We start from the raw sequence: 56,153 nt of genomic DNA, 5'->3' as shown, positions 1-56,153 counted from the left end.
ATGGGCAGTTGGTTCTGGGTCAGCAATAACTTTATCGCAAATGTAAAAAAACCGGCACTGAGCCGGTTTTTTTATGCGCTGAGACTTAGCGTTTCAGCGATGCAGGCAAGTGCGGTGCGATGGAGGTCAGCACGGCCTTGAAGCATTTGGTGTTGCCAGCCACGATGTGGCCTTTTTCCAGGAAGTCGTGACCGCCTGTGAAGTCGCTGACCAGACCGCCTGCTTCTTGAATCAGCAGGGCGCCTGCAGCCATGTCCCATTCGGACAGGCCCGATTCCCAGAACGCATCGAAACGACCAGCGGCCACGTAGGCCAGGTCCAGGCTTGCAGCGCCAGCGCGACGGATGCCGGCGGTCTGGCCTACCAGGCTGCGGAACATGCCCAGGTAGTTTTCCAGGTTATCCATCTGGTTGTCACGGAACGGGAAGCCAGTGCCGAGCAGGGCGCCTTCAAGGCTGGTGCGCGGGCTGACGCGCATGCGACGACCGTTGAGTTGCGCGCCGCCGCCGGCACTTGCGGTGAACTCTTCCTGGCGAACCGGATCGAGAACCACTGCGTGAGCCAGACGGCCCTTGTGTTTGCAGGCGATGCTGACGGCAAAGTGTGGAACGCCGCGAATGAAGTTGGTGGTGCCGTCCAGCGGATCGATGATCCACAGGTAATCGGCGCCTTCGCCGCTGCCTTCATGCAGGCCGCTTTCTTCGCCAAGGATGCCGTGAGTCGGGTAAGCCTTGCGCAAGGCGGTCACGATCAGTTGCTCGGCAGCACGATCGATTTCGGTGACGTAATCTTTCGCACCTTTTTCATCGACCTTGATGGTATCCAGGCGCTCGATGGAGCGGAAAATCAATTCGCTGGCGCTGCGGGCGGCGCGCAGCGCGATATTCAGCATGGGCTGCATGGACGTTTCACCTGGGTCGTTAAAGAAAGCCGAACATTCTATGGCGTAAGACGAAATATTTCCAGCGTCGTGTTGTCGCGTGAGGCTAAAACCGGCCCGTTGCGAGGCTTGCCCGCGAATCACGCGCCTCAGTGGATCAGGCTCACCGCGTTATCGTTCATCGCGAGCAAGGTGGATCGCCACCCCGGTCGCTCCCACAGACGTTCATAGCGTTAAGCGGGGGCCTTCTGTAAGATTTGCTCCCCATTCTTCTGTCTGTGAGCACTTGCCTTGTTGCAAAACATTCGTGTTGTCCTGGTCGGTACCAGTCATCCCGGCAATATCGGTGGGGCTGCTCGCGCCATGAAAAACATGGGGCTTTCGCGTCTGGTGCTTGTCGATCCGCTGGTCTTTCCCAATCACGAGGCCGACGCCCGGGCCTCCGGTGCGAGCGACATCCTCGAAAACGCCCAGGTGGTTGCGACTCTTGAAGACGCTTTGGTGGGCTGCAATCTGGTATTGGGCACCAGTGCCCGCGACCGACGCATCCCGTGGCCGCTGCTCGATCCGCGCGAGTCCGGCGTGATGGCCGCCGAGCAGGCCGGGCAGGGCGCCGAAGTGGCGCTGGTGTTTGGTCGTGAATACGCCGGCCTGACCAATGAGGAGCTGCAGCGATGTCACTATCACGTGCATATCCCGTCCGACCCTGAATTCAGCTCGCTGAACCTGGCGGCGGCAGTTCAGGTGCTGAGTTACGAGGTGCGCATGTCCTGGCTGGCTGTCCAAGGGCAGCCGACCAAGACCGAAAAAGTCGAAGTGACCTCGGTGCGTAGCGCCGATCTGGCGACCATGGACGAAATGGAAGGCTTTTACGGGCACCTCGAAGCGACGCTGGTAGCGATTGGCTTCCTGGATCCGGAAAAACCACGGCATTTGATGGCTCGACTGCGCCGTTTGTACGGGCGCAGCGATGTGAATCGTTCGGAGCTGAGCATTCTGCGCGGGATCCTCACGGAAACCCAGAAATCAGCCCGCGGTGAACCCTACAAGCGGAAGGATCAATGATGTTCGAGCGTCTGCGAGAAGATATTCAAAGTGTGTTCCATCGTGATCCGGCAGCGCGCAATGCCTTTGAAGTGCTGACCTGCTATCCCGGTATGCACGCGATCTGGCTGCATCGACTGGCACATATTTTGTGGTTGCAGGGCTTGAAGTGGCCGGCGCGGGTAGTGTCGAACTTCGGCCGCTGGATGACGGGTATCGAAATCCATCCTGGCGCCAAGGTTGGCCGACGGTTTTTCATCGACCACGGTATGGGTATCGTGATTGGCGAGACCGCCGAGATCGGCAACGACGTCACGCTGTATCAGGGCGTGACGCTCGGTGGCACCAGCTGGAATGCTGGCAAGCGCCATCCGACTCTTGAAGACGGGGTCGTGGTCGGTGCAGGTGCCAAGGTGCTCGGACCTTTCACCGTTGGGGCGGGGGCGAAGATTGGCTCCAATGCAGTGGTGACCAAGGCAGTGCCGGCTGGCGCTACGGCGGTGGGTATTCCGGGGCGCATCATCATCAAGTCCGACGATGACGTGCAGGCCAAGCGCAAGGCAATTGCCGAGAAACTGGGTTTTGATGCCTATGGCGTCAGCGAAGACATGCCCGATCCGGTGGCGCGAGCCATTGGCCAGTTGCTTGATCACTTGCAGGCCGTGGATGTTCGCCTGGAAGGCATGTGCGATGCGCTCAAGGGTCTGGGTAGCGATTACTGCGCCAAGGAACTTCCCGAGCTGCATGACGAGGTCTTCGACTGCGTCAAGGACAAGAGCGAAAGCAAGGTCGGTTGATGCCGGGCGTGCCATACGCCCTAGCGTTTGCTATGATGCGGCCGCAGTTTTGCAGGTATTCCCGACTAAATTGCTTGGTCTTATAGTTGACTTAAACAGTCGGGAATAGCATACTCGATTTTATCCAGAACCTCTGCGGTACACGCCATGCGACTGACTACGAAAGGCCGATACGCTGTAACTGCCATGCTCGATCTGGCACTACATGCGCAGCACGGGCCAGTGTCACTGGCCGATATCTCTGAGCGACAAGGCATTTCCCTGTCCTACCTTGAGCAACTTTTCGCCAAACTGCGTCGCAGCAGTCTGGTGTCGAGCGTGCGGGGGCCGGGCGGTGGTTATCAGCTTTCCCGCAGCATGGAAAGCATCCAGGTTTCCCAAGTGATCGATGCGGTCAACGAGTCCGTTGATGCAACGCGTTGCCAGGGGCTGGGCGATTGCCATGCTGGTGATACTTGCCTGACCCACCATCTGTGGTGTGACCTCAGCCAGCAGATTCACGAATTTCTAAGCGGTATCAGCCTGGCCGACCTTGTTACTCGCCGTGAGGTGCAAGAAGTCGCCCAGCGCCAGGATCTGCGTCGTTCCCATACCAAGACGCATTACCTGGATAAGATTGAAACGTCCGCCGTCGAATGAACGCAGATGAATGAGCGGTGCGCCTGCCTGATAGGAGAGCTTCAATGAAATTGCCGATTTACCTTGATTACTCCGCGACGACCCCGGTCGATCCGCGAGTCGCGCAGAAAATGATCGAATGCCTGACCGTCGAAGGAAACTTCGGCAACCCGGCTTCGCGTTCCCACGTGTTTGGCTGGAAAGCCGAAGAAGCGGTGGAGAATGCGCGTCGTCAGGTCGCTGATCTGGTTAACGCCGATCCACGCGAAATCGTCTGGACCTCCGGTGCGACCGAGTCCGACAACCTGGCAATCAAGGGCGTGGCGCATTTCTACGCCAGCAAGGGCAAGCACATCATCACCAACAAGATCGAGCACAAGGCTGTGCTCGATACGACGCGTCAACTTGAGCGTGAAGGTTTTGAAGTCACCTATATCGAGCCCGGCGAAGATGGCCTGGTAACTCCGGCAATGGTTGAGGCGGCTCTGCGCGACGACACCATCCTGGTTTCGATCATGCACGTGAACAACGAAATCGGCACCATCAACGACATCGCGGCGATTGGCGAGCTGACCCGTTCGCGCGGCGTGCTGTTCCACGTTGATGCGGCGCAGTCCACCGGCAAAATCGAAATCGACCTGGCCAGCCTCAAGGTTGATCTGATGTCGTTCTCGGCGCACAAGACTTACGGCCCCAAAGGCATCGGTGCCCTCTACGTGAGCCGCAAACCGCGCGTTCGCCTGGAAGCGGCCATGCACGGCGGTGGTCACGAGCGCGGCATGCGTTCCGGCACGCTGGCGACCCACCAGATCGTTGGCATGGGCGAAGCGTTCCATGTTGCCAAGCAGGACATGGCTGCCGAATACGCCCACGTCAAAGCCTTGAGCGAGCGTTTCTACAAGCAGGTCGAAAACCTGGAAGAGCTGTACATCAACGGCAGCATGATCTCCCGTGTACCGCACAACCTGAACCTGAGCTTCAACTATGTCGAAGGCGAGTCGCTGATCATGGCGCTCAAGGATCTGGCGGTTTCGTCCGGTTCGGCCTGTACCTCGGCGTCGCTTGAGCCGTCGTACGTATTGCGCGCCCTTGGTCGTAATGACGAACTGGCCCATAGCTCGATACGCTTCACCTTCGGCCGCTTCACCACCGAAGAAGAAATCGATTATGCGGCGCAGAAAGTCTGCGAAGCGGTCACCAAGCTGCGCGCACTTTCGCCGCTCTGGGACATGTACAAAGACGGTGTCGACATCTCCAAGATCGAGTGGGCGGCGCATTAATTTAAAGTCGCCTCCCAAGCGAGCCATGCGCAACTAACCGTGCGCATGGCATGCAGAGCGACTCCCTGATGAGAGGAATAGCACCATGGCTTACAGCGAAAAGGTCATCGACCACTACGAGAACCCGCGCAACGTCGGCAAGATGAACGCGGAAGATCCTGATGTTGGCACCGGCATGGTCGGCGCTCCGGCTTGCGGCGACGTAATGCGCCTGCAAATCAAGGTCAACGATCAAGGCATCATCGAAGACGCCAAGTTCAAGACCTACGGCTGCGGTTCGGCAATTGCTTCCAGCTCCCTGGCGACCGAGTGGATGAAAGGCAAGACTCTGGACGAAGCAGAGACCATCAAGAACACTCAGCTGGCTGAAGAACTGGCATTGCCGCCGGTAAAAATCCACTGCTCCGTACTCGCCGAAGACGCCATCAAGGCCGCCGTTCGCGATTACCGGCAGAAGAAAGGCCTGCTGTAAGCAGCGGTCCTTTTCTAAAGAAGCTTGCGACAAGCAACTGCGTTGCAATAAGGAGTCCCGATGACTATCAGCATGACAGAAGCCGCCGCGAAACACGTACGACGCTCCCTCGACGGGCGCGGCAAGGGTGATGGCGTTCGTCTGGGTGTTCGCACCACGGGCTGTTCTGGTCTGGCCTATGTGCTTGAGTTCGTCGACGAGGCGAACACCGAAGATACCGTGTACGAGCTGCACGGCGTCAAGGTGATCATTGACCCGAAAAGCCTGGTCTACCTTGATGGCACCGAGCTCGATTTCGTCAAGGAAGGGTTGAACGAAGGCTTCAAGTTCAACAACCCCAACTCGCGCGGTGAATGTGGCTGCGGCGAAAGCTTCAACATCTGAGGCTTATCGTGGGTACTCCTTGTCATTACGCCTTATTCGAGCTCAAGCCGAGCTTTCGCCTGGATCTCGATCAGCTGGCAACGCGCTATCGCGAGCTGGCCAGAGGCGTGCATCCAGACCGCTTTGCTGACGCTTCCGAGCGTGAGCAGCGTCTTGCGCTGGAACATTCCGCCAGCCTCAACGAAGCCTATCAGACGCTCAAGAACGCCCCGAAACGGGCGCGTTACCTTTTGGCGATGCGTGGCGATGAGGTTCCGCTGGAAGTGACCGTGCATGATCCCGAGTTTCTTCTGCAGCAGATGCAATGGCGCGAAGAGCTTGAGGATCTGCAGGACGAGGCGGATCTGGCGGGAGTCGCCGTCTTCAAACGCCGCCTCAAGGTTGCGCAGGAAGAACTGAACGAAAGCTTCGCTGCCTGTTGGGATGACGCTGCGCAACGCGATGAAGCCGAACGGCTCATGCGGCGCATGCAGTTCCTCGACAAGCTCTCTTACGAAGTGCGCCAGCTGGAAGAGCGCCTCGACGATTAACCCCGTGCTGCTTCTGGCCGCACGCCTGTGATTATTCAGATAAAGCATGGCCTTACTGCAGATCGCCGAACCCGGCCAAAGTCCTCAACCGCACCAGCGTCGTCTGGCTGTGGGTATCGACCTGGGCACCACCAATTCGCTGGTCGCTGCGTTGCGCAGCGGTCTCTCCGAACCGCTGGCTGACGCGCAAGGGCAGGTCATTCTGCCGTCCGCCGTGCGCTATCACGCCGATCGCGTCGAAGTCGGTCAGGCTGCCAAAGCCGCTGCCGCCGCTGACCCGTTTAACACCGTGCTCTCGGTCAAGCGCCTCATGGGCCGCGGTCTGGCGGACGTCAAGCAGCTGGGCGAGCAATTGCCTTACCGCTTCGTCGGCGGCGAGTCGCACATGCCCTTCATCGAAACCATTCAAGGCCCGAAAAGCCCGGTCGAAGTCTCCGCTGACATCCTCAAGGTGTTGCGTGAGCGGGCCGAACTGGCGTTGGGCGGCGAACTGGTGGGCGCGGTGATCACCGTTCCGGCTTATTTCGATGACGCTCAGCGCCAGGCCACCAAAGACGCCGCCAAACTGGCCGGTCTCAATGTGTTGCGCCTGCTCAACGAGCCCACTGCGGCAGCGGTGGCTTATGGTCTGGATCAGAACGCCGAAGGCGTGGTGGCCATCTACGACCTGGGCGGTGGCACCTTTGATATTTCGATTCTGCGTCTGACGGGCGGTGTCTTCGAAGTGCTGGCTACCGGCGGCGACACCGCGCTGGGTGGCGATGACTTCGACCACGCAATCGCCAGCTGGATCGTGGCGCAAGCCGGTCTGTCGGCGGATCTCGATCCGTCTACCCAGCGCAGCTTGTTGCAGGCGGCTTGCGCTGCCAAAGAAGCGCTTACCGATGTCGCCAATGCTGATATTGCCTACGGCGACTGGAGCGGTGTGCTGACTCGCGAAGCCTTCGATGCGCTGATCGAACCGATGCTGGCGCGCAGCCTTAAAGCCTGCCGCCGCGCGGTGCGTGACGCCAATATAGAGCTGGACGAAGTCGAAGCGGTGGTCATGGTTGGCGGTTCGACTCGTGTCCCGCGTGTTCGTCAAGCGGTAGCCGAATTGTTCGGACGCCAGCCACTGACCGAAATCGATCCGGATCAAGTGGTCGCCATCGGCGCGGCGATCCAGGCCGATACCCTTGCCGGCAACAAGCGCGATGGCGAAGAGTTGCTGTTGCTCGACGTGATTCCACTGTCCCTGGGGCTGGAAACCATGGGCGGGCTGATGGAGAAAGTGATTCCGCGCAACACGACTATTCCGGTTGCACGGGCGCAGGACTTCACGACCTACAAAGATGGCCAGTCGGCGATGATGATTCACGTGCTGCAAGGCGAGCGTGAGCTGATCAGCGACTGTCGTTCCCTGGCACGCTTCGAGCTGCGCGGCATTCCGGCGATGGTTGCCGGGGCTGCGAAAATCCGTGTCACCTTTCAGGTCGATGCCGATGGTCTGCTCAGTGTGGCAGCGCGTGAACTGGGCTCGGGTGTCGAATCGAGTATCCAGGTCAAGCCTTCCTACGGGCTTACCGATGGCGAAATTGCCCGGATGCTCAAGGAATCGTTCCAGCACGCCAGTGACGACAAGGTTGCCCGGGTGCTGCGCGAACAGCAGGTTGACGCCCAGCGTCTGGTCGAGGCCGTCGAGGCAGCGCTGGACGTGGACGGCGAACGTTTGCTGGACGCTGAAGAGCGCATGGTCATTGACCTGCAACTGCAGGAATTACGTGAATTGATGCAAGGCACCGATGGCCCCGCCATCGAGCAGCAGACCAAGCGTCTGTCGCAAGTGACCGACGCATTTGCAGCCCGACGCATGGACTTGACGGTCAAGGCCGCGCTGTCGGGGCGCAATCTGAATGAAATCGAGGATAACTGATGCCGCAGATCATTTTTCTGCCTCACGCAGTACTGTGCCCGGAAGGTCTGGTTGTCGAGGCGGCACCCGGCACCTCCATTCTCGAACTGGCTCATGAGCATCACATCGAGATCGAAAGCGCCTGCGGCGGCGTCTGCGCCTGCACCACTTGTCACTGTGTCATCCGCGAGGGTTTCAACTCGCTGGAAGAGGCTGATGAGCTGGAGGAAGATATGCTCGATAAGGCCTGGGGCCTGGAGTCACAATCGCGTCTTTCCTGCCAGGCGATCGTCGGCACTGAAGACCTGACGGTCGAGATCCCGAAATATTCGCTTAACCATGCAGCCGAAGCGCCGCACTGACAAGGAGCTGTCATGAGTCTTAAATGGGTTGATGTGCTGGAAATCGCCATCCAGCTCGCGGAAAGCAAGCCGGATGTCGATCCGCGCTATGTCAATTTTGTTGAGCTGCAGCGCTGGGTTATAGCCCTGCCTGAGTTCAGCGATGATCCGACGCGTGGCGGTGAAAAGGTCCTTGAAGCCATTCAGGCTGCCTGGATCGAAGAAGCTGACTAAGCTCTGTCACTCACGCAGTTAGGCAATCCCCCGGAACCCGCGTATAATTCGCGGGTTTAATTTTTCGCTTTAATCATTGTTTCTGGAGTTACACCATGGCTGTTCAACGTACTTTCTCGATCATCAAGCCTGACGCCGTTGCTAAAAACGTAATCGGCGAAATCACCACTCGCTTTGAAAAAGCCGGCCTGCGCGTTGTTGCTTCGAAACTGAAGCAACTGTCCAAAGCCGAAGCTGAAGGTTTCTACGCTGAGCACAGCGCTCGTGGTTTCTTCGGCGACCTGGTTGCGTTCATGATCTCCGGTCCTGTTGTTGTTCAGGTTCTGGAAGGCGAAGAAGCCATTGCCAAAAACCGCGAGCTGATGGGCGCTACCAACCCTAAAGAAGCTGCTGCCGGTACTATCCGCGCTGATTTCGCTGATTCCATCGACGCCAACGCTGTTCACGGTTCCGATTCCGAAGCAGCCGCTGCTCGCGAAATCTCGTACTTCTTCGCAGCTACCGAAGTAACCACTCGCTAAGTCCTGCTGACTAACGAGTGAAGGGTGAATTCATGATTGCATCGACTGGCAAAACAAACCTGTTGGGTCTGACCCAACTGGAAATGGAAAAATTCTTCGACTCGATCGGGGAGAAGCGCTTCCGTGCCGGTCAGGTCATGAAGTGGATTCACCACTTTGGCGTCGATGATTTCGACGCCATGACCAACGTCAGCAAAGCCCTGCGCGAAAAGCTCAAGGCCTGTGCCGAAGTTCGCGGCCCTGAAGTCGTCAGCGAGGACATCTCCACCGATGGCACCCGTAAATGGGTGGTACGTGTCGAGTCCGGCAGCTGCGTCGAAACGGTCTACATCCCCCAGGGCAAACGCGGCACCTTGTGTGTATCGTCCCAGGCGGGCTGTGCGCTGGATTGCAGTTTCTGCTCTACCGGCAAACAAGGCTTCAACAGCAACCTCACTGCCGCCGAAGTCATCGGTCAGGTGTGGATTGCCAACAAATCCTTTGGCAGCGTCCCGGCAACCGTCGACCGTGCCATCACCAACGTGGTGATGATGGGCATGGGTGAGCCGCTGCTGAACTTTGATAATGTCATTGCTGCCATGCATCTGATGATGGATGACCTGGGCTATGGCATTTCCAAGCGCCGGGTGACCTTGTCTACCTCCGGCGTGGTACCGATGATCGACGAGCTGGCCAAGCACATCGACGTCTCGCTGGCCTTGTCGCTGCATGCGCCCAATGATGCGCTGCGCAACCAGCTGGTACCGATCAACAAGAAATACCCGCTGAAAATGCTGCTCGAATCCTGCCAGCGCTACATGAAGACCCTGGGCGAGAAGCGCGTACTGACCATCGAGTACACGATGCTCAAGGACATCAACGACAAGGTCGAGCATGCGGTCGAGATGATCGAGTTGCTCAAGGACACGCCTTGCAAGATCAATCTGATCCCGTTCAATCCGTTTCCGCATTCGGGTTACGAGCGTCCGAGCAACAACGCGATCCGTCGTTTCCAGGATCAGTTGCATCAGGCGGGCTACAACGTCACTGTGCGCACCACGCGTGGCGAAGATATCGATGCGGCCTGTGGTCAGTTGGTCGGCCAGGTCATGGATCGGACTCGTCGCAGCGAGCGTTACATCGCTGTGCGTGAGTTGAGTGCCGAGGCCGATGTGGCCCAAAGCGCCGCGACTCGAACCTGATCGCAATCTTGACCGAGAGAACCTCAATGTCCGTGCGTGCCGCGCTGCTGCTCTGTTTCGTGACAATGCTGGCGGGCTGCGTCTCGACGGGCAAACTTGACCCGATGAGCACCGGCAAGGGCCGCGACGAGGCTCGTCAGGCGTATGTGCAGCTAGGTTTGGGTTATTTGCAGCAAGGCCAGACCGAGCGGGCCAAGGTGCCGTTGAAAAAAGCGCTGGACCTGGACAGTTCCGACGCCGACGCCAATGCCGCGCTGGCCCTGGTTTTTCAGGTTGAAATGGAGACCGAGCTGGCGGATCAGCACTTTCGCAAAGCCTTGTCGGCGCGCAAGGGCGATGCCCGGATCCTCAACAACTACGGCAGTTTTCTCTACGAGCAGGGCCGTTACAAAGAAGCCTATGCACGCTTTGAAGAAGCGGCTTCAGATTCGCTTTACCCGGAACGCTCCCGGGTATTCGAAAGCCTGGGCATGACAGCGGTAAAACTGGGCGACCGTGAAGCGGCGCTGAATTACTTCACCAAGGCCTTGCGCCTGGACCGCCAACTGCCTCAAGCATTGCTGGAAATGGCTGAGTTGTCCTACGAAGACAGGCATTATGTGCCCTCGCGCGACTATTACGACCGTTTTAGCCAACTGAGCGAGCAAAATGCACGTAGTCTATTGCTCGGTACGCGGTTGGCAAAAGTCTATGACGACCGCAACAAGGCAGCCAGTTTCGGGCTGCAACTCAAAAGACTCTATCCCGGTACGCCGGAATATCAGCAATACCTGTCGGAGCAATGATGAAAGCGGTGCATCCCGAAGTTGTAGCAGCCACTCGCGTTAATCCCGGTGAAACACTGCGTCAGGCCCGTGAGAATAAAAACTGGTCGCTGCCAGATGTCGCCTTGAGGTTGAACCTCACTGTAACGTCTCTCGGCAACCTTGAGGCTGGCGCCTTCGACAAGCTGCCGGGCCACACTTTTGCCCGTGGTTATGTGCGTGCCTACGCCAAATTGCTGGAGCTGGATCAGACCGCGCTGGTCAATCAGTTCGATCAATACACCGGCACCGACGGCCAGGGTTCAGCGGTTCATGCGCTGGGTCGCATCGAAGAGCCGGTTCGGCTTTCACACAATATTTTGCGCATCGTCAGCCTGCTGTTGCTGGTGGTGCTGGTGGGCGGCGGTTTCCTCTGGTGGCAGGATCAGGCTTCCCAGCGTGGCAAGGATCCGGTCAGCATGACTCCCGAACACGTTGAAGTCGAAAGTGCCGACGGCACGACGCAGATTCATCCGCTTGACGAGCCGGAAGATCAGGCCGTGACTGAGTCGTTGAGCAGTAATCAGTCGTCATTGCCGTTGAACACCGGTACGCCTGCGACGGAAGCGCCTTCGTCGGCTTCAGCCCCTGTTGTACCTTCCACCTCAGCAAGCGTTCCGGCACATACGCCGAATACGCCGTCTGTTCCGGCTCGTGGTACGCCCGCTGTTCCCGGCGCGCCAGCAACCACGCCAACCATGACGGAAACAGCGCCCGAGGTTCCGGCAGGTGCTGGTCAGGTTGCCATTCAGTTTGCAGCTGATTGCTGGACGCAAGTCACCGAAGCGGGCGGCAAGGTTCTGTTCAGCGGTTTGAAGCGCAAAGGCGACAGCCTCAACGTCAACGGCAAGCCTCCCTTGAGTCTGCTTCTGGGTAATCCACCCGGTGTTTCGGTCAACTACAATGGTCAGCCGGTCGATCTGTCGTCGTTCACCAACGGCAAAACCGCACGTCTGAAGCTAGGGCAATAAGTCATGCACGGCGAATCTCCGATCAAGCGTCGCGAATCTCGAAAAATCTGGGTCGGCTCGGTTCCGGTCGGTGGCGATGCGCCAATTGCCGTGCAGAGCATGACCAACAGCGACACCAATGATGTCGCGGCCACGGTCGCGCAAATCAATCGCCTTGAAGCTGCGGGCGTGGATATCGTGCGGATTTCGGTGCCCGATATGGACGCCGCCGAAGCGTTCGGCCGTATCAAACAGCTGGTCAAGGTGCCGCTGGTTGCCGATATCCACTTCGATTATCGAATTGCCTTGCGTGTTGCCGAGCTGGGTGTCGATTGCCTGCGGATCAATCCGGGCAATATCGGTCGTGAAGACCGGGTTCGGGCGGTAGTGGATGCGGCCCGTGATCGCGGCATCCCGATCCGGATCGGCGTGAACGCCGGTTCCCTGGAAAAAGACCTGCAAAAGAAATACGGCGAACCAACGCCGGCTGCGCTGGTGGAGTCCGCTTTGCGGCACGTCGAGCACCTTGAACGCTTGAATTTCCCGGACTTCAAGGTCAGCGTGAAAGCCTCCGATGTGTTCATGGCCGTCGAAGCCTATCGCCTGCTGGCCAAGGAAATCGTCCAGCCGCTGCACCTGGGGATTACCGAAGCCGGTGGCCTGCGTTCAGGTACAGTGAAATCCGCTGTTGGCCTCGGTATGCTGCTGGCCGACGGGATTGGCGATACTATCCGCATCTCGCTGGCCGCTGACCCGGTCGAAGAGGTAAAAGTCGGCTACGACATCCTCAAATCGTTGCACCTTCGTTCCCGTGGCATCAACTTCATCGCCTGCCCGAGCTGCTCGCGGCAGAACTTCGATGTAGTCAAGACCATGAATGAACTGGAAGGGCGCCTTGAAGATTTGCTGGTGCCGCTGGACGTTGCCGTTATTGGTTGTGTGGTCAACGGTCCGGGTGAAGCCAAGGAAGCGCATATCGGGCTGACGGGTGGCACGCCGAACCTGATCTACATCGATGGCAAGCCGGCGCAGAAGTTGACCAATGAGAATCTGGTGGATGAGCTGGAACGCTTGATCCGCCGCAAAGCGGCCGAAAAGGTCGAAGCCGACGCAGCGCTTATCGCGCGTGGCTAACCCAAGAATTGCTAAGGATTTTTTGTGAGTAAGTCTCTGCAAGCCATTCGTGGCATGAACGATATCCTGCCCGAGCAGACCCCGTTGTGGCGTCATTTCGAAGGTACCGTCTCGCGTTTGCTGGATAACTACGGTTACCGGCAGATTCGCATGCCCATCGTGGAGTTCACCGACCTGTTCAAACGCTCTATCGGCGAAGTGACCGATATCGTTGAAAAAGAGATGTATACCTTTGAAGACCGCAATGGTGACTCGCTGACCTTGCGTCCTGAAGGTACCGCCGCGTGCGTGCGTGCGGTGCTTGAGCACGGCATCACTGGCGGTGGCCAGGTGCAGAAACTCTGGTACATCGGTCCGATGTTCCGCCACGAGCGCCCGCAGAAAGGTCGTTATCGGCAGTTTCACCAGATTGGCCTGGAAGTCTTCAACCTCGACGGCCCGGACATCGACGCCGAACTGATCGTCATGACCTGGCGCCTCTGGAAGGAGCTGGGCATTCGCGACGCGGTGAAACTGGAACTGAACAGCCTGGGTACCAGCGAAGCGCGTGCGCGTTATCGTGATGCACTGGTGGAGTTCCTGTCTTCGCGTCTGAGCGAGCTGGATGAAGACAGCCAGCGCCGTCTGAAAACCAATCCGTTGCGTGTGCTCGATACCAAGAATCCGGAAACCCAGGCCGTGCTGGTCGATGCGCCGAAACTGGCGGATTACCTCGACGACGAGTCGCGGATCCATTTCGAAGGCCTCAAGACGCGTCTGGATGCAGTCGGTATTCCTTACGTGATCAACCCGAAGCTGGTGCGCGGGCTGGACTATTACAGCAAGACCGTTTTCGAGTGGGTCACCGACAAACTCGGTTCCCAGGGCACGGTGTGTGCGGGTGGTCGTTACGACGGGCTGGTTGAGCAAATGGGCGGCAAGCCTACTCCGGGCGTCGGTTTCGCCATGGGTATCGAGCGTCTGGTGCTGTTGCTGGAAACCCTGGAGCAGATCCCGGAAGAAATCTCCCGTCAGGTGGATGTTTACCTGTGCGCGTTTGGTGAAGCTGCCGAACTGGCTGCGCTGGCCCTGGCCGAACGGGTCCGTGACCAGCTGCCGACCCTGCGTTTGCAGGTCAATGCCGGCGCCGGTAGCTTCAAGAGCCAGTTCAAGAAAGCCGACAAGAGCGGCGCGCTGTTCGCCCTGATCCTTGGTGAAGAGGAATTGGCGCAGCAAGTGATCGGTGTCAAACCCCTGCGTGGTCAGGGCGAACAACAAAATATTGCCTGGGATGCTCTGTCCGAGCACCTGGCCTCCTGCGTTGTGCAGGGTTGAAGCTGATTAACAGCCGATTTAGCGAATAGGAGTATTGGGGTGTCGCGTACCGAAGATGAAGAGCTGGCGGTGATGAAGGACTGGTGGCAGCGTAACGGCAAACCCCTGTTGACTGGCGGTTTGCTGGCGTTGGTCATTGTCCTTGGCTGGCAGGCGTGGAGCAGATACGAGAGCAATCAGTCTCAGGGTGCCTCCGCGCTGTACCAGCAATTGCTGGAAACCGCGCTGACGCCCAGCGGCCAGGCCGACACCGCACGTGTCGCTGATATCGCCAACAAGCTGAAAAGCGAGTTCGGCGGCACGGCTTACGCACAGTACGGCAGTCTTTTCGTCGCCAAGGTGGCGGTGGACAATGGCAAGCTGGATGACGCAGTGGCCGAGCTGAAACTGGTCACCGACAAGCCGGCCAGTGACACGCTGGGCGAAATTGCCCGTCAGCGTCTGGCTCGCGTGCTAGCGGCACAGAACAAGACCGAAGATGCACTGAAACTGCTGGAAGGCGATGCCGACAAGGCGTTCCTGGCCAGCCGTGAAGAACTCAAGGGTGACCTGCTGGTACAGTTGGGTCGCACCGACGATGCGCATGCTGCATACCAAAAAGCCAAATCCGCGCTGTCTGAAGAAGCAGCCGTAGGTGGCCTACAAATGAAGCTCGACGACTTGGCCAAAGGGGATGCGTGACGTGATGCGTTGGAAACATGCAGCATTGCTGGCTCTGGCCATTTTGGCCGCGGGTTGCAGCAGCAACAGCAAGAAAGAATTGCCACCGGCCGAGCTGACCGACTTCAAGGAAGAAGTGGTCCTGCACAAACAGTGGAGCCGTTCGATCGGTGACGGTCAGGGCGAAACCTACAACATGCTGGTTCCGGCCATCGACGGCGACCGCATCTTCGCCTCGGACGTGACCGGAGTGATCATGGCGCTGGATCGTCTGAACGGCGACGTGGTCTGGAAGAAAGACCTCGAACTGCCGGTTTCCGGTGCAGTCGGTGTCGGCTACGGCATGCTGATGGTGGGTACGCTCAAGGGCGAGATCGTCGTCCTTGATGAAGCCACCGGCGAAGAAAAATGGCGCGCGCGCGTGACCAGTGAAGTGCTGGCTCCGCCTGCTACCAACGGTGACGTGGTAGTTGTCCAGACTCAGGATGACCGTGTGATCGGCTTCGATGCCGCCACCGGCACCCAACGCTGGATCTACGAAAGTACGCCGGCAGTGTTGACGCTGCGCGGTACTGGCGCACCGATCGTGACCAACCACCTTGCTGTGGCTGGCCTGTCGACCGGTAAAATTGTTGCCCTGGACACCGCCAGCGGCGTGCCAGCCTGGGAACAGCGCGTTGCTATCCCGCAAGGTCGCTCGGAGCTGGAGCGCGTTGTCGACATCGACGGCGGGCTGCTGTTGTCTGGTGGCACCTTGTATGTTGCCAGCTATCAAGGTCGGGTTGCCGGTCTGGAGCTCGAAAGCGGTCGTGTACTCTGGCAGCGTGATGCTTCCAGCTACGCCGGTGTCGCCCAGGGTTTTGGCAGCGTCTACGTAAGCCTGGCCAACGGCACCGTCGAAGGTATCGATGAGCGTTCGTCCACAGCGCTGTGGAGCAACGATGCTCTGGCTCGCCGCCAACTCGGCGCGCCGGAAGTTTATTCCAGCTACGTTGCGGTCGGCGACATGGAAGGCTATCTGCACCTGTTGAGCCAGGTCGATGGTCGTTTCGTGGGGCGTGAGCGCATTGACAGCGATGGCCTGCGTGCCCGTCCGCTGGTAGTTGGCGACATGATTTATGTGTTTGGCAACAGTGGCAAGCTGGAAGCCCTGACCATCAAGTAAAGACTGTCTATGCTTGAGGTCCTGGACCTCTCGCAACCCTGCTCAGGCAGGGTCTGCAGCGCCGAGAGGCGCTGCTCCGAACTCCGGCCGCTGCCCTGCAGCGGCTTTTGTATTTTCTGAAATAACGAAGTGGAGAGCCGCATGGTTCCCGTAATCGCCCTGGTGGGTCGACCGAACGTCGGCAAGTCCACCTTGTTCAACCGCCTGACCAGGACTCGCGACGCCATCGTCGGCGATCTGTCCGGTCTGACCCGTGATCGCCAATACGGTGAGGCCAAGTGGCAAGGGCGCTCCTACATCCTGATCGACACCGGTGGTATTTCCGGCGACGAGCATGGCATGGATGAAAAAATGGCCGAGCAATCGCTGCTGGCCATCGAAGAAGCTGATGTCGTGCTGTTCCTGGTGGATTCCCGTGCCGGTTTCACCGCTGCGGACCAGATGATCGGCGAGCACTTGCGCAAGCGTGGCAAGCGTTCCTACGTGGTCGCCAACAAGGTCGATAACATCGATCCGGAAATGGCCCGCGCCGAATTTGCCCCGCTGGGCATGGGCGACGCCATCCCGGTAGCGGGTGCGCACGGTCGTGGCATCAGCCAGATGCTGGAAATCGCCCTTAGCCAATTCCCGAAAGACGAAGGGGAAGAGGAAGAGGAAGGCGAGGCTGAAGTCGTCGCCGAAGGTCAGGAAGCCAAGCGCATTCCGGGTCCGAGCGAAAAAGACGGCATCAAGATCGCCATCATCGGTCGTCCCAACGTCGGCAAGTCGACGCTGGTCAACCGCATGCTCGGTGAAGATCGGGTTATCGTGTATGACGAGCCCGGCACCACTCGCGACAGCATCTACATCCCGTTCACCCGCAACGACGAAAAGTACACGCTGATCGACACCGCCGGTGTGCGCAAGCGCGGCAAGATCCACGAGGAAGTCGAAAAGTTCTCGGTGGTGAAAACCCTGCAGGCCATCAAAGACGCCAACGTGGTGATCTTCGTGATGGATGCCCGTGAAGGTGTGGTCGACCACGACCTCAACCTGCTGGGCTTCGCGCTGGAATCCGGTCGTGCGCTGGTCATCGCCCTGAACAAGTGGGATGGCATGGTGCCAAGCGAACGCGACTTCGTGAAAACCGAGCTTGAACGCCGGTTGTTCTTCGTCGACTTCGCCGATATCCACTTCATCTCGGCCTTGCATGGCACGGGCGTGGGTAACCTGTATCAGTCGGTGCAGAACTCGTTCAAGTCCGCCGTTACGCGCTGGCCGACCAGTCGTCTGACCCAGATCCTCGAAGATGCGGTCAGCGAGCATGCGCCGCCGATGGTGGGCAGTCGTCGTATCAAGCTGCGTTATGCGCACTTGGGTGGCGCCAACCCGCCGTTGATCGTGATCCACGGCAATCAGGTCGAGAAAGTACCGAAATCCTACGTTCGTTACCTGGAAAACACTTACCGCCGCGTGCTGAAACTGGTCGGTACGCCGATCCGTATCGAGTTCAAAGGCGGCGAAAACCCGTACGAAGGCAACAAGAACACGCTGACTGACCGTCAGGTCAACAAGAAGCGTCGAATGATGTCGCACCACAAGAAAGCTGATAAGAAACGTCGCGATAAGCGCTGATTCTGTAACAGGCTTTCTCCGAAAAGGCGCTAATCGCGCCTTTTTTTATGCGCGCTCCATGGGCTATTCTGGATGACCCGTGCCACCGTGGAGCCGGGCGTACAGTTGAGAAGGCCCCATGATTACGAGCAAGCTGCCCAACGTCGGCACCACCATTTTCACCGTCATGTCCCAGCTCGCCGCCGAAACCGGCGCGATCAATCTTTCCCAGGGTTTCCCGGATTTCGATGGCCCGCAAGCGTTACGCGATGCCTTGAGCCGTCACGTTGCCGAAGGTCATAACCAATACGCGCCAATGACCGGCTTGCCCGCGTTGCGCCAGCAGGTTGCAGCCAAGATTGCGCGCAGCTACGGCCGTCAGGTCGATCCGGAAACGGAAGTCACGATTACGCCGGGCGCTACCCAGGCGATTTTCTGCGCGATCCAGACCGTGGTTCAACCCGGTGATGAAGTCATCATTTTTGACCCGTGCTACGACAGCTATGAACCGTCTGTTGAGTTGGCGGGCGGGCGTTGTGTGCATGTGCAGTTGACCCTGGGTGATTTTTCCATCGACTGGCAGAAACTCAGCGATGCGATCAGCCCGCGTACCCGCATGATCGTGATCAACAGCCCGCATAACCCCAGCGGCGCATTGATCACCCGCGCCGATCTGGATCGGATTGCCGCGCTAATTGCGGATCGCGACATCTATCTGCTCAGCGACGAAGTCTATGAACATCTGGTGTTCGACGGCGTTCAGCACGCCAGCGTGCTGGCTCACGAAGAGCTGTATCAGCGCGCATTTGTGGTCAGCTCGTTCGGCAAGACGTACCACGTCACCGGCTGGAAAACCGGCTATGTGGTTGCGCCACCGGCCTTGACCGCGGAGTTGCGCAAGATCCACCAGTACGTGAGTTTCTGCGGCGTCACGCCGTTGCAGTACGCGTTGGCCGATTTCATGGCCGAGCACCCCGAGCACGTCGAAGAACTTCCGGCGTTTTATCAGGCCAAGCGGGACTTCTTCTGCGACCGACTGAAGACGTCGCGCTTCAGCTTCACGCCAGTGGGCGGCACCTACTTCCAGCTGGTGGACTACTCGCAGATCCGCCCGGATCTCAACGACGTCGACATGTCCTTGTGGATGACCCGCGAGCACGGCGTTGCGAGCATTCCGATTTCCGTATTTTATCAAAGCCCGCCTGAAGGCCAGCGGATCATTCGCCTGTGCTTTGCCAAGCGTGAGGAGACGCTGCGTCTGGCGGCGGAGAAGTTATGCGCGATTTAAGCCAGTTGCCGAATCTGAATCTGGCGTTGGTCCAGACCTCTCTGGCCTGGCATGACCGCCAGGCCAATCACGAGCATTTCGCCATGCTGCTGGACCAGGTCAGCGGCGCTGATCTGGTGATCCTCCCGGAGATGTTCACCACGGGTTTTTCCATGGCGTCGGAAACCCTGGCGGAGCCCGAATTCGGTCCCACCGCCAAGTGGATGCTTGCCCAGGCGAAGCGCCTGCAAGCTGTTGTCACCGGTAGCATTATCGTCAAGGCGGCCGACGGCAGCCATCGCAACAGGTTGCTGTGGGCGCGCCCGGATGGGGAATTGCTGCATTATGACAAGCGCCACCTGTTCCGCATGGCCGGCGAGCATGAGCACTACAGTCCGGGTAACCAGCAGGTGCAGTTCGAACTCAAGGGCTGGCGGATTCGCCCGCTGATTTGCTACGACTTGCGATTCCCGGTCTGGAGCCGCGATGCGCAAAATACCGATCTGCTGCTGTACACCGCCAATTGGCCGGGCGCACGCCGCCTGCACTGGAATCGTCTGCTGCCAGCGCGGGCCATCGAGAATCTTTGCTACGTCGCCGCGGTGAACCGCACCGGAACGGACGGCAAAGGCTTCGCTTATACCGGCGACAGCCAGGTCCTGGATTTCCAGGGTGAAAGCCTGTTCAGTGCCGGTGAAGCCGAGGGCGTGTTTGAGGTGTCGTTGAATGCAGCGGAACTGGCGGCTTATCGCACAAGATTTCCCGCTGACCTGGATGCCGATACATTCGAGATACATTGATTGGGTTCAGTTGTGCCTGAATCTGCCGATATGCCGTCTATCCATTACTGAATGTTTCTTTTCGGGAGTACGGCATGACTACGATCAGCACTTCATCACTCAGCTCATATGCAGCCGCGTTCAGCGTCACCGTCAAGAAAGACGATGCCGCCGCCACTGCCGCCTCGACCGATGCGGCCAAGGCGGCCAGCGACGACAGCGAACGTACGACCGTTGCCGTTAATGCAACGGGCGCTGGCGGTGCAGCCGGTAGTTCGACTTCCGATGCCACGCAACAAAGCATCGACCAGCTTAAAGAGCTGATCAAAGAGACTGAAAAGCAGTTGCAGAAAGAACAGCAACAGTTGGCTGCTGCACAGAACGGCAACGGTTCGGATGCAGAGAAGGCCCAACGAGTCATGGCGATTCAGACTCAGATTTCCAGTACCACTGCGCTGCTGCAATCCCAGCAGGCCGCGTTGATCCAGTTGATGGGTGGCGTTAATACCACTGCGTAGCAAGAATTCCGATGCATTTGCGTCTACTGGAATGCCGTCTTCCCGGATAAATCCGGTCCCACAAAATCAGCGCGATCCAGTGGGACCGGCTTTAGCCGGGAAGGCGTCGGTTCAGACAATACGTCTGCGCCGCCTGGCGGTTGCCCCCAGACATAGAATCTCCAACAGATATTTCCTGGTCCGCAAAACAGCCAAAAACGAAAAGCCCGAAGCAAATGCTTCGGGCTTTTTCGTTGCGATCAGGCGTTTCAGGCAGCCTTTGCAGCTTCCGCCTGGCTCAACGAACGGTTCAGTGCGCTGAACAGGGCGCGGAAGCTGGCGGTGGTGATGTTTTCATCGATACCCACGCCGTGGATGGCCCGCTCGCCGTTAACACGCAGTTCGATGTAGGCAGCGGCCTTGGCCGTGGTGCCTGCGCCGATGGCGTGCTCGTTGTAGTCCATGATTTCCACGCCCACCGGCAGGCTTGAAACCAGAGCCTCCAGCGCGCCGTTGCCTTTGCCTTTCCAGCGTTGGGTTTCGTCGTTGACGCTGACTTCGGCATCCACGGCGCTGGTGTTGTTCTCTTCCTGCAGGCGATGGCTGATCAGCGCGTAAGGCTTGTTGGCTTGCAGGTATTCGCGTTTGAACAGCGCGTAAATCTGCTGCGCCGACATTTCCAGGCCCAGGCGATCAGTTTCGCCCTGCACGACCTGGCTGAACTCGATCTGCATGCGGCGCGGCAACGAGATGCCGTATTCCTGTTCCAGCAAGTAAGTGATGCCGCCTTTGCCGGACTGGCTGTTGACGCGGATCACCGCCTCGTAACTGCGGCCGATATCTGCAGGGTCGATTGGCAGGTAAGGCACTTCCCACAATTCGTCCGGTTTCTGCTGAGTGAAGCCTTTGCGAATTGCGTCCTGGTGCGAGCCGGAGAACGCGGTGTGGACCAGATCGCCCACATACGGGTGACGCGGGTGAACCGGGATCTGGTTGCACTCTTCGACGACTTTGCGCACGCCGTCGATGTCCGAGAAATCCAGCTGCGGATTGAGGCCCTGGGTGTACATGTTCAACGCGACGGTCACCAGATCCACGTTGCCGGTACGTTCGCCGTTACCGAACAGGCAGCCTTCAACACGGTCCGCGCCAGCCATCAGGCCCAGCTCGGTGGCCGCAACGCCGGTACCACGGTCGTTGTGGGTGTGCAGGCTGATGATCACGCTGTCACGGCGGGTGATATTGCGGCAGAACCATTCAATCTGGTCGGCATAGATATTCGGCGTCGCCACTTCAACTGTGGCCGGCAGGTTGAGGATGACTTTGTTCTCTGGAGTCGCGTTCCAGACTTCGATGACCGCGTCGCAGACTTCCTTGGCAAACTCCAGTTCGGTAGCGCTGAAGGTCTCTGGCGAGTATTCGAACGTCCACTGCGTGTCCGGTTGTTCGGCAGCATATTTGACGAACAGCTTGGCGGCGCTGACCGCAATCTCTTTGACGCCGGCCTTGTCCTGGTTGAAGACGATGCGGCGGAAGGATGGGCTGGTGGCGTTGTACAGGTGAACGATGGCTTTCTTCGCGCCGCGCAGGGATTCAAAGGTGCGGGCGATCAGGTCTTCACGGCCTTGGGTCAACACCTGAATAGTGGTGTCCTCCGGAATGTGGCCGTCTTCGATCAGGGTGCGAACGAAGTCAAAGTCAGTCTGCGAGGCAGCCGGGAACGAAGCTTCGATTTCCTTGACGCCGACGCTGACCAGTGTTTTCCAGAAACGCAGCTTCTTGACCGCGTCCATTGGCTCGATCAGCGACTGGTTACCATCACGAAGGTCGGAACTGCACCAGATCGGCACTTCGGTAATGGTTTTCGAAGGCCAGGTGCGATCCGGCAAATCAATAGTCGGGAACGCGCGGTACTTCTTGGACGGATCTTTGAGCATGGTCATGGCGAAATCCTTGGGTTCTTGCGGGGCCGGGTAGAGGCGGCCAACCGATAATTCGAAAAGACAGGGGCGAGGCACCGCAATCTAGCTTGGCAGTCGCGCACTGACCAGGCTGAGACAGCAATGTTGCCGCAACAGAATGAGGGTTTGGGAGGTATTCATGACGTCAACCGTAACCATTGGGGTGAAAGTTGGCAAGCAGTTGGAAAAAATTGAGAGAAACTCGCGTTATCGCTGAGAGTCTGTGCTTATGTAGCGCATAATTTCGGTTTTATAGGTTTTTATTGCGGAGTCATAAAGCTAGGCGCAATTGCGGAGCCCGTGGGACCGGATTTATCCGGGAAGAGGACATCAGGTTCACTACACATGCGCCTGACGTTCCGCTTTCGCGAATGAATTCGCTTCTACAGGATCGGAGTTACGGCTGAAACGCCCCGATAAATATCGCCGGATCAACCCGTGCATCGTTGAGGCTGACGTTCCAGTGCATGTGCGGCCCCGTCGCGCGGCCGGTGGCGCCGACTTTGCCGACCACACCGCCGCGCGGAACAGCGTCGCCGACTTTCACGTCGATCTTCGACATGTGGCAGAACATGCTGATGAAGCCTTGGCCGTGGTCGACGAACACGGTGTTGCCGTTGAAGAAGTAGTTGCCGGTCAGAATCACTTTACCCGCTGCCGGGGATTTGATCGGCGTGCCGGCGGGCACGGCAAAGTCCAGGCCTGCGTGCGGGTTGCGTTCTTCGCCGTTGAAGAAACGCCGCACGCCGAACTTGCTCGACAGCGGGCCGTTGACTGGCTTGTCCAGCAGCAGATTACTCGGGGTGGTGGGCGTGAAAGAGCGGTAGGCGGCGATCTGTTCCGCCAATTCGCCTTCGATGCGTTTCAAGTCAGCGGGTTCGGGATTCACCTGGCGCTTGTTCTTCAGGGTGATGTGTTGTTCCGGGTACTTCTTGCTGCCGACGCTGAACGCCAGATTGCGCACGCCGCTGGTTTCCTTGATCGCCAACTGCTGTGAACCCGGCTTGACCGTCAATGGCACGCCGACAATCGCCAGCCAGCGACTGTCCTGCTCCCGGACCACCAGCACCGGCTTGCCTTGATAAGTGGCCTTTGGCGCTTGTGCGCCCGTGCCCAGATCAACCACGGCCACGCCGCCGGGAACCGGCTTGTTCAGCAAGCGCGTGATGTAACTGTCGGCGTGGGCGGGCAGGCACAGGAAGAGGGCAAGCACGCAACTGAGAGAGGGAGCTAAAAAGCGCAGCATCAATAATCAATCCAGAAGAGAAAGGGTGACGGGCGTCAGGTGATTGTCTTCGACCCTGACTTGCAATTCGCCTTCACCCAGGCGGGCCGTCAAGCGCTGGCCGGTCTGAGTCTGCGCGGCATTGCGAATCGCATGGCCGCGCTCGTCGAGCAGGATGCTGTAGCCACGGCCCAGCGTCGCCAGCGGGCTGACCACATGCAGGGTTTGCACCTGACTTTGCAATTGAAGATGGCGGGTCTTGAGCGTGTCGCGCATGGCTTTAGGCAAACGTGCGGCCAGCCCGTCCAGACGCTGACGCAGAAAGGCGAGGGCGCGTCCCGGATGCTGGGCGCCAAGGCGGCTTTCCAGATGGGCGATGCGCACCTGGCGTTTGTGCATCTGCTGCTCGAAAGCGCGGCGCATGCGCATGTCCAGATCGTCCAGGCGCTGTGACTGCTGGCGCAGGCGTTCGCCGGGATGCCGCAGGCGGCGGGAAATGCCTTCCAGACGCAAACGCTCGCGCATGAGTTTGTCGCGAATGCGACTGACCAGGCGGCGATGCAAGTTGTCCACGCGGCGATGCAGGTCGCTGGAGTCCGGGGCCAGCAGTTCGGCAGCCGCAGACGGCGTCGGTGCGCGCACATCAGCTACGAAATCGCTGATGGACACATCGGTTTCATGCCCGACCGCGCTGACAATCGGCGTCCCGCAGGCATCGATGGCGCGGGCCACTGCTTCTTCGTTGAAGCACCACAGGTCTTCCAGTGAGCCGCCGCCACGGGCCAGAATCAGTGCGTCGAAACCTCGGGCGTCGGCCAGCTTCAGCGCACGGACGATCTGCGCGATGGCGTCGCGGCCTTGCACGGCGGTGGGGATCAGGGTCAATTGCACTTGCGGTGCTCGGCGGCGAAACACGCTGATGATGTCGCGAATCACCGCGCCGGTGGGCGAGCTGATAATGCCGATGCGTTGCGGATGCAGTGGCAGCGCGACCTTGCGTTCGGCACTGAACAGGCCTTCAGCGCTGAGCTTTTCTTTCAGGGCATCGAAGGCCAGGCGCAGCGCGCCATCGCCGGCAGGTTCCACGGTATCGAGGATCAGCTGATAGTCGCCACGACCCTCGAACAGCGAGACCTTGCCGCGCACCTTGACCTGCAAACCGTCCTTGAGCGCCTGGCGAACCCGCGCCGCACTCTGCCGGAACAGCGCACAACGTACCTGGGCGCCGGAATCCTTCAGGGTGAAATAGACGTGGCCGGACGCCGGGCGCGACAGATTGGAGATCTCGCCCTCGACCCAGATATTGCTGAACACATCCTCCAGCAACACCCGCGCGCGGCCGTTGAGCTGGCTGACAGTAAGGACTTCCCGGTCGAGGCCGAGTCTTGCGAAGGGGTCTTTGATCATGGTGGGCATCATAATGGCAATGCCGGTCTAGCGCACGGTTGGCGTGGACCAACGAATTAAGCCGCGATAATCCGTGCCGTTTGCTAAAGTTCGCGTCGCGCGGATCTTTAAGGAAGAAGAGTGCAATGGGCAATATCGACATCATCGCCACATTCACGCAACTGGGCTTCACGCCCTTTGACTGGCTGCTGATCGAGCTGGGCGTGGTTGCTGCTTATATAGTGTTCGGCATTGCCGGTTTCGGCACCGCGCTGGTGGCCGGGCCGATTCTGATCAACTTCATGCCGTTGTCGCGCATCATCCCGTTGCTGGTGATGCTGGATTTCATCGCCGCGTTCGGCAATCTGCTGCCTTCCCGGCAATCGGTGGTCAAGTCCGAACTAGTGCGCCTGCTGCCCTGCATGGCGGTGGGCTGCACCTTGGGCGTGCTGTTCCTGCTCAACCTCAAATCTGACGTGCTGCTGCTATTAATGGGCCTGTTCATCACCGCTTACGCGCTGTACAGCCTGGCGGTAAAGGTGCGGCCGACACAATTGGCCGCGGGCTGGGCGATTCCCATGGGCACCGTCGGTGGGCTGTTCGGTGCGCTGTTTGGCAGCGGCGGCTTTCTTTACGCGATCTACCTCAACAGTCGGCTGACCGACAAGGCGCAGGCGCGGGCGACGCAAAGCGCGTTGATCAGTTGCAGCACCATCGTGCGCTTGAGCCTGTTCCTGATTGCGGGTGTCTACGCGCAGATCCCTTTGCTGGTTCTGGCGGTGTGCCTGTTGCCGGCAATGGCCGTGGGTTCATGGGTCGGCCGGGCGCTGACCATGAAGCTGTCCCGCGAGATGTTCGTGCGGCTGGTGACCTGGCTGGTATTGGTCAGCGGCATCGCGTTGATCGGTCGCTATATCGCCGGCTGACTGCTGTACTTGACCTGACGCGACGGGGGATTAAGCTGCCGCACTCGATAAGCCGCTTGTGAAAGATCGCCATGAACAGCCAAAGCATTCTTGTCCCGCAAATTTCCGGTTTTCCCGGACGTGAAGCCAGGGCGCGGTTGATTCTGCGCTGGCTGGTCAAGCTCAATGTGGTCGAGCCCGAATTGACCACTTGCGGTCGAACCTCCAACAAAATGGCCTATGCCATTGCACCCGGGGCCCGTGCGGTGGTGGAAAACCCCGAAGCGCTGCCGTTCGGTCAACCGGTCAATGGCCTGGAAGTCGTCACCAAACGCTGCATCTTCACGCCGTTCAATGATTTCGCCGAAGAAGCCGGTTGCCCGGAATGTCGCAAGGAAATCGGCGAAGCATTGTTCGACAGCCTGGAAGAATGGATGCCCGGCCATACCGACAACTTCATTTGCCCGTTGTGCGGGCACGAAGACGACATCAATGGCTTCCTGTTCCTGCAAGCCTGCGGTTTTTCCAACCTGGGCTTCATCTTCAACAACTGGCTCGATGCGTCGTTCAAACAGAGTTTTCTGGACGACTTCGCCGAACGTCTGGATCGTCCGGTTTCGTGGGTCAAGGTTCTGCTCTAGATTCTTCAAAGAGTTCCGGCTGCACTCGGCTGTCGGTAAACAGACCAGATGTTGCCCCCTCGGCCTTGACGAGCCTGTACAAAAGCCGGCTCCGTTTAAAGCAAGCCGGCCAAGCGTCTAGCGACGCATAGGACGATTTATTAATGTGCGGGGAGTCCCACATCGATTTGCGCACTGACCGTATGCTGCGTGGAGCCAGCGAAGATGAAGTCGAGGTCCGCCTTTAAATGACTGGGCGTAAGATCACTCAGCACCAGCGTTCCTTCTGTGATCTGTGCCATCCGACGTGGTTTTGGAGCGCTTGATTTACCCGTTGAACCACCAGTTCCACTGTTCACAGTGAAATATTGAACCAGTACTTCCCCGTCCGCCAAATCATAAGTGCCTGGAGGGATATCTCCGAAGAAGCTGATTTTGAAGTGAGAGACTGTCTGCCTCGAAGGAAGCTGGCCAACCCAGTCGAATCGCATTAGACCGATCAGTTCGTCAGTGGTGAAATGCGAGGACACGTTTTCGGTCGTTTCGCCGTTTATTTTTACAGCTACCGTGCCACTTTGTTGATTCTTGTCAGGCTGTTTCATTTCAATTATTCCCTGTTGTAGTCGCCCCACGGCCTTCAGGCGTGGCGGCCTTTGTTGCGTCCATGATTGATTCTTGTGAGGGAGCGTTAGCGCCAAGCCAGCGTCCTTCATATTTGAGCCTAGCTAAACGAAGGAAAAAGGACTCAGAACCCTACCGAAAGCTGATCAGCGGAGGACCGGAACGGTCTGACTTTCCGTATTTGGGTATTAAGCTGAGGTTTACATTGAGCCGGGGGGGCTGTCTGGGTATAATGGCGCGCTTCCAATTTCCCGCTCGGGAGCCCCCGCGATGCTGCGTATCAGCCAAGAAGCACTTACTTTCGACGACATCCTCCTTGTGCCCGGTTATTCCGAGGTGCTTCCCAATGAAGTCAGTCTGAAGACCCGTTTGACCCGTGGCATCGAACTGAATATCCCCCTGGTTTCCGCTGCAATGGACACCGTGACTGAGGCCCGTCTGGCAATTGCCATGGCTCAGGAAGGCGGTATCGGTGTGATCCACAAGAACATGACCATCGAGCAGCAAGCTGCCGAAGTGCGCAAGGTCAAGAAGTTCGAAGCCGGCGTGGTCAAGGATCCGATCACCATCGAAGCCGATGCCACGGTTCGTGACCTGTTCGAACTGACCCGCCTGCACAACATCTCCGGTGTACCTGTCCTGCACAATGGCGACCTGGTCGGCATCGTGACTTCCCGCGACGTACGCTTTGAAAACCGTCTGGATGTCCCTGTTCGCGAAGTGATGACGCCTAAAGAGCGTCTGGTCACCGTGCGTGAAGGCGCCGACAAGTACGAAGTGCGCGAGTTGCTGCACAAGCACCGCCTGGAAAAAGTCCTGATCGTCGACGCCAAGTTCGCGCTCAAAGGCATGATGACCGTCAAGGACATCGAAAAAGCCAAGGCTTATCCGCTGGCCAGCAAGGACGACCAGGGTCGTCTGCGGGTCGGCGCTGCGGTCGGCACCGGCAAGGACACTGGCGAGCGTGTTGCTGCGCTGGTGGCTGCCGGTGTTGATGTGGTGGTGGTCGACACTGCCCACGGTCACTCCAAAGGCGTGATCGATCGCGTTCGCTGGGTTAAAGAGAATTTCCCTGACGTGCAGGTCATCGGTGGCAACATCGCCACTGGCGCTGCCGCCAAGGCACTGGTCGCCGCTGGCGCCGATGCGGTCAAGGTCGGTATCGGTCCTGGCTCGATCTGCACCACGCGTATCGTTGCCGGTGTGGGCGTTCCGCAAATCAGCGCCATCGCCAACGTTGCCGCTGCCCTTGAAGGCACTGGCGTGCCGTTGATCGCCGACGGCGGCATCCGTTTCTCGGGTGACCTGTCCAAGGCCATCGTTGCCGGCGCAAGCTGCGTGATGATGGGTTCGATGTTCGCCGGTACCGAAGAAGCTCCGGGCGAAATCGAACTGTTCCAGGGCCGTTCCTACAAGGCTTATCGCGGCATGGGTTCGCTGGGTGCTATGTCCCAGGCCCAGGGCTCTTCGGATCGCTACTTCCAGGATTCGTCGGAAGGCGCCGAGAAGCTGGTGCCGGAAGGCATCGAAGGCCGCGTTGCCTACAAAGGCTCGCTGTCGGCGATTATCCATCAGTTGATGGGCGGCCTGCGTTCTTCCATGGGTTACACCGGCAGCGCCGATATCGAAGAGATGCGTACCAAGCCTGAGTTTGTGCGCATCACCGGTGCCGGCATGGCTGAATCCCACGTCCATGACGTGCAGATCACCAAGGAAGCGCCTAATTACAGGGTCGGCTGACGCCGACCAGCTATAAGCTCCAAGCTTCTAGCTGCAAGCGGTGGCTGTGGTGACGCAGCCATCGCGTACATCCCGATTAGCTTGCAGCTTGCAGCTTAAAGCTCGCAGCTGCTCTTCAGAGCCTTTCCCATGTCCCTCGACATTCACGCCCACCGCATCCTGATCCTCGACTTCGGTTCCCAGTACACCCAGCTGATTGCCCGCCGCGTGCGTGAAATCGGCGTGTATTGCGAACTGCATCCGTTCGACATGGACGACGAAGCGATTCGCGCATTCAACCCACGCGGGATCATCCTCGCCGGCGGTCCTGAATCCGTACACGAAGCCAACAGTCCCCGTGCGCCGCAAGCCGTGTTCGACCTGAACGTACCGGTCTTCGGTATCTGCTACGGCATGCAAACCATGGCCGAACAACTGGGCGGTCGCGTCCAGGGTTCGGACATGCGTGAATTCGGTTACGCCCGCGTCGATATCGTCGGCAAGAGCCGCGTGCTGGACGGCATTGAAGATCACGTCGATGCCGATGGCGTCTTCGGTCTGGACGTGTGGATGAGCCACGGTGACAAGGTCACCGAGATTCCTGCAGGTTTCCACCTTCTGGCCAGCACCCCGAGTTGCCCGATTGCCGGCATGGCCGACGATACGCGCGGCTACTACGGCGTGCAGTTCCACCCGGAAGTGACCCACACCAAGCAGGGCGGTCGCATCCTGTCGCGCTTCATCCTCGATATCTGCGGCTGCGAAGCCTTGTGGACGCCGTCGCACATTGCTGAAGACGCCATCGCGCAAGTCCGGGCCCAAGTGGGTACCGACAACGTGCTGCTGGGTCTGTCCGGCGGTGTCGACTCATCCGTGGTTGCCGCGCTGCTGCACAAGGCCATCGGCGATCAGCTGACCTGCGTGTTCGTCGACAACGGTCTGTTGCGCTTGCACGAAGGCGAGCAAGTGATGGCCATGTTCGCCGAGAACATGGGCGTCAAAGTGATCCGCGCCAATGCCCAGGACCAGTTCCTGAACAATCTGGCTGGCGAGAGCGACCCGGAGAAGAAGCGCAAGATCATTGGTCGTACCTTCATCGACGTGTTCGACGCCGAATCCTGCAAGCTGGACAACATCAAGTACCTGGCCCAGGGCACGATTTATCCGGACGTCATCGAGTCGGCTGGCGCGAAAAGCGGCAAGGCCCATGTGATCAAGTCTCACCACAACGTGGGTGGCTTGCCGGACGAAATGAACCTCAAGCTGGTAGAGCCGCTGCGCGAACTGTTCAAGGACGAAGTGCGTCGTCTTGGTCTGGAACTGGGTCTGCCGTACGACATGGTTTACCGTCACCCATTCCCGGGCCCGGGCCTGGGTGTGCGGATCCTCGGTGAAGTGAAGAAAGAGTACGCCGACCTGTTGCGTCGCGCAGATCACATCTTCATCGAAGAGCTGCGCAAGGCCGATTGGTATCACAAGGTCAGCCAGGCGTTCGTGGTGTTCCAGCCGGTCAAGTCGGTTGGCGTGGTCGGCGATGGCCGTCGTTACGCGTGGGTTGTTGCCCTGCGAGCGGTGGAAACCATCGACTTCATGACCGCACGTTGGGCGCATCTGCCTTACGAGCTGCTGGAAACCGTTTCCGGGCGCATCATCAATGAAATCGAAGGCATCTCCCGCGTCACCTATGACGTGTCGAGCAAGCCGCCAGCGACTATTGAGTGGGAATGATTGGACGTCCGGCATTGCCCGGCGCGATCTAGCAAGAAATGCCCTGGAGCCCGCGTAATTGCGGGCTTTTGGCTTTTTGGGTCTGGCAAACTCTGGCAGCTCTGTGCATCGCCATGACCGTGACTCCTGGTCTGCGAGCCCTTGCCAGCATTGGATCTTGAGTAAATATTATTGGATCAGTGTGGCATCGGCAGACAGGTCAATTGCACAGCAGCACCGACAGCCTACAGGGAACTTTCGCTCTGCAAATGGCTCTATACAGGCCTTCTTTCAGGCTGTTCAGGGACCGAATGAAAACTTCTTTGGCGTTTCCATTAGCAATCACTTTCGCTCTTGTCATGACCGGCTGCAGCAGCCGTCAGGCAGGTGATTTTAGTTCAGAGCCGGTAGTTCCACTGGCTATGAATGACCATCAAGCCAGCGTGACTTTCCGTACCATAGGCGGCGAGGGAGATCATCCTGTCAGTTACACGTACTGGTATGCCAATGCTGGATTTGAGAGCGCGGGTGATCGGGTTTATGACTCTGCTTATTTCAAGCGCATACCGGCTTATCTGAAGAAAATTGCCGGTGGTACTGACAGCATCAGTAAGCTGGTCGAGGCTGACAAAACGCTGTACGTGCAAGGGGTGGTCAAGGTCAAACCGTTCACCTTTAACGGTATTCCCATGCCTACGCCGTTCGACAAGGAGCAGCCTGTTGCGCAGCAATTCACACCGCAAGCCAAGAAGAATTACCTGGTTGAAACCGTGATCGCCGACACTTGGGTCATGAGCGTGTACGAAGTCTCCGCAACCGGTGAACGCAAAACCATTGGCGCTCGAAAACAAGATACCGCCGCAAACTGACCGCACAGGGAGTTCATGGGTAACCGCAGACTCGGCCAGCCTTCCGATACCGCCAGAACGACCGACGGTATCGGTTCACGGGATGTACGTTCGCGCAGGGTTCTATACTCATTGGCGTCCAGTTACGGCGATGCACGCCGCGATAAGGAGCCTGCCATGGACGACACTCAACGACTCGCCGCCTTGCGCATCGTTTTGATTGCTGTCGGTCTGATCGCTGTATTTGCGATCTGGCCGCTGATGATCCTGTGGCCGTCCGGCTGGACGTGGCACAGCGGACATTCTGATTACCCGCTGATGATCGTCGGCATCTACGCGACGCTTGGCGTTTTCCTGCTAAGGGCGTCCCGCGATCCGCTGAAACATCTGAGCCTGATCTGGTTCACGGTGTGGTCGAGCGTCGTACATGGCGCGATCATGGCCGTGCAGTCCTTCGGCGTCGGAATGGATGGGGAACACCAGTTCGGCCATTTATTCGGCGACGTACCCGCGTTGTTTATCGTCGCGGCGGCGCTGGCTTTCTTCACGCCGCGCGGCGATAAGGCCGTAGGGTGAGAGACAGCCTTTTTTATTGAGCTTGTTCCGTCCTTTGTGGGAGATACTCCCGTCGTCCAGACGCCGCATTGTCGCGCAGCAAACACCGGCACCCGTTTGAGCGAGGCTTGCCCGCGAAGAACGATCACGCGCTAGCGCTGGGTCACCGAGGCGTCTGATTCGCGGGCAAGTCGGAACGCCGCCCGCTCGCTCCAACGAGTATTTCAATTCAACGGTTGTGCGTGTTTGATAAGAGAGGACGAGTCCTCTGCCACCGAAGCAACGCGTAAATAGGTGTGAACCTATTCAGAACCAGACAGCTAAGTTCGTCGGTCAGTTGACGTTTCTCATGCCTATCAACTCAAGCGCCGCAATCAGATCACCAATGTTGTTGAAGGCGCGTTTGCTGATGGCAGGCCACTGCGGGCGATCGATGAACACCTTGCCGAAGCGGTTCTTGATGCGGGTCCGCACGACAGAGTTATTCTTGCTGCGATGCACCAGCATCGGCTCGCCCGAGCTTTGGTCAATGATGAACATTCCGGGCTGGACCACGAGCCGGTCACTCGGCATCCTGCCAAAGGTTCTGGAAACGGCGACTTGCAGCCTGAAATCGCTTTTCACGAAGCTGTCAGGCTCGCCTATGTCACCGGGCATGGTCCGTCCCGGGTCAATCGTAAGACCCTCCGGATCACCTGGCGCGACGTCCTCGATTCGCAACCCAATGGCGCCTTCAAGCTCACTGATCCCGGTTACCCCCTGGAAGGTGTTGGCGTGGGAGTTACCCACCAATGCGATCCACTTGTTGCTAGCGCCGAGACGTGCGGCGTCCGCACTAATGATCGAGCGCGCGATGAAATTCATCATTTTATGTCGTGCCAGATTATCCGGGTCTTGCATGCCATCCAGGCGGTAGCTGGCCATGCAGTCAATCGCCTGGACGCGTATCCGGTTTTCATTGGCTACCTTGATCACCTGCAGAAACGAGTATCGGCCCGACGGATCGGTACTATGGCCCAGGTCCATATTCTTTAGATATTGCTCAAGCTTCGGGCCCATGCGGCCTGAGCGCGCGAACTCATCCAGATCGGCCTGATGAAAATCAGTGAGTAAATGTTCGATGTACAACGTGCGCACTTTGAGTTTTTTCAGCAGCTTCATGTTTTCGATCAGGAAGCGCTTGCTGCCGATTCCTGAATGACTTTCGCCGATGACCAGGCCGCCGTTGTTGTGGAAAAAGCTGCGAAGGATGGATTTGCTGGACGCCTGGGCTTCAAACTCCGGCATTTGCGGCCTGCCTGGTAATTCCAGGTGTGCATAAAAGTCGCAGGCGTCGGTGCGCAAGCGTTCCCTGATGGCTCGGAATTGCTCATAGGGATCTTGCCAGTTACTGCTCATGGGCATCATGTCGCCGCGCAATACCGCACGATCGCTGCCGTTGGCGCCTCTGATGACCTCCGCCCTCATCGACTCTGGAACCTCGTAAGTGCTGATCACCGAGGCTTGTGGTAACGGTCGGGGAGTGCGCAGTATCCGCGACGCCGCAGGACCGCCGCCGCGAAGTCCGCTGCGATTGATCACTTCCCAGTTACCCTCCGCGTTGAGCCGGACCGGGAGGTTGTCATAGAAGGAGAAGGGGTTTTGCGGGTCGATAATCACCCAGCTATTCACTTCATTGACGTAGCGCACCTGATAAAAACCGTGCTCGATTGCGATGTAAGCCTCGCCGTTGGCCAGTTGATAAATGCCATGCATGCGCCCGGTTTGCGTCGACGGTGTGAAGCCTGCAAGCAGATGATTGCTCCTGAATCTGCTGATCAGCTCTGCGTTTTCGGACGCTGTATCAGGCAGGGCGACGGCAGTGGGTGCTTCCACTGAGTTTTCCGTACCGCCTGGGTTCTGCTGCAAATGGCTGTCTTCGCTGAAGGTGGCCAGGTACTCGGTTTCTCCTTGGTTCATGGGCGAAATGCCGGCATCCAGCAGAAACAGGCAATTGAGCAGCGTGTCCATGGCGCTGAGGATTGCACCGATGACGCCCGCCTTGCGCTCGGCCGTGGTGTGGCCATTTACCGCCTGATCGATGTTCAACCCCATGTCCGCCAATCCAGCACCGACCACCGCAAGGGCGATGGGCCAGTCCAGTGCGGCCAGCGGGCCCAATACGTGGGAAAACGCATCAAGATAGCCAATCCACATCTGCTTGCGCAGATCGCCGTTGGAACGCAGGGAAAAGTCCGCATCGGCATTCATGCGATCACGCGCGGCATCGCGCAACCAGGTAAACGCATCAACGCCGAGGTCTTGATCAAGCTGGTTGAGCAGGTCGCCCGCTGACACATCGGCATGAGCGGGCAGCAGATCCATCAAATGATCAAGGCCTGCGTCGGGATCGTTCTCATGGCGCACCGCCAACGGGAAATGTGCAAGGAATCGGGCTCTGTCGGGAGTCTTCTCGGTGGTGTCGACCAGCCATTGGCGCAGGTGTTCCGGCGTATCGAAGGCCTGAAAAGCAAAGGTTTCTCCGGGGATATAAATGATTTGCCTGCCGGTAGAGGTCACCACGCGCAGGATGTCGCTGGCTTGATGCCCGCCGATGTCAAAAGCTGTGACGCGCAATCCGGTTGGCACACTCGCCACGTCAGTCAACATCGACAGTTGGAAAGGCGCGTGAACGTTGGCGGCCACCGCGTTGAGGAGGGTCTGCAAGTCCGTTACGCCCAGGTGTTCGCTTTCCCTTTCCTCCAGCGCCTTGGCGAGAAAGTTGGCTTTGGCGAGGGTTCTGAACTCATCGGCACTGCTCTGCCAGAATGCATCGAGTCGTGCCCGGTATGCGGTGCAGAAGTCGATGTTCCAGAAATCATTCATGACGTCGACGGGCAGCATTTTGACTTCATTGCTGGTGTTGTAAGCGCCGGCTTCAGGGCCTGCGGTATAAAAACCGCCCATCATTTGCAGGTTGTCGGCATTGTCCTGATCGGGAGCATTGAATCGATGCAAGACCAGTTGGGGGAGGGTCATGGACTCAATCGGCTTGTCGAGATGCTGCCAGCCATTGAACGTTAGCGGGCTGCTCATCGCCGTGGCGAAGCGGTGCCAATAGACGGTGTCAGGCTCGATATCGCTTCCGGTGCGGTTTTTCAGGACGGTTTTGGCAACATCGCGTGCCATCTCCCGCATATCCGGGCAAGCCTCGACGAGGTCAATACCCAGGGTTTTCAGCTGGTCGATTTCGAGGTTGGGTGTGGGGTTGATTGCAGGCATCGTAGATTTCTTCTGAAGTGGAGTTTCCCCCAGCGTGTCGCGAGTGGCCGGTTGAATAGCACTAAATAGTTACTGCGACGTTCACGCGCTTATTTTTTGCCAAATGCAGGTGTATCGTATTCGCCCCTCGCATCGACTCTCAGGTGCGCTCGTCTGTGTTTTCTAGAGGTTCCTGTGTCTATGTCCTTCACCCGTCGACAAATACTCGGAGGTCTGGCCGGTCTTGCCGTGGTCGGTTTGGGCGCAGGTGGCGCGTCGCGGTATTGGCTGGGTCGACGTGGGCCGGGCGAAGGGCATGATTTCGAATTGATTGCCGCGCCGCTGGATGTGGAACTGGTCGCCGGGCATCAGACCCCGGCCTGGGCGTTCGGCGGCTCGGCACCAGGTACCGAACTGCGGGTGCGGCAGGGCGAATGGCTACGTTTGCGCTTCATCAATCAGTTGCCGGTCGAGACCACCATTCACTGGCACGGCATTCGCCTGCCGCTGGAAATGGACGGCGTACCCTTCGTTTCACAGTTGCCGGTGAAGCCGGGCGAGTATTTCGACTACAAATTCCGTGTGCCTGATGCCGGCAGTTACTGGTATCACCCGCACGTCAGCAGCAGTGAAGAGCTGGGGCGCGGGTTAGTAGGCCCATTGATTATCGAAGAGCGAGAACCGACCGGGTTCCTGCACGAGCGCACGATCAGTCTGAAAAGCTGGCATGTGGACGAAGTCGGTGCGTTCACCGAATTCAGCGTCACCCGCGAAGCCGCCCGCGAAGGCACGGCAGGGCGGCTCTCGACGCTCAACGGCGTACCGCAGGCGGTAATCGATCTGCCTGCCGGGCAAATTGTCCGTGTGCGTTTGCTCAATCTCGACAATACCGTGACCTATCGCCTGAATATTCCAGGCGTCGAAGCGCTGATCTATGCGCTGGACGGCAATCCGGTCAAGCCGCGGCCGCTAGGCAAGGATTACTGGCTGGGGCCGGGCATGCGCATTTGCCTGGCCATCAAGGCACCGCCCGCTGGCGAAGAGCTTTCGTTGCGTAATGGCCCGGTGCGGCTGGGGACGTTCCGGTCGGTCGCCAATAACGATGCGCCAACGCAATGGCCGCCTGAACTGCCCGCCAACCCGGTCGCTGAGCCGGATCTGGAAAACGCCGAAAAGCTCAATTTCAATTTTGAATGGGTCGGCTCGGTGTCGGTCAATGTCGACAACGGCAAACCGCCCAGTCTCTGGCAGATCAACGGCCAGGCCTGGGACATCACCGACAAGACCTGCGCTGATCGGCCGATTGCGAAACTGGTGCTGGGCAAGAGTTACATCTTCGAACTCAAAAACATGACTCAGTATCAGCACCCCATCCATTTGCATGGCATGAGCTTCAAGGTGATCGGCTCCAATCGACGAGAAATCATCCCGTATTTCACCGACACCTTTCTATTGGGCAAAAACGAGCGCGCGCGAGTGGCGTTGGTGGCGGATAATCCCGGCGTCTGGATGTTCCACTGCCATGTGATCGATCACATGGAAACCGGGCTGATGGCAGCAATCGAGGTTTCGTAATGAGGCAACCGCTCATCATTGATCGCAGCCGCGATCAGGATTTCATGCGCGAAGCGCTGGCATTGGCGGCCGAAGGCGCTTTGCTCGGCGAGGTGCCGGTTGGTGCAGTGCTGGTCCAGGATGGGGTGATCATCGGGCGCGGCTTCAACTGCCCAATCAGCGGCAGCGATCCAAGTGCTCACGCCGAAATGGTCGCGATTCGCGCCGCCGCCCAGGCGCTCAGCAATTACCGTTTACCCGGCAGCACGCTGTACGTAACCCTTGAACCGTGCAGCATGTGCGCCGGGCTCATCGTCCATTCGCGTGTCGCGCGGGTGGTGTATGGAGCGCTCGAACCCAAGGCCGGGATTGTGCAGAGCCAGGGGCAGTTTTTCAGTCAGGGCTTTCTCAACCATCGTGTGTTGTTCGAAGGCGGCGTGCTGGGCGAGGAGTGCGGAGCGATGCTGAGCGATTTTTTCAGGATGCGGCGAGCGAAGGGCTGATCACAGTGCTGTGGGAGCGAGCTTGCTCGCGAAGCTCTGTTGCAGGCGCTGAATTTCTGCCGGATTTACTGACCCCTTCGCGAGCAAGCTCGCTCCCACCAAGTCTCGTCAAAGCGGCGGGTTATCTTCCGGCGGCTTGACCTTGTTCACGCCCGGCACATGCAGATTGCTCTCGGCGACCTGGCTGCCCTCCAGTTGCGGCTGGGTTACCCAGGTCAGGATGTCGTAATAGCGGCGAATGTTGGCGACAAAGCTGACCGGTTCGCCGCCTCGAGCGTAGCCGTAACGGGTTTTGCTGTACCACTTCTTTTGTGACAGGCGGGGCAACATTTTTTTAACGTCGAGCCATTTATTGGGGTTCAGGCCCTCGTTTTCTGCCAATTTGCGCGCATCGTCCAGGTGGCCGCTACCAATGTTGTAGGAAGCGAGAGCAAACCATGTGCGATCGGGCTCTTTTATCTTGTCATCCAGCTGATCTTTCACGTAGGCAAAGTACTTCGCCCCGCCTTGAATACTTTGTTTGGCGTCCAGCCGGTTGGATACGCCCATCGCTTGCGCGGTGTTTTGCGTGAGCATCATCAACCCGCGCACGCCGGTCTTGGAGGTGACGCTGGGCTGCCACATGGATTCCTGATAGCCAATCGCAGCCAGCAGTCGCCAGTCCACCTGCTCTTTCTTAGCGAAGGTCTGGAAATGCTTCTCGTACTTGGGCAGGCGTTCTTGCAGATGCTGAGCGAACGTATAGGCGCCGACGTAACCGAGGACGTCCACATGCCCGTAATAGCGGTCCTTGAGGCGTTGCAGCGTGCCGTTCTTCTGCACTTTATCGAGGAATGAATTGATCTCGTTGATCAGGCTATTGTCTTCGCCGAGCGCCACGGCCCAGCGTTGTTGCCGGCCCTCGCCCAGATCGAAAGCGACCCGCACATTGGGGAAATACACCTGATTCATCGCCAGTTCGTTGGAATCCACCAGCGTCAGGTCAATCTGTCCTTCATCGACCATGCGCAACAGATCGACGACTTCGACCGCGTCGGATTCTTCGTATTCGATAGCGGGATTTTTCAGTTTCAGTGCAGCAAGTTGCTCGGCGTGGCTGCTGCCTTTGAGCACGGTGATGCGTTTGCCCACCAGATCGCCAGCATCAGTGGGGCGCGACTGGCCGTTGCGGTAGATGACTTGTGGGGTGACATCCAGATACGGATGGGAAAAACGCACCTGCTTTTTACGTTGTTCGGTGTCGATCAAACCGGCGGCGGCGAGCACCGGGCCGCCCGGTTTCTGCATCTCGTCAAACAATTCGTCGAGGTTGTCCGAGGTCTCGATTTTGAGCTCGACCCCCAGATCTTCGGCGAAACGCTTGACTAATTCGTACTCGAAACCGGTTTCACCGTTGCGATCCTGAAAATAGGTCGCCGGACTGTTGCGGGTGATCACGCGCAGAACGCCATCCTCCTTTACTCGCTCCAATGTGGTGGGTTTATCCACACAGGCGCTGAGCATCAGGAAGAGTCCGGTTGCGATGAGCCATTTGGCACAACGAGGGCGGAAATCTGATTGGGGAAACATCGGTGCAGTATACGCAAAGGACACCTGTCGCCATATCTCGACAGCGAAGGCGGCGTCTGATAGAGCTGGCGTTTTCTTGCACTCGGCAAGCGTGCCGACGTCCGGACAGCTGCAAGTTGGCCGTTTCGGGTGCCGAAAGGGCCGGTTTAGGCTAGAATGCACGGCCTCAAAGCACACCCCTTCCCGAGGCTGTCCCGAAGATGTTGACCCTGCGCGGTGCTCCTGCCCTTTCTGCCTTTCGCCACAGCAAATTACTTGAGCAGCTGAAACAAAAAGTTTCAACTGTCAGTGGCTTGTATGCTGAATTTGCCCACTTCGCTGAGATAGCTGGCGATCTGACTGGCGAGGAACAGGAAGTTCTCGTTCGCATCTTGAAATACGGCCCAAGCGTGCCGGTTCAAGAGCCAAGCGGCCGGTTGTTCCTGGTTTTGCCTCGGTTTGGCACTATTTCGCCCTGGTCGAGCAAGGCCAGCGATATTGCCCGTAACTGCGGCCTGGCAAAAATCCAGCGCCTGGAACGCGGTATCACCTTCTATGTAGAAGGCCAGTTCAGTGAAGCCGAGGCGCAAGTCATCGCCGGCTGCCTGCACGATCGCATGACGCAAATGGTGCTGGGCTCGGTGCAGGAAGCCGAAGGCTTGTTCACCCACGCCCAGCCCAAGCCATTGATCGCCATTGATGTACTGGGCGGTGGACGTACTGCGCTGGAGAAGGCCAACGTCGAGTTGGGCCTGGCGCTGGCGGAAGACGAAATCGATTATCTGGTCACCAGCTTCGCCGGTCTGGGGCGCAACCCTCACGACATCGAGCTGATGATGTTCGCTCAGGCGAACTCCGAGCACTGCCGCCACAAGATCTTCAATGCCAGCTGGGACATTGACGGCGAGAGTCAGGAAAAAAGCCTGTTCGGCATGATCAAGAACACCTACGTCATGCACAGCGAAGGCGTACTTTCGGCTTATAAAGACAACGCTTCGGTCATCGTCGGCAGTGTTGCCGGCCGTTTCTTCCCGGATCCGGAAACCCGCCAGTACGGCGCGGTGCAGGAGCCGGTGCACATTCTGATGAAGGTCGAGACCCACAACCACCCGACTGCGATTGCCCCGTTCCCCGGCGCAGCTACCGGTTCCGGTGGCGAGATTCGCGACGAAGGCGCAACCGGGCGCGGTGCCAAGCCCAAGGCTGGCCTGACCGGTTTCACCGTTTCCAACCTGCAGATCCCCGGTTTCGAGCAACCTTGGGAAGTGCCGTACGGCAAGCCAGAGCGCATCGTGACTGCGCTGGACATCATGCTCGAAGGCCCGCTGGGTGGCGCGGCGTTCAACAATGAATTCGGTCGTCCGGCGCTGACCGGTTATTTCCGTACCTTCGAACAATCCATCACCACGCCGCACGGCGATGAAGTTCGCGGTTACCACAAGCCGATCATGCTGGCTGGCGGCATGGGTAACATCCGTGCCGAACACGTGCAGAAAGCCGAAATCACCGTCGGCTCCAAGCTGATCGTGCTCGGCGGCCCGGCAATGTTGATCGGCCTGGGCGGTGGTGCAGCGTCATCGATGGCCACCGGCACCAGCTCTGCGGATCTGGATTTCGCTTCGGTGCAGCGTGAAAACCCTGAAATGGAGCGTCGTTGCCAGGAAGTCATCGACCGTTGCTGGCAGCTGGGCGACAAGAACCCGATCAGCTTCATTCACGACGTCGGTGCCGGTGGTTTGTCCAACGCCTTCCCTGAACTGGTGAATGATGGCGGTCGTGGCGGTCGTTTCGAACTGCGCAATGTGCCTAATGACGAGCCGGGCATGGCCCCGCTGGAAATCTGGAGCAACGAATCCCAGGAACGCTACGTGATGGCGGTGGGCGCGGAAGACTTTGAGCGCTTCAAGGCCATTTGCGAGCGTGAACGCTGCCCGTTCGCAGTCGTCGGTGAAGCCACCGCCGAACCGCAACTTACCGTGACCGACAGCCATTTCGGCAACAACCCGGTGGACATGCCGCTGGAAGTGCTGCTGGGCAAGGCACCACGCATGCACCGTTCGGCTGATCGCGAAGCGGAGCTGGGCGATGATTTCGATCCGAGCACCCTCGATATCGAAGAAAGCGTGCAGCGCGTTCTGCATCACCCGGCCGTTGCCAGCAAAAGCTTCCTGATCACCATCGGCGACCGCAGCATCACCGGTCTGGTCGCCCGCGATCAGATGGTCGGTCCGTGGCAGGTTCCGGTTGCCGACTGCGCCGTGACCGCTACCAGCTTCGACGTCAATACCGGCGAAGCCATGGCGATGGGCGAGCGTACTCCGCTGGCACTGCTCGACGCTCCGGCGTCAGGTCGTATGGCCATCGGCGAGACGCTGACCAACATCGCGGCCTCGCGTATCGGCAAAATCTCCGACATCAAACTGTCCGCCAACTGGATGTCCGCTGCCGGTCACCCAGGTGAAGACGCGCGCTTGTACGACACCGTCAAGGCTGTCGGCATGGAGTTGTGCCCGGCGCTGGGCATCACCATTCCAGTGGGCAAGGACTCGATGTCCATGAAGACCCGCTGGAGCGATGAAGGCGCCGAGAAGACCGTTACTTCGCCAATGTCGTTGATCGTCACCGGTTTCGCGCCGGTGCTGGATATCCGCCAGACCCTGACGCCAGAGCTGCGCATGGACAAGGGCATCACCGACCTGATCCTGATCGATCTGGGCCGTGGTCAGAACCGCATGGGCGCTTCGATCCTGGCCCAGACCCACGGCAAACTCGGCCGTATCGCACCGGACGTTGATGACTCCGAAGACCTCAAGGCGTTCTTCGCGGTCATCCAGGGTCTGAATGCCGACGGGCACTTGCTGGCCTACCACGACCGCTCCGATGGTGGTTTGCTGGTTACCACCCTGGAAATGGCCTTCGCCGGTCATTGCGGCCTGAACCTGTATCTGGACGGCCTGGCTGAATCCGCCAGTGAGCTGGCAGCGATCCTGTTCAACGAAGAGCTGGGCGCAGTTATCCAGGTTCGCCAGGACGCCACGCCGGACGTGCTTGCCCAGTTCAGCGCCGCAGGTCTTGAAGATTGCGTTGCGGTGATCGGTCAGCCGGTCAACAACGACGAAGTCGCAATCAGCTTCAATGGCGAGCCGGTGTTCGGCGGCCAACGTCGCTTGCTGCAACGCCAATGGGCTGAAACCAGCTATCAGATCCAGCGTCTGCGTGACAACGCCGAATGCGCTGATCAAGAGTTCGACGCACTGCTGGAAGAAGATAATCCGGGCCTGAGCGTCAAGCTGGGCTTCGACGTCAACGATGATATCGCCGCGCCGTACATCAAGACGGGTGTTCGCCCGCAAGTGGCGGTGCTGCGTGAGCAGGGCGTCAACGGTCAGGTGGAAATGGCGGCAGCGTTTGACCGCGCCGGTTTCAACGCCATTGACGTACACATGAGCGATATTCTCGCCGGTCGCGTCGATCTCAATGACTTCAAGGGCATGGTTGCCTGCGGCGGCTTCTCGTACGGAGACGTGCTGGGTGCCGGCGAAGGCTGGGCCAAGTCGGCGCTGTTCAACGCCCGTGCCCGTGATGCTTTCCAAAGCTTCTTCGAGCGCCAGGACAGCTTCACCCTGGGCGTGTGCAACGGTTGCCAGATGTTGTCCAACCTTCACGAGCTGATTCCCGGCACCGAGTTCTGGCCGCATTTCGTGCGCAACCGCTCCGAGCAGTTCGAAGCGCGGGTGGCGATGGTGCAGGTTCAGGAGTCGGCGTCGATCTTCCTGCAAGGCATGGCTGGTTCGCGCATGCCAATCGCCATCGCCCACGGTGAAGGTCACGCAGAGTTCGCCAATGACGAAGCGCTGATCGCCGCCGATGTATCCGGCACCGTGGCCCTGCGTTTCGTCGACAACCACGGCAAGGTTACCGAAGCCTACCCAGCCAACCCGAACGGCTCGCCGCGCGGGATCGGTGGTCTCACCAGTCGCGACGGTCGCGTCACCATCATGATGCCGCACCCTGAGCGGGTATTCCGTGCCGCGCAGAACTCGTGGCGTCCGGAAGACTGGGACGAAGACGGTGCGTGGATGCGCATGTTCCGCAACGCGCGGGTCTGGGTGAACTAAGGCTGTGTATAAGCTCGCCTTTTTTGTTCCGCCGAGCCATGTCGAGGCTGTCAAGCAAGCCGTATTCGCCGCTGGAGGAGGGCGAATCGGGGCGTACGACAGCTGCGCATGGCAAACGCTGGGCCAGGGTCAGTTCCGCCCTTTGGATGGCAGCAAGCCATTTATCGGGCAGAGTGGCGTGGTCGAAAGCGTTGAGGAATGGAAGGTCGAGCTGGTCGTGGCAGACGAGTTGATTCAGCAGGTGGTGGTGGCTCTGAAGCAGAGCCATCCCTACGAAACGCCTGCCTATGAGGTTTGGCGGCTGGAAGATTTCTAAACGCTGTGGGAGCGAGCTTGCTCGCGAAGAGGCAGGTACATCCGACACAGCTACAGGTCAGAGGTAGCGCCTTCGCAAGCAAGCTTGCTCCCACAAGTTTTAAACATGTAGTTTACGGCCTGATCTCGATCATCGTGCCGTCCTTCACCAGATCCCACACCTCGCGCATGTCATTGTTCTTCATGGCGATGCAGCCGTTGGTCCAGTCCAGGGTATGGAAATACCATTCTGGATACTCCTCATCCACCGGCGTGCCGTGGATCATGATCATGCTGCCGGGGTTGACCCCTTCGCGACGCGAGCGAGCCGAGTCGGTGATGTTCGGGTAGGAAATGTGCATCGACAGGTTGTAGTTGGTGCTGTTTTTGCGCCAGTCCAGCCAATAGAAGCCTTCTGGCGTGCGTTGATCGCCTTCCTGCAACTTGGTGCCCTTGGGTTGCTTGCCCAGGGAAATGCGATAAGTCTTGAGCGCTTCGCCGTCGCTGATCAACTGCAACTGACGCGCCGCTTTGAGCACCAGAACCTTTTCGATCTTGCGATCGGCAATGTTCTCGGTGTTGATCACTTTGTTGCCGACGATTTTCTGCTCGCTGCCCTTGGGCACGATGGTTTGCGTGAACGCAGCCTGGGACAGCGGAACGAATGACAAGCACAAGACAGCAAGCAACCAACGCATCGAAACGATTTCCCTGAAGCGGCGCCAGGCTGCGCCGATGATGTTAAGTGTCCTGTAGAGGCCGCGACGGCGGCAACGCGTCGGTTCGCACAGGGTAAATCTGGTGGCGCCGGTCGGCGAAGAAGCATTCTAGAGTACGTCTGACCGTCATGAAAGCCAGCTCGGACCATGGAATGTCGGCTTCGTCGAACAAGGCCACTTCCAGGCTCTCGATGCCAGCAGCGAATGTCGGGGACGCCATCTGCGCACGATAGAACACGTGGACCTGATTGATATGCGGCACATCGACCAACATGTACAGCTGCAGATCGCCCAGAGTCGCACAGGCTTCTTCATCCGTCTCGCGGCGCGCGGCTTGCTCGATGGTCTCGCCGTTCTCCATAAACCCGGCGGGCAGGGTCCAGAAGCCCAGGCGCGGTTCGATGGCACGCCGACACAGCAAGACTTTGTCGTCCCACAGGGGCAGGCAACCCGCCACGATGTTCGGGTTCTGGTAATGAATGGTGTGGCAGTGTTCACAAACGTAGCGCGGGCGGCTATCGCCTTCGGGAATACGTTGTATGACCGGGTTACCGCACTGGCTGCAGAATTTCATGGAGTCATTCGATTGCTGAATTCAGCCGCTATCTTGGCGTGCGACGCGCCTGCTCGGCAAGAAGCGCTTTGTATTAGCCAGAGTTGTCCTGCAAGGGCTTGGGCAGTTCGCCGCTTTGGTGCATGATGCGGGGTAGGCAACAGATCGAGATTTCCCATGCTGGACGAGCTACTTCGCCGTGTAAGCAGTCATACGCCGAGCACTCTTGAGACGGATCGACGTTTCCCCGAGGCTGCGGTGTTATTGCCCATTACTCGCAGTGACGAACCCGAATTGATCCTGACCCTGCGTGCCAGCGGTCTTTCGACCCATGGTGGCGAAGTGGCCTTCCCCGGCGGGCGGCGGGATCCTGATGACGTGGATCTAGTGTTCACCGCCTTGCGCGAAGCCGAGGAGGAAATAGGCCTGCCGCCGGGGCTGGTGGAAGTTATCGGCCCGCTCAGCCCGTTGATCTCCAAGCACGGCATCAAGGTCACCCCTTATGTAGGACTGATCCCCGATTTTGTTGAATACCGCCCCAATGATGCAGAAATTGCCGCCGTGTTCAGCGTGCCGCTGGAGTTTTTTCGCCAGGACACCCGGGAACATACGCATCGCATCGATTACCAGGGGCGCAGCTGGTACGTACCGAGCTATCGTTACGGCGAGTACAAAATCTGGGGCCTGACGGCGATCATGATCGTCGAGCTGATCAATGTTTTGTATGACAGCAAGATCAGTCTGCATCAGCCACCCGAACATTCCGTGACCCGAGCTTGACCCATTGGCGCAGAGCCTTGAGGAACGATGCATGAAATACCGCCTGGGCGACTCCCGCGTCGAAACCGATCCTGACAGCTGGGTTGCACCCAACGCCGTGCTGATCGGCAAGGTCAAGCTGGAGGCGGGCGCCAGTGTCTGGTTCAGCGCCGTGCTGCGCGGCGATAACGAGCTGATTCACATCGGCGAGAACAGCAACGTGCAGGACGGAACAGTCATGCACACGGACATGGGTTCGCCGCTGGAAATCGGCAAAGGCGTGACCATTGGCCATAACGTCATGCTCCATGGGTGCAGCGTTGATGATTACAGCCTGATTGGCATCAACTCGGTGATCCTCAACGGCGCGAAAATCGGCAAATACTGCATCATCGGCGCCAATTCCCTGATCGGCGAAGGCAAGGTCATCCCCGATGGTTCATTGGTGATGGGCTCGCCCGGCAAGGTGGTGCGCGAGCTCACCGATATCCAGAAAAAAATGCTCGAAGCCAGCGCTGCGCATTACGTCCACAACGCCCGGCGCTACGCGCGGGACCTGCAGCCGCAGGAAGACTGATCATGCAAACCGAACGCCGCGTGCCGTCCCCTTGCGTGAGCATCTGCGCACTGGATAACGATGATGTCTGCATGGGTTGCCAGCGTACCGTCAAGGAAATCACCGACTGGCACGCCCTGGACAATGACCAGCGCCGCGCGGTACTGGTGTTGTGTCATGAGCGCGCTGAGGCGAGTGGGTTGGTTTGGTCGGTGCCTTCACCTTCCTGAAACCTGCGAAACGCATTCGCGAGCAAGCTCGCTCCCACAGAATCAACATCTATGTGGGAGCGAGCTTGCTCGCGAAGCGGTCGGTCCGACATTACGCCTCGCTAACAAGTTGGTACTATCAGCTTCGTCTTCCCGCCACATAAGCCTCGCCCATGCTCTTCCTGATCACCTACATCGGCAGTGTCGTGCTGATCAATTTTGCGTTCTCCACCGCGCCGCATCTGGACGTTATCTGGTCGGCCTGGGGTGGGTTGGTGTTCGTGTTGCGCGACATGGTGCAGACCCGCTTCGGCCATGGTGCGATCTTCGCTATGCTGGCGGCATTGGTGCTGTCCTACGTAACCTCCGACCCCACGATTGCGCTGGCCAGCGCCACGGCGTTCGCGGTCTCCGAATGCATCGACTGGCTGGTCTTCAGTATCACCAAGCGGCCGCTGCATGACCGGCTCTGGTTGAGCTCGGCGCTGAGCATCCCGCTGGACACTTTTATCTTCTTCGGCATGATCGACGCCATGACCACGCCAGTCATCGTGACTGCGCTGGCCTCCAAGTTTGCCGGTGTCACGGTGGTCTGGCTGATCATGGTCTGGCGCGCGCGCAAGAACGCTTATCCGGGCTGAGGTCCAATTCACGGGCCTTCGTGGTAAATTGCGCGCCTTTCTCCACCGCGGTCGCTCGCATTTGGCGGGCTGCCCTCGATATCTGCTCCACGAGGACCTGAGATGACTCAAATCGGAACTCCACTGTCGCCTACCGCGACCCGCGTTTTGCTCTGCGGTTGCGGCGAACTGGGCAAGGAAGTAGTGATCGAATTGCAACGCCTTGGCGTCGAAGTGATCGCGGTTGATCGCTATGCCAACGCGCCGGCCATGCAGGTCGCCCATCGCAGCCATGTAATCAACATGCTCGACGGCGCCGCCCTGCGTGCAGTGATCGAAGCCGAGAAACCGCATTTCATCGTGCCGGAAATCGAAGCCATCGCCACCGCGACGCTGGTGGAGCTGGAGTCCGAAGGCTTCACCGTGATTCCCACCGCACGGGCCGCACAGTTGACCATGAACCGCGAAGGCATTCGTCGTCTGGCCGCTGAAGAGCTGGACCTGCCGACTTCGCCGTATCACTTCGCCGACACCTTCGAAGACTATCGCAAGGCCGTGGAAGACCTGGGTTTCCCCTGTGTCGTCAAACCGGTGATGAGTTCTTCGGGCAAGGGGCAGAGCCTGCTCAAGACCACCGATGACGTGCAGAAAGCCTGGGATTACGCCCAAGAGGGCGGTCGCGCCGGCAAAGGTCGGGTGATCATCGAAGGCTTCATCGATTTCGATTACGAAATCACCCTGCTGACCGTGCGTCACGTGGGCGGCACGACGTTCTGTGCGCCGGTCGGCCATCGTCAGGAGAAAGGCGATTATCAGGAATCCTGGCAGCCACAAGCCATGAGCCCGGTCGCGCTGGCCGAATCCGAGCGAGTTGCCAAAGCGGTGACTGAAGCCTTGGGCGGTCGCGGGTTGTTTGGCGTCGAACTGTTCATCAAAGGCGATCAGGTCTGGTTCAGCGAAGTCTCGCCGCGTCCACATGACACTGGCCTGGTGACCCTGATTTCCCAGGATCTGTCGCAATTCGCGCTGCATGCTCGCGCGATTCTCGGCCTGCCGATCCCGTTGATTCGTCAGTTCGGGCCATCGGCTTCAGCGGTGATTCTGGTTGAGGGCAAATCCACTCAGACTGCGTTCGCCAACCTGGGTCAGGCCCTGAGCGAACCTGACACCGCGCTGCGTTTGTTCGGCAAGCCGGAAGTTGATGGTCAGCGCCGCATGGGCGTGGCTCTGGCTCGGGACGAATCCATCGAAGCAGCACGCGCCAAGGCGACGCGGGCTTCGTGGGCGGTGAAGGTTCAGTTGTAACGTTCGGTTGTAACATCGCCAGCATGCGCCGCCACAGTTCCCTCATGGCAACTGTGGCGTGCGTGTATCAAGCAGTGGCCGCCCGGATGGCTTAACCGGTTACTCGCGTGTTTTCGCGAATGTAAGCCGCGACGTCCCCCGGCGGGTTCCACATCAGGACATCGAGGATCGATAGATTGCCGATGAATTCGTACGGCGCGGTGTCGTAGACGAATGTCGACAGATCCAGAAAACGCAACTCTATGCCACGTTGCTGCCATTCGCTGGCAACGAATATCGCCCTTCCTCCCGGCGCATTGACGTAACTGCCTGCACCCAGTTTTCCGCTGATTTCCAGCGCCCATTGGCCTGGATGCTGAATGGGCGGCAGTTGCAGATCCATGGCGGAATGCGGCTTCCAGCTGAAAGGCAGGTCGAGGTAATCGCAGGTGGTTTTGAGGGACTGGGTATTCAGTTCACCGATGCCATTGCCTTTAACCGAAGCAAACGTGTTTCTCACCAGATCCTGCACTTTCTGATAGAAGGGCGCCTTGCCGCGATAGTGCTCCAGCTGGCCGAGAATGCGTTGTAATGCGGCCGAGTGATCAATCACCGTGGTGGCCTGGATCGACGTGCCCAAGGTGGTACTTACCGGCACGTTGATGTATTGCCAGCCCCCTTTGGCATCCAGAATCCGGTTGCGATTCATCCAGGTCTTGCGACAGTACTGCGCGGTGTCGAATATCACGCCGCGCTCTACCGCCGCGATGAGTTGGAAGTACCCCAGATAGGGGAAGAAATAAGGCTGCATGATGGCGAGCGTGTTGTTCATTTCTGGCGTCTTCAGAACGGTTTCCCGAAGCCTTGAGAATAGCTGTCGAAATAACTTTGTCCGTGGGCAATAGCCAATGAATACAGGGTTTTCAGGGGGTAGCCGACAAATGACCGGCAGGGCTGGCTGCCAATCATTTGTCGACTTCCAGGGGCTGGCGTCAGGTAATCTTGTCCAGGTCAGCGTGACGCGTTTCCTTCAGGCACAGCACGGCGATCAGGCTGATCAATGCCGCTGCTGATACATACCCGCCAACCCAGCTCAAGCCACCCATCGCCACCAGTTTCTGGGCGAAGAAGGGCGCCACCGATGCACCGACGATTCCTCCCAGGTTGTAGGCCGCAGAAGCGCCGGTGTAACGCACGCGTGTGGGAAACAGTTCCGGCAGCATGGCGCCCATCGGGGCGAAGGTGATGCCCATCAGGAACAGTTCGATGCACAGGAACAATGCCACTGCCCAGGTCGTGCCGTGGGTCAGCAGCGGCTCCATGGTGAAGCCGGACAGAATCGCCAGTACCCCGCCAATGATCAGCACCGGACGCCGACCGAAGCGGTCGCTCGCCCAGGCGGCAAGTGGCGTGGCCGCAGCCATGAACAGCACGGCGAAGCACAGCAAGCCGAGGAATGTCTCGCGACTGTAGCCGAGGGTCGACACCCCGTAGCTCAGCGAAAACACGGTGGAGATGTAAAACAGCGCGTAGCAGACCACCATGGACGCAGCACCCAATAGCATCGGCGCCCAGTATTGGCTGAACAGCTCGACGATGGGCATTTTGACCCGCTCGTGGCGAGCAATGGCGTTAGCGAAGATCGGCGTTTCTTCCAGCTTCAATCGCACGTACAGGCCGACCATCACCAGGAGTGCGCTGAGCAGGAATGGAATCCTCCAACCCCAGGAGCGGAATTGTTCGTCGTCCAGGGTCATCGCCAGGGTCAGAAACAGCCCATTGGCGGCGAGGAAACCAATCGAAGGACCCAACTGCGGGAACATGCCGAACCAGGCGCGCTTGCCCGGCGGGGCGTTTTCAGTGGCCAGCAGCGCCGCGCCACCCCATTCGCCGCCCAGGCCCAGGCCTTGTCCGAAACGCAGGACACACAGCAGGATTGGCGCCCAGGCCCCGATGGTCGCGTAACCGGGCAACACGCCGATCAGCGTGGTGCAGACGCCCATCAACAATAACGAAGCGACCAGCGTCGACTTGCGGCCGATGCGGTCACCGAAGTGGCCGAACAGCGCTGAACCTAATGGACGTGCGAGAAAGGCGATACCGAAGGTCAGAAATGCCGACAGCATCTGTGCGGTGCCGGAAGTCTGCGGAAAGAACACCGGCCCGATCACCAGCGCGGCGGCGGTTGCGTAGACATAAAAGTCGTAGAACTCGATCGCCGTACCAATGAAGCTGGCCGTGGCGACCCGTGTTGCAGAGTTGGCCGGACGAGCCGGAGCTGCGAGATTTTCGCCCAAGTCGGAAGTTGTGGTCATGCGGGAATCCCTGACGGTCATCTTGCCTGTCGACGATCGCCTTGGCTGGGCGATGCACGGCGGCAAACATTAATTATTGTGGGTACAGCGCTGATCAGGTTAGCCCGGATGTGGGCAAGAGGCGTGGCAATGCCGAGGGGTAGGGCGGATGCCAGGGAAGTGCGCGAAACATTTCAGGCTGAGTGGCTGGCCGATCAGGCTGAGTGCGGGTAGCACGCGGATCGGCGGGGCTGGGTAAGCGGCTCGATTATAGAAAGGCCGTTGCGTGCAGAACAAGGAGGTTCTGCACGCACCTGCGCTTTAATTGACGGCGCGGGTTGCCGAGTTCTGCCACATCAGCACGCGAGTCACGCGGTTGTCTTCGGTTTGCAGGATTTCCAGGCGATACGGCCCGATCTTCAGGCATACCGAGCTTTCCGGGATGGTTTCCAGCGCTTCGGTCACCAGGCCATTCAAGGTTTTCGGGCCATCGGACGGCAGATGCCAGCCCAGACTCTTGTTCAGATCGCGAATCGACGCGGCGCCGTCGACCACCAGACGGCCATCTGCCTGAGGATGAATGTGTGGATTGTCGAGGGTCTGTTCGTTTTCGAATTCGCCGACGATTTCTTCGAGAATATCTTCCAGGCTGACGATGCCCAGCACTTCGCCGTATTCATCGACCACCACGCCCAGGCGCCGCTGCTGCTTGTGAAAGTTCAGCAATTGCAGCTGCAGTGGCGTGCTTTCCGGCACGAAGTACGGCTCATAACAAGCCTCCAGCAATTGCTCCTTGGTCAGCTCGGCCTTGGGCAACAGATGGCTGATCTGGCGTGTGTTGAGGACGCCCTGCACCTGATTGATATCGTTGTGATACACCGGCAGGCGGGTATGCCGGGAAATAATCAGGCGCTCGATGATGTGTTCAATGGAGTCGTCCAGATTGACCCCGTCGACATCGCTGCGCGGTACCAGAATGTCGTTGACGGTGATGCTGTCCAGCGCGTGAATCCCGGACAGTACCGGCGAACCGCCAGGTTCATGCTCGTGAACGCCTTCCTGATTTGGGTCGGACAAGGAATCCTGATCGTCTTCACGCCGGCGGGCAGGCTTGTTGCGGGCGCTGAAAGGCAGCACGAGCGCAGTGGCGAGGGTGCTCAATAGCCAGGCCAGCGGCCACATGATTTTCATCGGGATGCTCAGCATGCCGTTGGCCAGCTGGATGATGGCCAGCGGATGCCGCACAGCCAGGCGACGCGGGGCGTATTCGGCAAACACCAGGATCAGGCCGGTAGTAACAAGCCATGCAATCGTCGGCCCGTTATTCAGCCAGTAGCGCATCGACAGCAGCGTGGCGATCACCACGATCAGGGTTTTGACGAGGGTATTGGTCAGGATCAGGCTGCCGAGCTGGAATTCCAGTCGTGGCTTGACCGGGTCGGTTGGGCGACTACCGATTCGCAGGGCCTTGACGCGGTGGTGCGCGGCTTCGACGGCCGTGAACAAGGCCGACCAGAGGATCAGCAGCGCGACAACACCAAGCATCGGGCCGATGGGCAAGTTATCCATGATCAACGCCCGTCAGATGTGCAGAATGAATTCACGGACCAGCTTGCTGCCGAAATACGCCAGCATCAGCAGGCAAAAGCCGCCCAGGGTCCAGCGGATGGCCTTGTGTCCGCGCCAGCCCAGACGATTTCGACCCCACAGCAACACACTGAAGACTATCCAGGCCAGACACGCCAGCAGGGTTTTGTGCACCAGATGCTGGGCGAACAGGTTTTCGACGAATAGCCAGCCGGAAATCAGCGAGAGCGACAACAGCGACCAGCCGGCCCATAAAAAGCCGAACAACAGGCTTTCCATGGTTTGCAGAGGCGGGAAGTTCTTGATCAGCCCCGAAGGATGCTTGTGCTTGAGTTGATGGTCCTGGACCAGCAGCAGCAGCGCCTGGAACATCGCAATGGTGAACATGCCGTAGGCGAGAATCGACAGCAGGATATGGCTGAGAATCCCCGGCTCCTCGTCAATCGGCTGCACGGTGCCGGTCGGCGCGAACTGCGCGAGCAGCACGGTTGCCAGTCCCAGCGGGAACAGCAGCACCAACAGGTTTTCCACCGGAATCCGCACGGTGGCGAGCAGCGTCAGGGCAATCACGGCCACGGCAATCAGGCTGGCGGCGCTGAAGAAGTCCAGGCCCAGGCCGATAGGGCGCACCAATTGCGAGAAAAGCCCGGTGGCATGCGCGATGACGGCAAGCGTGCCAAGCAGGCAAAGCAGCCGTTTGTCGGCCTTGGTGCCCTGGCTCAGGCGAAGGCCCTGATAAATGGTCGCAGCGGCATAAAGGCAGGCGGCGGCGAGGCTGGGTAGCAGGCTGGGTGGCAAAGGGAACATAAATCCTGATGGGCGGGCCCGAAAGGCGCTGAGTTTCGCATACACCCGCATTTCACGAAAGACCACAGGAGCAGACTCCGAGCGGAGTCTTCGCTATAATCCGCGACCTGCTCAAGCCGCAGGCTCGCCGAGCGCCATTTTCTTCAATACGGGCCGGGCCGCATCAACCGGGGTTCGACGAGAGCCTGAAAGGATCGCGCATGTTTGAAAACCTTACCGACCGTCTCTCGCAGACGCTGCGCCACGTAACTGGCAAGGCCAAGCTGACCGAGGACAACATCAAAGATACCTTGCGCGAAGTGCGGATGGCTTTGCTTGAAGCCGACGTCGCCTTGCCGGTAGTCAAAGACTTCGTCAACAAGGTCAAGGAGCGCGCTGTCGGCACTGAAGTGTCGCGCAGCCTGACGCCGGGCCAGGCGTTCGTGAAGATCGTCCAGGCCGAGCTGGAAGAAATGATGGGGGCGGCCAACGAAGAGCTCAGCCTCGCCGTCACGCCTCCGGCGGTAATCCTGATGGCGGGTTTGCAGGGTGCGGGTAAAACCACCACTGCGGGCAAGCTGGCCAGGTTCCTCAAGGAGCGCAAGAAGAAAACCGTCATGGTGGTCTCGGTGGACGTATACCGTCCTGCGGCCATCAAGCAGCTGGAAACCCTGGCCAACGACATCGGCGTAACGTTCTTCCCGTCTGATATCAGCCAGAAGCCGGTCGAGATCGCGCTGGCCGCCATCAAGGAAGCCAAACTCAAATTCATTGATGTGGTGATCGTCGATACCGCCGGTCGTCTGCACATCGATGTCGAGATGATGGGCGAGATTCAAGCGCTGCACGTCGCGGTCAAGCCGGCGGAAACGCTGTTCGTGGTCGATGCCATGACCGGCCAGGACGCCGCCAATACAGCGAAGGCGTTTGGCGATGCCTTGCCACTGACTGGCGTGATCCTGACCAAGGTCGATGGTGACGCACGGGGTGGCGCGGCGCTTTCGGTCCGGGCGATTACCGGCAAGCCGATCAAATTCATCGGTATGGGCGAGAAGAGCGACGCGCTCGAACCGTTCCACCCCGACCGCATCGCTTCGCGAATCCTCGGCATGGGTGACGTGCTCAGCCTCATCGAGCAGGCCGAACAGACCCTCGACAAGGACAAGGCCGACAAGCTCGCGAAGAAACTGAAGAAGGGCAAGGGCTTCGATCTCGAAGACTTCCGCGATCAGCTGCAACAAATGAAGAACATGGGCGGCCTTGGCGGCCTCATGGACAAACTGCCGAATATCGGCGGCGTGAACCTCTCGCAAATGGGCAATGCCCAGGGCGCAGCGGAAAAACAGTTCAAGCAGATGGAAGCCATCATCAACTCGATGACCCCTGCCGAACGTCGCGACCCGGAGCTGATCAGCGGTTCGCGCAAGCGTCGCATCTCCCTGGGTTCGGGTACGCAGGTTCAGGACATCGGGCGTCTGATCAAGCAGCATAAACAGATGCAGAAGATGATGAAGAAGTTCTCCGCGAAAGGCGGAATGGCGAAAATGATGCGCGGCATGGGCGGAATGTTGCCCGGCGGCGGCATGCCGAAGATGTGATTACGTCGCGCGCAAGTTCGTTTGCGCGCAGCTCGCCGGGGCGAAATTCCCGGCAAAACACCCGTTTGGCGGGTGTCTATCCGCCGTCGATATCGACGGCTCCATAGCAAATCTTGATGGCATGCCGATAGGCGCCGGAAAAAGACATTTGCAAAAGTCCGGATATTCCTTAGAATATGCGGCCTTTCGGGCACCTATGCCCGCTGTGCATCTTAGATTTGCAGCACCGACTACAGGAACGATGTTCAATGCTAACCATCCGTCTTGCCCTTGGCGGCTCCAAAAAGCGCCCGTTTTACCACCTCACTGTTACCGATAGCCGCAATGCGCGCGACGGTTCACACAAAGAGCAGATTGGCTTCTTCAACCCGGTTGCCCGTGGTCAGGAAGTTCGTTTGTCCGTGAACGACGAGCGTCTGGCTTACTGGATGAGCGTGGGTGCACAAACATCCGAGCGCGTTGCTCAGCTGTTGAAAGAACGAGCCAAGACTCAGGTCGCGGCCTGAGCAATATGAACGCGACGCCAGCTGTTGCCGACGATTTGATCGTCATTGGCAAGATCTACTCTATTCATGGCGTTCGCGGCGAAGTGAAGGTCTTTTCCTTTACTGATCCGATTGGAAACCTGTTGGATTACAAAACCTGGACGCTTCGGCGCGAAGGCAGCGTTAAACAGGTAGAGCTGGTCAGCGGACGCTTGCAAAACAAGTTCCTGGTCGCAAAGCTCAAAGGTCTCGATGATCGTGAAGAAGCCCGTCTTCTGTCCGGTTACGAAATCTGTGTGCCACGCAACCTGTTCCCTGATCTGACCGACGGCGAGTACTACTGGTACCAGCTGGAAGGTTTGAAGGTTATCGACACTCTTGGGCAATTGTTCGGGAAAATCGATCATCTTCTGGAAACCGGCTCGAATGATGTAATGGTGGTCAAGCCCTGCGCAGGCAGCCTGGATGATCGCGAACGCCTGCTGCCCTATACAGAGCAATGCGTGTTGGCAATCGACCTGAGTGCCGGCGAGATGAAGGTGGATTGGGATGCGGACTTCTAAGCGCCATGGCTAGCCTGCGCATAGAAGTGATCAGTCTGTTCCCCGAGATGTTTTCCGCCATCAGCGAATACGGCATAACCAGCCGAGCGGTGAAACAAGGGCTGTTGCAGCTCACTTGTTGGAATCCGCGGGACTACACCACGGATCGACATCACACTGTGGATGATCGCCCATTTGGCGGTGGTCCGGGCATGGTGATGAAGATCAAGCCCCTTGAAGATGCTCTGGTTCAGGCCAGGCAAGCGGCAGGGGAAGCGGCGAAGGTAATTTACCTGTCGCCACAAGGCCGCCAACTGAATCAGTGCGCAGTGCGCGAACTGGCACAGGAGGAAGCGATTATTCTCATCGCCGGTCGTTATGAAGGCATTGACGAGCGTTTCATTGAAGCTCATGTCGATGAAGAGTGGTCGATTGGTGACTATGTACTGTCTGGCGGCGAGCTGCCGGCAATGGTGCTGATCGACGCGGTTACGCGGCTGCTGCCTGGAGCTTTAGGGCATGCGGACTCCGCGGAGGAAGATTCCTTCACGGATGGTCTGCTGGATTGCCCGCATTACACCCGACCGGAGGTGTATGTGGATCAGCGTGTTCCCGACGTATTGCTTAGTGGCAATCACGCACATATCCGGCGTTGGCGTTTACAGCAGTCCCTTGGGCGGACCTATGAACGACGCGCCGATCTTCTGGAAAGCCGCTCGCTTTCTGGAGAAGAGAAGAAGCTGCTGGCGGAATACATCCGTGAGCGGGACGATAGTTAACGTATCGATGGTCGATCCAGATGGATCACCTTAGGAGCACAGCATGACTAACAAAATCATTCTTGCACTCGAAGCAGAGCAGATGACGAAAGAGATCCCTACCTTTGCCCCGGGCGACACTGTTGTCGTTCAGGTGAAAGTGAAGGAAGGCGACCGTGCGCGTCTGCAAGCGTTCGAGGGCGTAGTAATTGCCAAGCGTAACCGTGGCGTGAACAGTGCTTTCACTGTTCGTAAAATCTCCAA

56 protein-coding genes (2 of these 56 cut by a window edge) are annotated in these 56,153 nt (G+C 58.7%); 43 read left to right on the top strand and 13 right to left on the bottom strand.

Annotated elements, in window-relative coordinates; translation table 11 throughout:
• Positions 1–29 carry the 3' end of a glycine zipper 2TM domain-containing protein gene (locus ACP7E4_RS05080; protein ID WP_426112250.1) on the top strand. Its footprint begins 508 nt before the window's first position, so 29 of the gene's 537 nt are visible here — the last part of the coding sequence; its start codon lies beyond the left edge, outside the window; the stop codon is at positions 27–29.
• A 56-nt stretch (positions 30–85) separates the two neighbouring features.
• Here ACP7E4_RS05080 and suhB read toward each other — a convergent pair whose 3' ends face one another.
• Entirely contained in the window at positions 86–901 is an 816-nt protein-coding gene (gene suhB, locus ACP7E4_RS05075; RefSeq protein WP_020292187.1) for an inositol-phosphate phosphatase, read from the bottom strand.
• Between the two features lie 270 nt (positions 902–1,171).
• Between suhB and trmJ the strand changes: the two genes are divergently transcribed.
• From trmJ to ACP7E4_RS04965, 22 genes are all read left to right on the top strand, one after another.
• Entirely contained in the window at positions 1,172–1,945 is a 774-nt protein-coding gene (gene trmJ / locus ACP7E4_RS05070) for a tRNA (cytosine(32)/uridine(32)-2'-O)-methyltransferase TrmJ (RefSeq protein ID WP_426112248.1), read from the top strand.
• Positions 1,945–2,721, top strand: coding sequence for a serine O-acetyltransferase (gene cysE, locus ACP7E4_RS05065; protein ID WP_020292189.1), 777 nt, complete (start codon positions 1,945–1,947; stop codon positions 2,719–2,721). The genes trmJ and cysE overlap by 1 nt, the downstream gene beginning before the upstream one ends.
• A gap of 147 nt (positions 2,722–2,868) precedes the next feature.
• Positions 2,869–3,360, top strand: a complete 492-nt coding sequence (gene iscR, locus ACP7E4_RS05060; protein ID WP_426112246.1) for a Fe-S cluster assembly transcriptional regulator IscR — start codon at positions 2,869–2,871, stop codon at positions 3,358–3,360.
• Between the two features lie 44 nt (positions 3,361–3,404).
• On the top strand, positions 3,405–4,619 hold the full coding sequence (locus ACP7E4_RS05055; RefSeq protein ID WP_341522874.1) for an IscS subfamily cysteine desulfurase: 1,215 nt from the start codon (positions 3,405–3,407) through the stop codon (positions 4,617–4,619).
• 85 nt (positions 4,620–4,704) lie between these two features.
• Complete coding sequence (gene iscU, locus ACP7E4_RS05050; RefSeq protein ID WP_020292192.1) at positions 4,705–5,091, top strand: Fe-S cluster assembly scaffold IscU; 387 nt, start codon at positions 4,705–4,707, stop codon at positions 5,089–5,091.
• 60 nt (positions 5,092–5,151) lie between these two features.
• A complete protein-coding gene (gene iscA / locus ACP7E4_RS05045; protein WP_020292193.1) occupies positions 5,152–5,475 on the top strand; it encodes an iron-sulfur cluster assembly protein IscA in 324 nt (107 codons plus the stop codon).
• An 8-nt stretch (positions 5,476–5,483) separates the two neighbouring features.
• Positions 5,484–6,005, top strand: a complete 522-nt coding sequence (gene hscB, locus ACP7E4_RS05040; RefSeq protein ID WP_426112243.1) for a co-chaperone HscB — start codon at positions 5,484–5,486, stop codon at positions 6,003–6,005.
• A 46-nt stretch (positions 6,006–6,051) separates the two neighbouring features.
• On the top strand, positions 6,052–7,917 hold the full coding sequence (hscA, locus tag ACP7E4_RS05035; protein ID WP_426112241.1) for a Fe-S protein assembly chaperone HscA: 1,866 nt from the start codon (positions 6,052–6,054) through the stop codon (positions 7,915–7,917).
• Positions 7,917–8,258 (top strand): ISC system 2Fe-2S type ferredoxin, encoded by a 342-nt coding sequence (gene fdx, locus ACP7E4_RS05030; protein WP_426112239.1) that lies wholly within the window; start codon positions 7,917–7,919, stop codon positions 8,256–8,258. The genes hscA and fdx overlap by 1 nt, the downstream gene beginning before the upstream one ends.
• 12 nt (positions 8,259–8,270) lie before the next feature.
• The gene (gene iscX, locus ACP7E4_RS05025; RefSeq protein ID WP_065835150.1) at positions 8,271–8,471 is read left to right on the top strand and encodes a Fe-S cluster assembly protein IscX; all 201 of its coding nucleotides are present in this window, start codon (positions 8,271–8,273) and stop codon (positions 8,469–8,471) included.
• A 95-nt stretch (positions 8,472–8,566) separates the two neighbouring features.
• Positions 8,567–8,992: a nucleoside-diphosphate kinase gene (gene ndk, locus ACP7E4_RS05020; protein ID WP_331151647.1), complete on the top strand. Its 426-nt coding sequence runs from the start codon at positions 8,567–8,569 to the stop codon at positions 8,990–8,992.
• Positions 8,993–9,024: 32 nt separating this feature from the next.
• Positions 9,025–10,173: a 23S rRNA (adenine(2503)-C(2))-methyltransferase RlmN gene (gene rlmN / locus ACP7E4_RS05015; protein ID WP_331151648.1), complete on the top strand. Its 1,149-nt coding sequence runs from the start codon at positions 9,025–9,027 to the stop codon at positions 10,171–10,173.
• A 26-nt stretch (positions 10,174–10,199) separates the two neighbouring features.
• Complete coding sequence (gene pilW, locus ACP7E4_RS05010; protein ID WP_426112236.1) at positions 10,200–10,958, top strand: type IV pilus biogenesis/stability protein PilW; 759 nt, start codon at positions 10,200–10,202, stop codon at positions 10,956–10,958.
• The gene (locus tag ACP7E4_RS05005) at positions 10,958–11,947 is read left to right on the top strand and encodes a RodZ domain-containing protein (protein WP_426112234.1); all 990 of its coding nucleotides are present in this window, start codon (positions 10,958–10,960) and stop codon (positions 11,945–11,947) included. Before pilW ends, ACP7E4_RS05005 begins: the two co-directional genes overlap by 1 nt.
• Before the next feature lie 3 nt (positions 11,948–11,950).
• Positions 11,951–13,060 (top strand): flavodoxin-dependent (E)-4-hydroxy-3-methylbut-2-enyl-diphosphate synthase, encoded by a 1,110-nt coding sequence (ispG, locus tag ACP7E4_RS05000; RefSeq protein ID WP_426112232.1) that lies wholly within the window; start codon positions 11,951–11,953, stop codon positions 13,058–13,060.
• A 24-nt stretch (positions 13,061–13,084) separates the two neighbouring features.
• Entirely contained in the window at positions 13,085–14,374 is a 1,290-nt protein-coding gene (gene hisS / locus ACP7E4_RS04995; RefSeq protein ID WP_426112230.1) for a histidine--tRNA ligase, read from the top strand.
• Positions 14,375–14,413: 39 nt separating this feature from the next.
• A complete protein-coding gene (locus ACP7E4_RS04990) occupies positions 14,414–15,055 on the top strand; it encodes a tetratricopeptide repeat protein (RefSeq protein WP_426112228.1) in 642 nt (213 codons plus the stop codon).
• Entirely contained in the window at positions 15,048–16,199 is a 1,152-nt protein-coding gene (bamB, locus tag ACP7E4_RS04985; RefSeq protein WP_044901470.1) for an outer membrane protein assembly factor BamB, read from the top strand. The genes ACP7E4_RS04990 and bamB overlap by 8 nt, the downstream gene beginning before the upstream one ends.
• Positions 16,200–16,340: 141 nt before the next feature.
• Positions 16,341–17,813: a ribosome biogenesis GTPase Der gene (gene der / locus ACP7E4_RS04980; protein WP_065835143.1), complete on the top strand. Its 1,473-nt coding sequence runs from the start codon at positions 16,341–16,343 to the stop codon at positions 17,811–17,813.
• Positions 17,814–17,931: 118 nt separating this feature from the next.
• Entirely contained in the window at positions 17,932–19,080 is a 1,149-nt protein-coding gene (locus ACP7E4_RS04975; RefSeq protein WP_426112226.1) for a pyridoxal phosphate-dependent aminotransferase, read from the top strand.
• A complete protein-coding gene (locus ACP7E4_RS04970) occupies positions 19,068–19,859 on the top strand; it encodes an amidohydrolase (protein ID WP_426112224.1) in 792 nt (263 codons plus the stop codon). The genes ACP7E4_RS04975 and ACP7E4_RS04970 overlap by 13 nt, the downstream gene beginning before the upstream one ends.
• Positions 19,860–19,933: 74 nt before the next feature.
• Positions 19,934–20,356, top strand: a complete 423-nt coding sequence (locus tag ACP7E4_RS04965; protein ID WP_426112222.1) for a hypothetical protein — start codon at positions 19,934–19,936, stop codon at positions 20,354–20,356.
• A 248-nt stretch (positions 20,357–20,604) separates the two neighbouring features.
• On the opposite strand, the gene leuA is transcribed toward ACP7E4_RS04965, so the two are convergent.
• The 3 genes from leuA to xseA form a co-directional block, all read right to left on the bottom strand.
• Positions 20,605–22,278 carry a 2-isopropylmalate synthase gene (gene leuA, locus ACP7E4_RS04960; protein ID WP_426112220.1) on the bottom strand — a complete coding sequence of 558 codons (1,674 nt, stop codon included), beginning with the start codon at positions 22,276–22,278 and terminating at the stop codon, positions 20,605–20,607.
• Between the two features lie 415 nt (positions 22,279–22,693).
• Positions 22,694–23,542, bottom strand: a complete 849-nt coding sequence (locus tag ACP7E4_RS04955; protein WP_426112218.1) for a peptidoglycan DD-metalloendopeptidase family protein — start codon at positions 23,540–23,542, stop codon at positions 22,694–22,696.
• A 6-nt stretch (positions 23,543–23,548) separates the two neighbouring features.
• The gene (gene xseA, locus ACP7E4_RS04950; RefSeq protein ID WP_426112216.1) at positions 23,549–24,928 is read right to left on the bottom strand and encodes an exodeoxyribonuclease VII large subunit; all 1,380 of its coding nucleotides are present in this window, start codon (positions 24,926–24,928) and stop codon (positions 23,549–23,551) included.
• 125 nt (positions 24,929–25,053) lie between these two features.
• Between xseA and ACP7E4_RS04945 the strand changes: the two genes are divergently transcribed.
• A complete protein-coding gene (locus tag ACP7E4_RS04945) occupies positions 25,054–25,833 on the top strand; it encodes a sulfite exporter TauE/SafE family protein (protein WP_426112214.1) in 780 nt (259 codons plus the stop codon).
• 71 nt (positions 25,834–25,904) lie between these two features.
• Positions 25,905–26,453, top strand: coding sequence for a sugar ABC transporter ATPase (locus ACP7E4_RS04940; RefSeq protein ID WP_426112212.1), 549 nt, complete (start codon positions 25,905–25,907; stop codon positions 26,451–26,453).
• Between the two features lie 140 nt (positions 26,454–26,593).
• Here ACP7E4_RS04940 and ACP7E4_RS04935 read toward each other — a convergent pair whose 3' ends face one another.
• Positions 26,594–27,034 carry a hypothetical protein gene (locus ACP7E4_RS04935; RefSeq protein ID WP_426112210.1) on the bottom strand — a complete coding sequence of 147 codons (441 nt, stop codon included), beginning with the start codon at positions 27,032–27,034 and terminating at the stop codon, positions 26,594–26,596.
• A gap of 289 nt (positions 27,035–27,323) precedes the next feature.
• Between ACP7E4_RS04935 and guaB the strand changes: the two genes are divergently transcribed.
• The 4 genes from guaB (at position 27,324) to ACP7E4_RS04915 (ending at position 31,903) form a co-directional block, all read left to right on the top strand.
• Positions 27,324–28,793, top strand: a complete 1,470-nt coding sequence (guaB, locus tag ACP7E4_RS04930) for an IMP dehydrogenase (RefSeq protein WP_020292215.1) — start codon at positions 27,324–27,326, stop codon at positions 28,791–28,793.
• A 129-nt stretch (positions 28,794–28,922) separates the two neighbouring features.
• A complete protein-coding gene (gene guaA, locus ACP7E4_RS04925; RefSeq protein ID WP_426112208.1) occupies positions 28,923–30,500 on the top strand; it encodes a glutamine-hydrolyzing GMP synthase in 1,578 nt (525 codons plus the stop codon).
• Positions 30,501–30,790: 290 nt separating this feature from the next.
• Positions 30,791–31,348 carry a hypothetical protein gene (locus tag ACP7E4_RS04920; protein ID WP_426112206.1) on the top strand — a complete coding sequence of 186 codons (558 nt, stop codon included), beginning with the start codon at positions 30,791–30,793 and terminating at the stop codon, positions 31,346–31,348.
• 156 nt (positions 31,349–31,504) lie between these two features.
• Complete coding sequence (locus ACP7E4_RS04915; RefSeq protein ID WP_426112204.1) at positions 31,505–31,903, top strand: DUF6632 domain-containing protein; 399 nt, start codon at positions 31,505–31,507, stop codon at positions 31,901–31,903.
• A gap of 312 nt (positions 31,904–32,215) precedes the next feature.
• On the opposite strand, the gene ACP7E4_RS04910 is transcribed toward ACP7E4_RS04915, so the two are convergent.
• Positions 32,216–35,143 carry a dermonecrotic toxin domain-containing protein gene (locus ACP7E4_RS04910; protein WP_426112202.1) on the bottom strand — a complete coding sequence of 976 codons (2,928 nt, stop codon included), beginning with the start codon at positions 35,141–35,143 and terminating at the stop codon, positions 32,216–32,218.
• A 180-nt stretch (positions 35,144–35,323) separates the two neighbouring features.
• On the opposite strand from ACP7E4_RS04910, the gene ACP7E4_RS04905 reads away from it, so the two are divergent.
• On the top strand, positions 35,324–36,697 hold the full coding sequence (locus ACP7E4_RS04905; RefSeq protein ID WP_426112200.1) for a multicopper oxidase family protein: 1,374 nt from the start codon (positions 35,324–35,326) through the stop codon (positions 36,695–36,697).
• The gene (tadA, locus tag ACP7E4_RS04900; protein ID WP_426112198.1) at positions 36,697–37,179 is read left to right on the top strand and encodes a tRNA adenosine(34) deaminase TadA; all 483 of its coding nucleotides are present in this window, start codon (positions 36,697–36,699) and stop codon (positions 37,177–37,179) included. The genes ACP7E4_RS04905 and tadA overlap by 1 nt, the downstream gene beginning before the upstream one ends.
• 108 nt (positions 37,180–37,287) lie before the next feature.
• Here tadA and mltF read toward each other — a convergent pair whose 3' ends face one another.
• The gene (mltF, locus tag ACP7E4_RS04895; RefSeq protein ID WP_426112196.1) at positions 37,288–38,748 is read right to left on the bottom strand and encodes a membrane-bound lytic murein transglycosylase MltF; all 1,461 of its coding nucleotides are present in this window, start codon (positions 38,746–38,748) and stop codon (positions 37,288–37,290) included.
• 200 nt (positions 38,749–38,948) lie between these two features.
• Here mltF and purL point away from each other — a divergent pair, with 200 nt between their 5' ends.
• Positions 38,949–42,845 (top strand): phosphoribosylformylglycinamidine synthase, encoded by a 3,897-nt coding sequence (gene purL / locus ACP7E4_RS04890; RefSeq protein WP_426112194.1) that lies wholly within the window; start codon positions 38,949–38,951, stop codon positions 42,843–42,845.
• A gap of 4 nt (positions 42,846–42,849) precedes the next feature.
• Complete coding sequence (locus ACP7E4_RS04885; RefSeq protein WP_426112192.1) at positions 42,850–43,161, top strand: NGG1p interacting factor NIF3; 312 nt, start codon at positions 42,850–42,852, stop codon at positions 43,159–43,161.
• A gap of 112 nt (positions 43,162–43,273) precedes the next feature.
• Here ACP7E4_RS04885 and ACP7E4_RS04880 read toward each other — a convergent pair whose 3' ends face one another.
• Positions 43,274–43,837, bottom strand: coding sequence for a L,D-transpeptidase family protein (locus ACP7E4_RS04880; RefSeq protein ID WP_426112190.1), 564 nt, complete (start codon positions 43,835–43,837; stop codon positions 43,274–43,276).
• Positions 43,838–43,880: 43 nt separating this feature from the next.
• On the bottom strand, positions 43,881–44,432 hold the full coding sequence (locus ACP7E4_RS04875; protein ID WP_426112188.1) for an NUDIX hydrolase: 552 nt from the start codon (positions 44,430–44,432) through the stop codon (positions 43,881–43,883).
• 156 nt (positions 44,433–44,588) lie between these two features.
• On the opposite strand from ACP7E4_RS04875, the gene ACP7E4_RS04870 reads away from it, so the two are divergent.
• The 5 genes from ACP7E4_RS04870 to purT all read left to right on the top strand — a co-directional run bounded on the left by ACP7E4_RS04870 (position 44,589) and on the right by purT (position 47,860).
• Positions 44,589–45,191, top strand: a complete 603-nt coding sequence (locus ACP7E4_RS04870; protein WP_020289556.1) for a CoA pyrophosphatase — start codon at positions 44,589–44,591, stop codon at positions 45,189–45,191.
• A gap of 31 nt (positions 45,192–45,222) precedes the next feature.
• On the top strand, positions 45,223–45,747 hold the full coding sequence (locus ACP7E4_RS04865; RefSeq protein WP_426112186.1) for a gamma carbonic anhydrase family protein: 525 nt from the start codon (positions 45,223–45,225) through the stop codon (positions 45,745–45,747).
• 2 nt (positions 45,748–45,749) lie between these two features.
• Complete coding sequence (locus ACP7E4_RS04860; protein WP_426112184.1) at positions 45,750–45,956, top strand: DUF1289 domain-containing protein; 207 nt, start codon at positions 45,750–45,752, stop codon at positions 45,954–45,956.
• 152 nt (positions 45,957–46,108) lie between these two features.
• On the top strand, positions 46,109–46,576 hold the full coding sequence (locus ACP7E4_RS04855; protein WP_426112182.1) for a preQ0 transporter: 468 nt from the start codon (positions 46,109–46,111) through the stop codon (positions 46,574–46,576).
• A 102-nt stretch (positions 46,577–46,678) separates the two neighbouring features.
• Positions 46,679–47,860 carry a formate-dependent phosphoribosylglycinamide formyltransferase gene (gene purT, locus ACP7E4_RS04850; RefSeq protein WP_426112180.1) on the top strand — a complete coding sequence of 394 codons (1,182 nt, stop codon included), beginning with the start codon at positions 46,679–46,681 and terminating at the stop codon, positions 47,858–47,860.
• Between the two features lie 91 nt (positions 47,861–47,951).
• On the opposite strand, the gene ACP7E4_RS04845 is transcribed toward purT, so the two are convergent.
• The 4 genes from ACP7E4_RS04845 to ACP7E4_RS04830 form a co-directional block, all read right to left on the bottom strand.
• Positions 47,952–48,671 (bottom strand): WbqC family protein, encoded by a 720-nt coding sequence (locus ACP7E4_RS04845; RefSeq protein WP_426112178.1) that lies wholly within the window; start codon positions 48,669–48,671, stop codon positions 47,952–47,954.
• 160 nt (positions 48,672–48,831) lie between these two features.
• Positions 48,832–50,154 carry an MFS transporter gene (locus tag ACP7E4_RS04840; protein ID WP_426112176.1) on the bottom strand — a complete coding sequence of 441 codons (1,323 nt, stop codon included), beginning with the start codon at positions 50,152–50,154 and terminating at the stop codon, positions 48,832–48,834.
• 300 nt (positions 50,155–50,454) lie between these two features.
• Complete coding sequence (locus ACP7E4_RS04835; RefSeq protein WP_426112174.1) at positions 50,455–51,702, bottom strand: HlyC/CorC family transporter; 1,248 nt, start codon at positions 51,700–51,702, stop codon at positions 50,455–50,457.
• Between the two features lie 12 nt (positions 51,703–51,714).
• On the bottom strand, positions 51,715–52,527 hold the full coding sequence (locus ACP7E4_RS04830) for a cytochrome C assembly family protein (protein WP_020289549.1): 813 nt from the start codon (positions 52,525–52,527) through the stop codon (positions 51,715–51,717).
• 200 nt (positions 52,528–52,727) lie between these two features.
• On the opposite strand from ACP7E4_RS04830, the gene ffh reads away from it, so the two are divergent.
• The 5 genes from ffh to rplS form a co-directional block, all read left to right on the top strand.
• Positions 52,728–54,104, top strand: coding sequence for a signal recognition particle protein (ffh, locus tag ACP7E4_RS04825; protein ID WP_426112171.1), 1,377 nt, complete (start codon positions 52,728–52,730; stop codon positions 54,102–54,104).
• A 248-nt stretch (positions 54,105–54,352) separates the two neighbouring features.
• Entirely contained in the window at positions 54,353–54,610 is a 258-nt protein-coding gene (rpsP, locus tag ACP7E4_RS04820; RefSeq protein WP_020289547.1) for a 30S ribosomal protein S16, read from the top strand.
• 5 nt (positions 54,611–54,615) lie between these two features.
• Positions 54,616–55,152: a ribosome maturation factor RimM gene (rimM, locus tag ACP7E4_RS04815; RefSeq protein ID WP_341522909.1), complete on the top strand. Its 537-nt coding sequence runs from the start codon at positions 54,616–54,618 to the stop codon at positions 55,150–55,152.
• 5 nt (positions 55,153–55,157) lie between these two features.
• Positions 55,158–55,910 carry a tRNA (guanosine(37)-N1)-methyltransferase TrmD gene (gene trmD / locus ACP7E4_RS04810; protein ID WP_426112168.1) on the top strand — a complete coding sequence of 251 codons (753 nt, stop codon included), beginning with the start codon at positions 55,158–55,160 and terminating at the stop codon, positions 55,908–55,910.
• Positions 55,911–55,953: 43 nt separating this feature from the next.
• Positions 55,954–56,153 carry the 5' portion of a 50S ribosomal protein L19 gene (gene rplS / locus ACP7E4_RS04805; RefSeq protein ID WP_020289544.1) on the top strand. The gene runs 151 nt beyond the window's last position, so only the first 200 of its 351 coding nucleotides appear in the window; its start codon is at positions 55,954–55,956; the stop codon falls past the right edge of the window.

It is taken from the genome of Pseudomonas sp. DSP3-2-3 (assembly GCF_049898225.1).
Classification (GTDB): domain Bacteria; phylum Pseudomonadota; class Gammaproteobacteria; order Pseudomonadales; family Pseudomonadaceae; genus Aquipseudomonas.
This window is presented reverse-complemented; position numbering and strand designations above follow the sequence as displayed.

What these genes read in the sequence shown, in the direction of transcription:
- mltF (WP_426112196.1), bottom strand. Translation starts at nt 38,748, where the DNA reads ATGTTTCCCCAATCAGATTTCCGCCCTCGTTGTGCCAAATGGCTCATC.
- ndk (WP_331151647.1), top strand. Translation starts at nt 8,567, where the DNA reads ATGGCTGTTCAACGTACTTTCTCGATCATCAAGCCTGACGCCGTTGCT.
- der (WP_065835143.1), top strand. Translation starts at nt 16,341, where the DNA reads ATGGTTCCCGTAATCGCCCTGGTGGGTCGACCGAACGTCGGCAAGTCC.
- ffh (WP_426112171.1), top strand. Translation starts at nt 52,728, where the DNA reads ATGTTTGAAAACCTTACCGACCGTCTCTCGCAGACGCTGCGCCACGTA.
- rlmN (WP_331151648.1), top strand. Translation starts at nt 9,025, where the DNA reads ATGATTGCATCGACTGGCAAAACAAACCTGTTGGGTCTGACCCAACTG.
- cysE (WP_020292189.1), top strand. Translation starts at nt 1,945, where the DNA reads ATGTTCGAGCGTCTGCGAGAAGATATTCAAAGTGTGTTCCATCGTGAT.
- bamB (WP_044901470.1), top strand. Translation starts at nt 15,048, where the DNA reads ATGCGTGACGTGATGCGTTGGAAACATGCAGCATTGCTGGCTCTGGCC.
- tadA (WP_426112198.1), top strand. Translation starts at nt 36,697, where the DNA reads ATGAGGCAACCGCTCATCATTGATCGCAGCCGCGATCAGGATTTCATG.
- ACP7E4_RS04855 (WP_426112182.1), top strand. Translation starts at nt 46,109, where the DNA reads ATGCTCTTCCTGATCACCTACATCGGCAGTGTCGTGCTGATCAATTTT.
- guaB (WP_020292215.1), top strand. Translation starts at nt 27,324, where the DNA reads ATGCTGCGTATCAGCCAAGAAGCACTTACTTTCGACGACATCCTCCTT.
- hscA (WP_426112241.1), top strand. Translation starts at nt 6,052, where the DNA reads ATGGCCTTACTGCAGATCGCCGAACCCGGCCAAAGTCCTCAACCGCAC.
- ACP7E4_RS04920 (WP_426112206.1), top strand. Translation starts at nt 30,791, where the DNA reads ATGAAAACTTCTTTGGCGTTTCCATTAGCAATCACTTTCGCTCTTGTC.
- purL (WP_426112194.1), top strand. Translation starts at nt 38,949, where the DNA reads ATGTTGACCCTGCGCGGTGCTCCTGCCCTTTCTGCCTTTCGCCACAGC.
- suhB (WP_020292187.1), bottom strand. Translation starts at nt 901, where the DNA reads ATGCAGCCCATGCTGAATATCGCGCTGCGCGCCGCCCGCAGCGCCAGC.
- ACP7E4_RS04860 (WP_426112184.1), top strand. Translation starts at nt 45,750, where the DNA reads ATGCAAACCGAACGCCGCGTGCCGTCCCCTTGCGTGAGCATCTGCGCA.
- ACP7E4_RS05055 (WP_341522874.1), top strand. Translation starts at nt 3,405, where the DNA reads ATGAAATTGCCGATTTACCTTGATTACTCCGCGACGACCCCGGTCGAT.
- trmD (WP_426112168.1), top strand. Translation starts at nt 55,158, where the DNA reads ATGGCTAGCCTGCGCATAGAAGTGATCAGTCTGTTCCCCGAGATGTTT.
- ACP7E4_RS04975 (WP_426112226.1), top strand. Translation starts at nt 17,932, where the DNA reads ATGATTACGAGCAAGCTGCCCAACGTCGGCACCACCATTTTCACCGTC.
- ACP7E4_RS04945 (WP_426112214.1), top strand. Translation starts at nt 25,054, where the DNA reads ATGGGCAATATCGACATCATCGCCACATTCACGCAACTGGGCTTCACG.
- iscU (WP_020292192.1), top strand. Translation starts at nt 4,705, where the DNA reads ATGGCTTACAGCGAAAAGGTCATCGACCACTACGAGAACCCGCGCAAC.
- pilW (WP_426112236.1), top strand. Translation starts at nt 10,200, where the DNA reads ATGTCCGTGCGTGCCGCGCTGCTGCTCTGTTTCGTGACAATGCTGGCG.
- iscR (WP_426112246.1), top strand. Translation starts at nt 2,869, where the DNA reads ATGCGACTGACTACGAAAGGCCGATACGCTGTAACTGCCATGCTCGAT.
- ACP7E4_RS04835 (WP_426112174.1), bottom strand. Translation starts at nt 51,702, where the DNA reads ATGGATAACTTGCCCATCGGCCCGATGCTTGGTGTTGTCGCGCTGCTG.
- guaA (WP_426112208.1), top strand. Translation starts at nt 28,923, where the DNA reads ATGTCCCTCGACATTCACGCCCACCGCATCCTGATCCTCGACTTCGGT.
- xseA (WP_426112216.1), bottom strand. Translation starts at nt 24,928, where the DNA reads ATGATCAAAGACCCCTTCGCAAGACTCGGCCTCGACCGGGAAGTCCTT.
- fdx (WP_426112239.1), top strand. Translation starts at nt 7,917, where the DNA reads ATGCCGCAGATCATTTTTCTGCCTCACGCAGTACTGTGCCCGGAAGGT.
- ACP7E4_RS04870 (WP_020289556.1), top strand. Translation starts at nt 44,589, where the DNA reads ATGCTGGACGAGCTACTTCGCCGTGTAAGCAGTCATACGCCGAGCACT.
- ACP7E4_RS04915 (WP_426112204.1), top strand. Translation starts at nt 31,505, where the DNA reads ATGGACGACACTCAACGACTCGCCGCCTTGCGCATCGTTTTGATTGCT.
- purT (WP_426112180.1), top strand. Translation starts at nt 46,679, where the DNA reads ATGACTCAAATCGGAACTCCACTGTCGCCTACCGCGACCCGCGTTTTG.
- ACP7E4_RS05005 (WP_426112234.1), top strand. Translation starts at nt 10,958, where the DNA reads ATGAAAGCGGTGCATCCCGAAGTTGTAGCAGCCACTCGCGTTAATCCC.
- ACP7E4_RS04840 (WP_426112176.1), bottom strand. Translation starts at nt 50,154, where the DNA reads ATGACCACAACTTCCGACTTGGGCGAAAATCTCGCAGCTCCGGCTCGT.
- ACP7E4_RS04905 (WP_426112200.1), top strand. Translation starts at nt 35,324, where the DNA reads ATGTCCTTCACCCGTCGACAAATACTCGGAGGTCTGGCCGGTCTTGCC.
- ACP7E4_RS04965 (WP_426112222.1), top strand. Translation starts at nt 19,934, where the DNA reads ATGACTACGATCAGCACTTCATCACTCAGCTCATATGCAGCCGCGTTC.
- rimM (WP_341522909.1), top strand. Translation starts at nt 54,616, where the DNA reads ATGAACGCGACGCCAGCTGTTGCCGACGATTTGATCGTCATTGGCAAG.
- ACP7E4_RS04845 (WP_426112178.1), bottom strand. Translation starts at nt 48,671, where the DNA reads ATGAACAACACGCTCGCCATCATGCAGCCTTATTTCTTCCCCTATCTG.
- ACP7E4_RS04970 (WP_426112224.1), top strand. Translation starts at nt 19,068, where the DNA reads ATGCGCGATTTAAGCCAGTTGCCGAATCTGAATCTGGCGTTGGTCCAG.
- ACP7E4_RS04955 (WP_426112218.1), bottom strand. Translation starts at nt 23,542, where the DNA reads ATGCTGCGCTTTTTAGCTCCCTCTCTCAGTTGCGTGCTTGCCCTCTTC.
- leuA (WP_426112220.1), bottom strand. Translation starts at nt 22,278, where the DNA reads ATGACCATGCTCAAAGATCCGTCCAAGAAGTACCGCGCGTTCCCGACT.
- ACP7E4_RS04880 (WP_426112190.1), bottom strand. Translation starts at nt 43,837, where the DNA reads ATGCGTTGGTTGCTTGCTGTCTTGTGCTTGTCATTCGTTCCGCTGTCC.
- iscA (WP_020292193.1), top strand. Translation starts at nt 5,152, where the DNA reads ATGACTATCAGCATGACAGAAGCCGCCGCGAAACACGTACGACGCTCC.
- ACP7E4_RS04940 (WP_426112212.1), top strand. Translation starts at nt 25,905, where the DNA reads ATGAACAGCCAAAGCATTCTTGTCCCGCAAATTTCCGGTTTTCCCGGA.
- ACP7E4_RS04865 (WP_426112186.1), top strand. Translation starts at nt 45,223, where the DNA reads ATGAAATACCGCCTGGGCGACTCCCGCGTCGAAACCGATCCTGACAGC.
- rpsP (WP_020289547.1), top strand. Translation starts at nt 54,353, where the DNA reads ATGCTAACCATCCGTCTTGCCCTTGGCGGCTCCAAAAAGCGCCCGTTT.
- ACP7E4_RS04875 (WP_426112188.1), bottom strand. Translation starts at nt 44,432, where the DNA reads ATGAAATTCTGCAGCCAGTGCGGTAACCCGGTCATACAACGTATTCCC.
- ACP7E4_RS04830 (WP_020289549.1), bottom strand. Translation starts at nt 52,527, where the DNA reads ATGTTCCCTTTGCCACCCAGCCTGCTACCCAGCCTCGCCGCCGCCTGC.
- ispG (WP_426112232.1), top strand. Translation starts at nt 11,951, where the DNA reads ATGCACGGCGAATCTCCGATCAAGCGTCGCGAATCTCGAAAAATCTGG.
- iscX (WP_065835150.1), top strand. Translation starts at nt 8,271, where the DNA reads ATGAGTCTTAAATGGGTTGATGTGCTGGAAATCGCCATCCAGCTCGCG.
- ACP7E4_RS04910 (WP_426112202.1), bottom strand. Translation starts at nt 35,143, where the DNA reads ATGCCTGCAATCAACCCCACACCCAACCTCGAAATCGACCAGCTGAAA.
- ACP7E4_RS04935 (WP_426112210.1), bottom strand. Translation starts at nt 27,034, where the DNA reads ATGAAACAGCCTGACAAGAATCAACAAAGTGGCACGGTAGCTGTAAAA.